Origin of the sequence: Haloferula sp. BvORR071, assembly GCF_000739615.1 — a bacterium.
Lineage (GTDB): Bacteria > Verrucomicrobiota > Verrucomicrobiia > Verrucomicrobiales > Akkermansiaceae > Haloferula.
Genome location: NZ_BATP01000057.1, coordinates 1 through 57,671, shown reverse-complemented (window position 1 = coordinate 57,671; position 57,671 = coordinate 1). Strand labels below are relative to the sequence as shown.

General features: G+C 61.7%; 47 protein-coding genes (1 of these 47 running past the window's edge). 26 read left to right on the top strand and 21 right to left on the bottom strand.

The features are described from left to right. From BV071_RS33830 to BV071_RS27640, 3 genes are all read right to left on the bottom strand, one after another. On the bottom strand, window positions 1-402 hold the beginning of the coding sequence (locus tag BV071_RS33830; RefSeq protein ID WP_265594985.1) for a hypothetical protein. Its footprint begins 975 nt before the window's first position; 402 of the gene's 1,377 nt are visible here — the first part of the coding sequence; it begins with the start codon at window positions 400-402; its stop codon lies beyond the left edge, outside the window. 956 nt (window positions 403-1,358) lie between these two features. After that, complete coding sequence (locus BV071_RS27645; RefSeq protein WP_265594984.1) at window positions 1,359-1,967, bottom strand: hypothetical protein; 609 nt, start codon at window positions 1,965-1,967, stop codon at window positions 1,359-1,361. Window positions 1,968-2,074: 107 nt separating this feature from the next. Then, window positions 2,075-3,094 carry a hypothetical protein gene (locus BV071_RS27640; RefSeq protein ID WP_035614379.1) on the bottom strand — a complete coding sequence of 340 codons (1,020 nt, stop codon included), beginning with the start codon at window positions 3,092-3,094 and terminating at the stop codon, window positions 2,075-2,077. Window positions 3,095-3,152: 58 nt separating this feature from the next. Here BV071_RS27640 and BV071_RS33825 point away from each other — a divergent pair, with 58 nt between their 5' ends. The 4 genes from BV071_RS33825 (at window position 3,153) to BV071_RS27625 (ending at window position 6,086) form a co-directional block, all read left to right on the top strand. Beyond that, window positions 3,153-3,554, top strand: coding sequence for a DUF4038 domain-containing protein (locus BV071_RS33825; RefSeq protein ID WP_052573960.1), 402 nt, complete (start codon window positions 3,153-3,155; stop codon window positions 3,552-3,554). 62 nt (window positions 3,555-3,616) lie between these two features. Then, on the top strand, window positions 3,617-4,363 hold the full coding sequence (locus BV071_RS33820) for a DUF4038 domain-containing protein (protein ID WP_052573959.1): 747 nt from the start codon (window positions 3,617-3,619) through the stop codon (window positions 4,361-4,363). Between the two features lie 263 nt (window positions 4,364-4,626). Then, the gene (locus BV071_RS27630) at window positions 4,627-5,409 is read left to right on the top strand and encodes a DUF268 domain-containing protein (protein ID WP_265594983.1); all 783 of its coding nucleotides are present in this window, start codon (window positions 4,627-4,629) and stop codon (window positions 5,407-5,409) included. A 359-nt stretch (window positions 5,410-5,768) separates the two neighbouring features. Then, a complete protein-coding gene (locus tag BV071_RS27625; RefSeq protein WP_265594982.1) occupies window positions 5,769-6,086 on the top strand; it encodes a hypothetical protein in 318 nt (105 codons plus the stop codon). A 117-nt stretch (window positions 6,087-6,203) separates the two neighbouring features. On the opposite strand, the gene BV071_RS27620 is transcribed toward BV071_RS27625, so the two are convergent. The 6 genes from BV071_RS27620 to BV071_RS27590 all read right to left on the bottom strand — a co-directional run bounded on the left by BV071_RS27620 (window position 6,204) and on the right by BV071_RS27590 (window position 14,973). Continuing rightward, window positions 6,204-6,461: a hypothetical protein gene (locus tag BV071_RS27620; protein WP_035614375.1), complete on the bottom strand. Its 258-nt coding sequence runs from the start codon at window positions 6,459-6,461 to the stop codon at window positions 6,204-6,206. A gap of 9 nt (window positions 6,462-6,470) precedes the next feature. After that, on the bottom strand, window positions 6,471-9,476 hold the full coding sequence (locus BV071_RS27615) for an RHS repeat-associated core domain-containing protein (RefSeq protein ID WP_035614373.1): 3,006 nt from the start codon (window positions 9,474-9,476) through the stop codon (window positions 6,471-6,473). A 20-nt stretch (window positions 9,477-9,496) separates the two neighbouring features. Next, window positions 9,497-11,884, bottom strand: a complete 2,388-nt coding sequence (locus BV071_RS27610) for a hypothetical protein (RefSeq protein ID WP_265594981.1) — start codon at window positions 11,882-11,884, stop codon at window positions 9,497-9,499. A 1,552-nt stretch (window positions 11,885-13,436) separates the two neighbouring features. Next, entirely contained in the window at window positions 13,437-14,126 is a 690-nt protein-coding gene (locus BV071_RS27600; protein ID WP_265594980.1) for a hypothetical protein, read from the bottom strand. 143 nt (window positions 14,127-14,269) lie between these two features. Further along, window positions 14,270-14,677, bottom strand: a complete 408-nt coding sequence (locus BV071_RS27595; protein WP_265594979.1) for a hypothetical protein — start codon at window positions 14,675-14,677, stop codon at window positions 14,270-14,272. 5 nt (window positions 14,678-14,682) lie between these two features. Next, the gene (locus tag BV071_RS27590) at window positions 14,683-14,973 is read right to left on the bottom strand and encodes a hypothetical protein (protein WP_265594978.1); all 291 of its coding nucleotides are present in this window, start codon (window positions 14,971-14,973) and stop codon (window positions 14,683-14,685) included. A gap of 475 nt (window positions 14,974-15,448) precedes the next feature. Between BV071_RS27590 and BV071_RS27585 the strand changes: the two genes are divergently transcribed. The 7 genes from BV071_RS27585 (at window position 15,449) to tmk (ending at window position 23,147) form a co-directional block, all read left to right on the top strand. Next, complete coding sequence (locus BV071_RS27585) at window positions 15,449-16,360, top strand: ParB/RepB/Spo0J family partition protein (RefSeq protein WP_035614358.1); 912 nt, start codon at window positions 15,449-15,451, stop codon at window positions 16,358-16,360. 120 nt (window positions 16,361-16,480) lie between these two features. Continuing rightward, window positions 16,481-17,443, top strand: a complete 963-nt coding sequence (locus BV071_RS27580) for a M28 family peptidase (RefSeq protein WP_265594977.1) — start codon at window positions 16,481-16,483, stop codon at window positions 17,441-17,443. A gap of 100 nt (window positions 17,444-17,543) precedes the next feature. Continuing rightward, window positions 17,544-17,933, top strand: a complete 390-nt coding sequence (locus BV071_RS27575) for a GntR family transcriptional regulator (protein WP_035614355.1) — start codon at window positions 17,544-17,546, stop codon at window positions 17,931-17,933. Beyond that, complete coding sequence (locus BV071_RS27570; RefSeq protein WP_035614351.1) at window positions 17,930-18,835, top strand: ABC transporter ATP-binding protein; 906 nt, start codon at window positions 17,930-17,932, stop codon at window positions 18,833-18,835. Before BV071_RS27575 ends, BV071_RS27570 begins: the two co-directional genes overlap by 4 nt. 4 nt (window positions 18,836-18,839) lie before the next feature. Next, window positions 18,840-20,615, top strand: a complete 1,776-nt coding sequence (locus BV071_RS27565) for a hypothetical protein (RefSeq protein WP_265594976.1) — start codon at window positions 18,840-18,842, stop codon at window positions 20,613-20,615. Between the two features lie 15 nt (window positions 20,616-20,630). Continuing rightward, entirely contained in the window at window positions 20,631-22,301 is a 1,671-nt protein-coding gene (locus tag BV071_RS27560) for a UbiA family prenyltransferase (protein WP_035614345.1), read from the top strand. Between the two features lie 237 nt (window positions 22,302-22,538). Next, on the top strand, window positions 22,539-23,147 hold the full coding sequence (gene tmk, locus BV071_RS27555; RefSeq protein WP_035614343.1) for a dTMP kinase: 609 nt from the start codon (window positions 22,539-22,541) through the stop codon (window positions 23,145-23,147). An 11-nt stretch (window positions 23,148-23,158) separates the two neighbouring features. Here tmk and BV071_RS27550 read toward each other — a convergent pair whose 3' ends face one another. Further along, on the bottom strand, window positions 23,159-23,818 hold the full coding sequence (locus BV071_RS27550) for a prepilin-type N-terminal cleavage/methylation domain-containing protein (protein ID WP_035614340.1): 660 nt from the start codon (window positions 23,816-23,818) through the stop codon (window positions 23,159-23,161). A gap of 517 nt (window positions 23,819-24,335) precedes the next feature. On the opposite strand from BV071_RS27550, the gene BV071_RS35895 reads away from it, so the two are divergent. Both BV071_RS35895 and BV071_RS27540 read left to right on the top strand, forming a co-directional pair. Next, window positions 24,336-24,791: a hypothetical protein gene (locus BV071_RS35895; protein WP_265594975.1), complete on the top strand. Its 456-nt coding sequence runs from the start codon at window positions 24,336-24,338 to the stop codon at window positions 24,789-24,791. Between the two features lie 562 nt (window positions 24,792-25,353). Continuing rightward, complete coding sequence (locus BV071_RS27540; protein ID WP_035614335.1) at window positions 25,354-25,677, top strand: hypothetical protein; 324 nt, start codon at window positions 25,354-25,356, stop codon at window positions 25,675-25,677. A gap of 102 nt (window positions 25,678-25,779) precedes the next feature. Here the strand turns inward: BV071_RS27540 and BV071_RS35890 are convergent, their stop codons facing one another. After that, a complete protein-coding gene (locus BV071_RS35890) occupies window positions 25,780-25,929 on the bottom strand; it encodes a hypothetical protein (protein ID WP_265594974.1) in 150 nt (49 codons plus the stop codon). Window positions 25,930-26,336: 407 nt separating this feature from the next. Between BV071_RS35890 and BV071_RS27535 the strand changes: the two genes are divergently transcribed. Together BV071_RS27535 and BV071_RS27530 are read left to right on the top strand one after the other, a co-directional pair. After that, a complete protein-coding gene (locus BV071_RS27535) occupies window positions 26,337-26,828 on the top strand; it encodes a DUF4375 domain-containing protein (protein ID WP_035614333.1) in 492 nt (163 codons plus the stop codon). 57 nt (window positions 26,829-26,885) lie between these two features. Beyond that, entirely contained in the window at window positions 26,886-27,278 is a 393-nt protein-coding gene (locus BV071_RS27530; RefSeq protein WP_035614331.1) for a hypothetical protein, read from the top strand. A 51-nt stretch (window positions 27,279-27,329) separates the two neighbouring features. Here BV071_RS27530 and BV071_RS27525 read toward each other — a convergent pair whose 3' ends face one another. Together BV071_RS27525 and BV071_RS27520 are read right to left on the bottom strand one after the other, a co-directional pair. Then, window positions 27,330-28,052, bottom strand: coding sequence for a hypothetical protein (locus BV071_RS27525; protein WP_035614329.1), 723 nt, complete (start codon window positions 28,050-28,052; stop codon window positions 27,330-27,332). Window positions 28,053-28,302: 250 nt separating this feature from the next. Further along, window positions 28,303-28,899, bottom strand: a complete 597-nt coding sequence (locus BV071_RS27520; RefSeq protein ID WP_265594973.1) for a hypothetical protein — start codon at window positions 28,897-28,899, stop codon at window positions 28,303-28,305. Window positions 28,900-29,020: 121 nt separating this feature from the next. On the opposite strand from BV071_RS27520, the gene BV071_RS27515 reads away from it, so the two are divergent. The 9 genes from BV071_RS27515 (at window position 29,021) to xerA (ending at window position 42,339) form a co-directional block, all read left to right on the top strand. Then, a complete protein-coding gene (locus BV071_RS27515; RefSeq protein WP_052573958.1) occupies window positions 29,021-32,062 on the top strand; it encodes a PSD1 and planctomycete cytochrome C domain-containing protein in 3,042 nt (1,013 codons plus the stop codon). Between the two features lie 166 nt (window positions 32,063-32,228). Further along, on the top strand, window positions 32,229-33,677 hold the full coding sequence (locus tag BV071_RS27510) for a DUF1501 domain-containing protein (protein ID WP_035614665.1): 1,449 nt from the start codon (window positions 32,229-32,231) through the stop codon (window positions 33,675-33,677). Between the two features lie 243 nt (window positions 33,678-33,920). Next, window positions 33,921-35,033, top strand: coding sequence for a pyridoxal phosphate-dependent aminotransferase family protein (locus tag BV071_RS27505; RefSeq protein WP_035614324.1), 1,113 nt, complete (start codon window positions 33,921-33,923; stop codon window positions 35,031-35,033). 70 nt (window positions 35,034-35,103) lie between these two features. Next, entirely contained in the window at window positions 35,104-36,684 is a 1,581-nt protein-coding gene (locus BV071_RS27500) for a serine hydrolase domain-containing protein (protein ID WP_035614322.1), read from the top strand. Window positions 36,685-36,689: 5 nt separating this feature from the next. Then, the gene (locus BV071_RS27495) at window positions 36,690-37,706 is read left to right on the top strand and encodes a dipeptide epimerase (RefSeq protein WP_035614321.1); all 1,017 of its coding nucleotides are present in this window, start codon (window positions 36,690-36,692) and stop codon (window positions 37,704-37,706) included. Between the two features lie 99 nt (window positions 37,707-37,805). After that, window positions 37,806-39,089: a glutamate-1-semialdehyde 2,1-aminomutase gene (hemL, locus tag BV071_RS27490; protein WP_035614319.1), complete on the top strand. Its 1,284-nt coding sequence runs from the start codon at window positions 37,806-37,808 to the stop codon at window positions 39,087-39,089. A gap of 6 nt (window positions 39,090-39,095) precedes the next feature. After that, window positions 39,096-39,374: a hypothetical protein gene (locus tag BV071_RS27485; RefSeq protein WP_035614316.1), complete on the top strand. Its 279-nt coding sequence runs from the start codon at window positions 39,096-39,098 to the stop codon at window positions 39,372-39,374. 66 nt (window positions 39,375-39,440) lie between these two features. Then, window positions 39,441-41,063 carry a serine hydrolase gene (locus BV071_RS33815; protein WP_052573957.1) on the top strand — a complete coding sequence of 541 codons (1,623 nt, stop codon included), beginning with the start codon at window positions 39,441-39,443 and terminating at the stop codon, window positions 41,061-41,063. Window positions 41,064-41,454: 391 nt separating this feature from the next. Next, window positions 41,455-42,339, top strand: coding sequence for a site-specific tyrosine recombinase/integron integrase (gene xerA / locus BV071_RS27475; protein WP_035614314.1), 885 nt, complete (start codon window positions 41,455-41,457; stop codon window positions 42,337-42,339). A gap of 317 nt (window positions 42,340-42,656) precedes the next feature. Here xerA and BV071_RS34950 read toward each other — a convergent pair whose 3' ends face one another. From BV071_RS34950 to BV071_RS27440, 7 genes are all read right to left on the bottom strand, one after another. Next, window positions 42,657-45,137, bottom strand: a complete 2,481-nt coding sequence (locus tag BV071_RS34950; RefSeq protein WP_081886271.1) for a chondroitinase-B domain-containing protein — start codon at window positions 45,135-45,137, stop codon at window positions 42,657-42,659. A 54-nt stretch (window positions 45,138-45,191) separates the two neighbouring features. Further along, the gene (locus BV071_RS27465) at window positions 45,192-45,818 is read right to left on the bottom strand and encodes a response regulator transcription factor (RefSeq protein WP_035614312.1); all 627 of its coding nucleotides are present in this window, start codon (window positions 45,816-45,818) and stop codon (window positions 45,192-45,194) included. A 70-nt stretch (window positions 45,819-45,888) separates the two neighbouring features. Beyond that, complete coding sequence (locus tag BV071_RS27460; RefSeq protein WP_265594972.1) at window positions 45,889-48,840, bottom strand: sensor histidine kinase; 2,952 nt, start codon at window positions 48,838-48,840, stop codon at window positions 45,889-45,891. 49 nt (window positions 48,841-48,889) lie between these two features. Then, the gene (locus tag BV071_RS27455) at window positions 48,890-50,410 is read right to left on the bottom strand and encodes a putative Ig domain-containing protein (protein ID WP_035614308.1); all 1,521 of its coding nucleotides are present in this window, start codon (window positions 50,408-50,410) and stop codon (window positions 48,890-48,892) included. Window positions 50,411-50,483: 73 nt separating this feature from the next. Continuing rightward, the gene (locus BV071_RS27450) at window positions 50,484-51,005 is read right to left on the bottom strand and encodes a hypothetical protein (protein WP_035614306.1); all 522 of its coding nucleotides are present in this window, start codon (window positions 51,003-51,005) and stop codon (window positions 50,484-50,486) included. A gap of 46 nt (window positions 51,006-51,051) precedes the next feature. Beyond that, a complete protein-coding gene (locus BV071_RS27445; protein ID WP_052573956.1) occupies window positions 51,052-52,083 on the bottom strand; it encodes a glycosyltransferase in 1,032 nt (343 codons plus the stop codon). A 52-nt stretch (window positions 52,084-52,135) separates the two neighbouring features. Continuing rightward, a complete protein-coding gene (locus tag BV071_RS27440; RefSeq protein WP_265594971.1) occupies window positions 52,136-52,468 on the bottom strand; it encodes a hypothetical protein in 333 nt (110 codons plus the stop codon). A 123-nt stretch (window positions 52,469-52,591) separates the two neighbouring features. On the opposite strand from BV071_RS27440, the gene BV071_RS27435 reads away from it, so the two are divergent. Further along, on the top strand, window positions 52,592-53,623 hold the full coding sequence (locus tag BV071_RS27435; RefSeq protein ID WP_035614302.1) for a glycosyltransferase: 1,032 nt from the start codon (window positions 52,592-52,594) through the stop codon (window positions 53,621-53,623). 162 nt (window positions 53,624-53,785) lie between these two features. Here the strand turns inward: BV071_RS27435 and BV071_RS33810 are convergent, their stop codons facing one another. Further along, window positions 53,786-55,594 carry a chitobiase/beta-hexosaminidase C-terminal domain-containing protein gene (locus BV071_RS33810; RefSeq protein WP_052573955.1) on the bottom strand — a complete coding sequence of 603 codons (1,809 nt, stop codon included), beginning with the start codon at window positions 55,592-55,594 and terminating at the stop codon, window positions 53,786-53,788. 779 nt (window positions 55,595-56,373) lie between these two features. On the opposite strand from BV071_RS33810, the gene BV071_RS27425 reads away from it, so the two are divergent. After that, complete coding sequence (locus BV071_RS27425; RefSeq protein ID WP_265594970.1) at window positions 56,374-57,306, top strand: endonuclease/exonuclease/phosphatase family protein; 933 nt, start codon at window positions 56,374-56,376, stop codon at window positions 57,304-57,306. Window positions 57,307-57,671: the final 365 nt, after the last annotated feature.

The following is a 57,671-nucleotide window of genomic DNA, read 5'->3' as shown; positions in this document are numbered from 1 at the left end:
CGTGGAAGACGTGGCCGCAGTCGTATTGGACAGGGTCGTTGTAGCAGTAAATGTCGCAGCAGGGCCGAAGACCAGCCCACCGCCGCTGCCGGTGGTCACCAGAGGCGTGCTTCCCGAATACAAGCCGCTTCCGGTTCCCGACAGAACAATCCTTCCGTCCGTCGGGTTAAGGATCATGCCCACGCTCGGGGCGTCCGAGCGATAGAGTGAGAGCGTGTTATCCACGCCCAAGACCATCTTGGCTTTGCTCGCACTGACATTGTTGTCCTTCCAAGTGAAGCTGCCCGGCTGCGTCATCGTGAAGGTCAAATCATGAGACAGGTCCGCATACCCCAGTTGAACAGCCTCGACCGGAGACCCTTCATGCGTGGTGGTTCCGAAACTGAAGTCGTTCCCGCTCACGACTAGCTCATTGACGACTAGGTCTGGCGGGGGGTCTGCCTGGACTGAACCCGGCTGGAGGCAGATGCCGGCGGAGGCAATAAAAAGTAGAGAGGAGATGGACGAGAAATGCGAGGACGTTTTCACGTAAGGAGAAGTTTAGGGCAGACTTGGATCGCAGCAAAGATAAGGAAGACTTGGGCTCTCATCTCGACATACAGCAGCAATTCGCCGAACTCATCAACTTGCCCACACTAGGGGAAGAGGAATCGGCATAATGTCCGAAAATGGGAATAAATATATATTCAGGCAGCTTCCGCCCTTTGATCCTTGGGGCGTTTGAAATTCACGGAAGTTCTACCGCCACGTCAATCTCAGCGGACATCAATCTTATCCGACATGGGCCCTCCTCCCCAGCTCCCGAAGCGCACCCAACCTCTCCGGCCCATGCCCTGCGCATCCTCGGCCAGATCAGACTGCGATGCCCAGGCCGATGATGCTGATCACCAGAAAGACATGGAAGAAATCGTGCATGAACGAACGAGTGGATCAGCTGAAAGGGAAAGTCCGAATATCTTGCTGGTGCCAGCAGCCGTCAAAGTGGCCCCTCTCGTTTATCCCTTGAGCTTTGAATCTCCGCTTCAGTCCCACCGAATTTCTGACCGGTCGGACCACAAGCCGCCGAACCAACTCCCGCAGCGCACCCAGCCCGAGTGGTTCGGCTCTTCGACATACCCAGAAAAAGGCCCCTTTGAGACACGCAGCGGTCGGCCCGCATCAAGCGGAAGCCATTCGCCCTAGCGCAGCCGTAGACCAGCTCATTGCCGCGCTTCTCCCGCCAGACCATGCTGGAGATAGCCAGGGCGATGAAGCCGAGGATCAGGATGCCAGGGAAGAGTTCAGGGATGGACGAAAGAAGCATCGAACAATGCCGCGGTCTAACATCTCGCTAGACTCGCCCTCCATTACAAAGGTCCCTAGTGTTTATTCCTCGGCCGCTGAGGCCGCTCCGTCGTTTCCGCCGGTTCATAAAAGCGCGGCCGGACTTCTGGATTCTTCACAAGCGGATACTTCGTTAGCAGCATCGCCAGGCGCTTCTCATCGTGCGCCGCAAGGTTCAAGAGGATCTTCTCGCCGACCGACTCCCATTCCCGGGGGACTACTCCGAAGCAGACGGAGATCTTCGGCATGCACGCCATGTCGACATCCCGGGACTGGAGATGGGGCAGGATCTGCCGGGCGAGCGTCGCCAAGTCACCGCTCATCGCGCGGCTCTTTTCACTCAAATCTTCTTTCCCATCAGGCAGCGAGCGATCAATGACAGCAACGACGCATTCGGGATTCCCTCGCGCGACCTCGCTCCGGGTCTCCGCCCACTCGAGCACCTGGGAAAAAGAAACAGTCCCCGCGGGGAAAGTGGCAGGCTCCACCTCACCCAAGCCATAGCGCGGCACGCCCGAGCCATCCTTCTCGATATCGATCACCCATCCTTTGGGAGTCCAGGCGATCAGCGAGAGACTTTGCGCTGGCGGCGTTGGCAATGGTTCTTCGGAACGAGCGGCAGGGGCGAAGGCCAGGGCGATCATCCCGACGAGTGACAGTGCAAGCCGGCGGCAACGGGAGGCGGAGCCGATCATCGCATGGTCCAATGCCGCCGCCGGGCGGAATTATCGGTGGATCCCATCCCAGCCCTTCAATCCTTGGGAGGCTCGACTGGTGTCGCGGGCCGAGCCTTTGGCTCTGGCCAGCGCTCCGTGCGCTTCTGGAACTGCGGCTTCACCGTGGTGTCCTCGATCAAAGGCCGCTCCTCCAGCAGCTCCCCAAAGTGCTTCTCCCAGGATTCCATGACCTCTAGGTGAGCCAAGATCTGCTTGCCCATTGCCTCCCATTCCCGCGACATCGCGCGTACCCCAAGACTCTCCCGTGCTTCGGACGAAATCCTCACCTGAACTTGAACGGCCTGGGGATCCCACAAGCCCACAAGCCTGCTCGACCTTGCCGCCGCGATGAGATCTTGGAAGGAGACCGTTCCCTTGGGGAAGCTGGCGCAGTCCCCACCGCGCGAGCCAAAGACGATCGATCCCGACCCATCGGGCTCCACGGTGAGCTCCCAGCCCGTCCCCTCACGCGTCATCCTGATCAGCACCGCAGTATCTTTTGCTGGCTGCGCCACCTTTCCAGGTGCGGGTGGCGCCGCCGCTTCGACGACCTTGGTCAAATTGAAATCGCCGGGGTCTTGGAGCAGCGGATGGGCGCGCAGCAGCTCAAGCGTTACGGCGACATCCCGGGCATGGAGATGGGGCAGGATCTGCTGGCTGATCGTTTGCAAGTCGCCGATCATCGCCCGGGCCTTCTGCATCGGTTCTTCGCTTTTCCCTTCTGCCGAGCGATCGATGACGGTGATGACGCTCTCGGCATGATTGGGCGCGACCTGTCTCCGGGTCTCCGCCCACTCGAGCACTTGCTGAAAGGAAACCGTGCCCGCGGGAAAGGTGGCGGGCTCCACCTCACCAATACCGTAGCGGAGCGAGCCCGAGCCATCCTTCTCGATATCGATCACCCATCCTTTTGGATGCCAGGCGATCAGCGAGAGACTGCGCGCCGCCGGCAGTGGCGGTGGCTCTTCAGAAAGAGCGGCAGGGGCGAGCACCAATGCGATCACTCCGACGAGCGGCAGTGCAGACAGGAGACGGAATGGAAGGAGACCGCACATGGCAGAGAAGAGAATCTTCCTTCTGAAAAAGCCGTCGAGCCCCTAGAGTATCGGTGAAATGTTCGGGCGCCTGATCCCCCTGCTCCTTCTCGGCGTGACCATTTGCGGGGCTGAGCCCCTCCCCGAGCTCCGCGTCGCTGCGGACAAGCGGCACTTGGAAACAGTCGAGGGCCAGCCCTTCTTCCTGCTCGGCGACACCGCCTGGGAACTCTTCCACCGCCTGACCCGCGAGGAGACCTTGGTCTATCTCGATGCGCGGCAGCAGCAGGGCTTCAACACGGTGCTCGCCGTAGCACTCGCGGAATTCGAATTCGACAAGCCGAATGCCTATGGCGAGATGCCGCTGGAGAACAATGATCCCACCAAGCCGCGCGAGGCCTACTTCCAGCACATCGATTGGGTGATCGGCGAGGCGGCGAAGCGGGGGAATGTATACCGGCCTGCTGCCGACTTGGGGTGACAAGTGGAACCAGAAGTGGGGCAAGGGTCCCGAGATCTTCACACCGGAGAATGCCGCAGTGTATGGCGAACTCCTCCGACTACTGGCCGGATGAGGCATGGCTCTCCTTCCACATGTTCCAGTCCGGCCACGGCCGCGCCGTCTTCCCGAACTACACGCTCAACGCAAAGAACCTGGCGCTACCAGCGCTCAAGCCGACGCTCGATGGAGAACCGAACTACGAGGACCACCCGGTCCGCGGCTTGATGAAGGACGGCAAGCCGACCAAGTGGTTCGGCGAATACGAGGTCCGCCGCGCGGCATGGTGGAGCGTACTCTCCGGCGCCTGCGGGCATGTCTACGGCACCCATAGTATCTGGCAATTCCACGATCCGGAAAAGCGCGCGCAGCTCACGGACGCGCGCACGCCTTGGAAGGATGCACTCCAATTGCCAGGCGCCAAGCAGATGGGAATCATGCGGCATTTCATGGAAGGCCTGCCGTGGTGGAAGCTGCGGCGGGACGACAGCTTCATCATGCCGCCCAAGGACGGCTGGGATCCCAAGTTCATGCCCATGACCGCGGTCGCGGAAGACGGCAGTTTCGCTCTCGTCTATCTGCCGGACATCCTCGCCGGGGCGATCAATTTCGATCCCTTCAAGGTGGCATTCGAGCCGGGACAAGGCCGGATCGTGTCCATCGATCCCAAGACCGGCGAGCAGGTGGTCGTGCCCGGCACCACACCCGGGGACCTCGCGAAGTATTTCAAGACCATCCCCGAAACAGATGAACCCATGGACCGGGTGCTGTGGATCTTGGGGAAGCCGTGAGGAAGAATGACAGCTCCCCAAAACCGCTTCATCTCCGACCCACGGACGGCCCACCGGGTGCACCGGCTTTAACCGGTGCACCCGGTGGGCCGTCCGTCACTGCTCCTCATGCACCTCGTCCTTCCAAGCCGGCTAAAGCCCGCGCACCCAGTGGGGCGGTCACTGCGTTGCACTCGAAGGATGCGGGCCGATTGAACACATGCACCAGAAAAGTTGTGCTGCTCCACCGAACCCCACAAACTCCCGCCACACCGCGCTGACTCATGCCCCGCTTCCCCACCCTCCTCCGCAGCTTCGGGATCAATCTGCGCAAGATGAAATCCGCATGGCGCGGCTATGCGCGCTTCCGCGCTGACCGGGCAAAGTTCCGCGCGGGCCTGCCTGCAACTTTTGCATGGGGCGATGAATTCCCAGTGCTCGACGAGTGGGATGACAGCAGCGGCGGTGTGGGTGCCTATTTCCAACAGGACCTGCGCGTGGCGCGCTGGGTGCATGAGGCGCAGCCACGGCGGCATGTCGATCTCGGTTCACGCCTTGATGGTTTCATCGGCAGCCTCGCGGTCTTCCGTGAAGTGGAAGTCCTCGACATCCGCCCCCAACCGGCCGAGGTGCCGAATGTCCGCTTCCGCCAACTCGACATCATGCAAGAGCTGCCCGCGGAATGGCGCGCTTGCACGGACTCACTGTCCTGCTTGCACAGCATCGAGCACTTCGGTCTCGGCCGTTACGGTGATCCGATCGATCCCGAAGGCCATCTCAAGGGACTCAAGCAATTGATGGCGATGGTCGAGCCCGGCGGACGCTTCTATCTCTCCACGCCAATCGGCCCGCAGCGGATCGAGTTCAATGCGCACCGTGTGTTTGCCCCGGCAACATTGCTCGGATGGTTTGCAGAAGGATGGACCATCGAGGAATTCGCGGTGATCAATGACGCCGGACAACTCATCGAGAATCCGGCACGTAGTACGGCTGAAATCGAAACTCATTTCGGATGCAAGCTGGGAGTCGGCATTATTGCGGCACGAAAGCAGCCACATCTAACGTAGAGTGCCTCAGCTCGCCTTGATTCTTCAAAGCGATCTCGCAGGTGCGGCCAAGCTGCACAAGTGAGGCACGAACGCGGAAGCGCCGGACGCGACGAGGACAGCGCTTGATCCCGCAAAGCGCTCGGAGTTGGCAGCGCGAGCGGGCGATCCCTGGCATGGGAGATGCCTCCCGAAGCGCGTTCCCGGGGTTCCGCAGCAAGTGGCTTTCGTGACCGCAGGGAGCCGGGCCGCGCGGAGGCATGGGCCGCGATAGCGGCCCATGCCTCCGCGCGGCCCCTTTCCTTGTTTATTACAACCATAATTGACGGAATGACGGAAACCCCCTTGGCGATCCCGCCCACGGCCCGTAGGCTGCCGCCGTGAACATTCCGGTGGAGGTGGCGCAGGCGCAGGGGCTGCACGGGATCAAGGGCGCAGCCCACGGCAAGAAAGGCGGTCGTCCCCGCCTCGACCTGACCGACGACGAACGGAGGGAGAGGCGGCGCGGGCAGCAGGAGGCCTACCGGCGCAGAAAGGGCATCCCGCCCAGGCAAGCCCGCACGTCCAAGCGCACGACGAACTGGGCGCAAGCGTGTGTCGACATCTGGGGCAAGCCGCCCGGCGCGCGCCTCACACCGGAGGAATACGCGGCAAGGGAGCCGTTGTGGATTGCTTGGGTCGAAGGACGAAAAAGGTGATTCATGACGGACGGGCACACCGCCCCCGGATGCGGACCGGCTCTCAAGAAGCTCTCCCGGCCCTAGTATCCAATACGGGTGGCACGACCGCTACAGCTAGTTGCCCCATACTGGCGGCTAGAGCTTGTGCCTCTGACCATCGATGACCACCTCCGACGAACTGGGAAGCGAAAAGGCAGCGAGCGCTTGGCGCAAGATCCCCAAAGCGCGGGATTCACCGATCTCTTCAAAAAACTCAACATCGAGGTTCGCCCCCATCTCACCCGTCCCAGTACCGGTGACCTCCCCGACATTTCCCAACGCGTCGGTCAGCGCGTCTTCTAATTCGTCCAGTCCATAGCCCATCGGTTCTTTGAAATAGATAAATGCATCCATAGTTTTTTATTACCGGGAAAACAGTTCTTCGAAAAACGCTTCGATCTTTTCAAGTGATCTGGCTTGGCGGCTTGCCCGATCGAAACTCAACGCTTCATCAATATTTGTGAGTTTTGCGCCCTGCTCTCGAAAACCTTGGATGAAGAATTCCTCCGCTCCCTGACTTGCAACAAGGGATCTTTGAGTAGCTACGACTTCGGGTGTCAGCCCAACCGTGAAGTGGTCATGACCCTTTCTAAGTCGCGCCGCAAGAACTTCAATCGGGCTTCCCGCTCCACTCGCCCTACCTACATACACCACTTCTCCCGCCGCATTCCTAAAGGCATATGTTATATAGCTTCGACCTCCGATCGCCGAGGGCGTCGCCAAGCTTATACCTCGCCCCGGGACAACACCGAATTCACCAAATAAACTCGCCTCTTTTGCGGCGAAATTAAAATTATACACCAACCCGTTGCTTCCGGTATTACCCGTCACAGCCAGTCTAGAATCAGCACCCGCAATCGCAGCGGGCTCGGCTATCACTTTCAAGGGATTCGAAAGGTTCCCCTCCAGCAGTAGCTCTGCCTTCGAAACGCCTAATAACTCTGTCTTTGCGGCAGCTGACTCTACTCCCAACAGCGATCCTCCCTTTAATTCAGGAAGGACGAGCGAGGCGATATTCAGACCGGCATAGGTGGCCCGGTAAAACTTCGACTTCCCAGGATCGTTCCCGCCGGTAATCCCGCGCGCGAACTGCTTCTCGAACTCCCTCTGCCCCGGGATGTCGAAAAGCGCCGTCCCCGGCATCGACATGAGCCCCAACCTGACGACGCCCTCGGCCCTCTTCTTGTTCCTCTCCGCTGCCTGCGAGTCGAACATCGCAATGCCGGAGTTGTCGTAGACCGTCAGGGCGGTGCCGACCACCAGCTCCTTCGTCCAGTCGCGCTGGGCATCGAGATAGTCGCCATACATTTCACCCGCACCCATCAGGAAGTTCCATCCGGCGTCGATGGGGTCGCCATGGGAATCCAAGCCGAGCCGATCCACGTGGTTGACCGGATCGTTGTGGCAATAAGCGTAAAGATTCAAACTCTCGCTCTCCCCCAAGGGCTCGCGGCTCAGCCACTGCCCGCTCACGGGATCGTAGTACCGCTTCCCGAAGTAATAGAGCCCGGTTTCCGCGTCGTAGTACTTGGTCGCGTAGCGCCAAGGATTCACGGGAGCCATCTTCCCACTCATCGAGATCGACTCACCGAAGGGCCCGTAAACGTAGCTGGCCAACAGGTTCCCGGCAGCGTCGCTGAGGCCCGTCACGTGGCCGCTGCCATCGTAGAGCGGATAGTAGTTGGTGGATGTCGTGCCACGGGTCTCGCGCATCAGGAGCAGCCCGCCGGCACCGCCCAGGCCACCGGGCCTGCCGCTGAGATCGGGGCCCCACACATACTTGCGCTCGAAGCTGCCTTCCGAGCCCTCGTGGAGTTCGTAGACGAGATCCCAGCCATCCCAGACGAAGGTCACTTGCTCGCGGTGGACGAAGATCTGACCGGCGCTGTTCGTCCCCTTGTGGACGACCGTCTTGCGGAAGCGCCGTCCCTCGGAGTCATACTCGAAGGAAAGATCCCAGCCATCGCCAGCGGTGGCGTAGTCCTTGGTCTTCGCCCGCACCAGTTGATTGCGGGAGTCCCAGCCATAGTTCCACAAGGAGGAATCCTGGCGGTTGCCATCATCATCGAAGCCGAAGGTCTCGGTCGCCGGCGGGACCCAGGTGACACCTGCCAGCTCCGACTCGGCATCGGGATTGGCACCGGTATCGCCCTCACCCTCCAGTATCGCCCGCACCTTCCACGGCACCCACATGCCTACCGACGCGGGGTTACCAAGCGAATGAACCCAGCCTCCGTTGAAGGGGGCCTTCTCCACACCGTTGATCCACAAGCGCGCGTCCGGGTCCGCAGCAATCAGAAGTTCCTTCTGCCCGGAATGGGACATCGTGAGGAAGCGGTTTAAGGCATCACCCCCGTTGCCATAATCGGCACGCCGCCCGATTCCATCGAAACCGTAACTGAAATTCCCGTAGGTATCGTGGGTGGCCGAGGTCAGTTGGCCCGTTCCGTTGTAGTCATAGTCCCACACGTCTCCGCCGGTGGTGCAGGTCTCGCGGCGGCCCCGGTCGTCGTAGGTATAGGTGAACGAAGGTGCACCGGCGACACTACTATCAGCCCCCTCGATACGACCGGCGACACCCCGGGTCCAAGTCTGCTCCACCCCCCCGCGCGCAAACCCGATAAGCGTGCGATCCGCGCTGGCCCCCACGTCGCGACGCTCGATGGACGCCGAAAAACCGGCGTCGTCCGCTTCCATCGCGGAAATCTCATCGCCCGCACCGGTATAGACTGGTTCGAACTCATGCACCTTGGTGGCCCCCCGATACACGGAGACCTTGTTCAAACGCCCCTTGCTATCAAAGCCCCTCACCAGCTTGTAGCCGGTCATGCTTCCGGAAAGCCACTGGACTTCGGTCAGATGTTTGCCGCTGTGCGTGAGGGAGCGCGTTCCCGACGAGTCCGAGATTGAATTGACCCGCCCGGCGGCATCGTAGCCGAAGAACGTCTTGCTACCCGGCAAGCCACCCCAGTTCCCCGAATTCACCATCGGCCAGGTGATCGATTCAAGGTCACGCGCGCCATTCCCCTTGTAGGCGAGTTCGACGGTTCCCCCCCGGCCCAAGTTAATCTCGGAGGGCAATCCGCCGGGCAGCCATTTCATGCCGCGGTCAGCACCGGCCGCGTAGTCGTGCAGCGTCTTCGCCCCGGCGGCATTGATGAGAATCTCGGTGGATGCCCCCACCACGGGATCGACGATGTGCTTGAATCCCGAACCCGCAACCGCGACCGAGTCCTGACGCGACATCACCCCGGTTCCGCCAACGGAACTCGCGGTCCCGTTCAAAGCCGCACTCACTTTCGTGCCATTCACCGTCAGGCTCTCCTCACTGGTGTCGACGGTGTGGGATACCGTCAGATCCTCTAACACCGGGTCGTGGATGCTGTTGATCAGCCCGTTGTCCTTGAAGCCGATGGAGGCCAGCGCCCCCCCCGAGTCAGGCTCACCCCGGTACGGCTCCCATCCTCACGATAGCTGACTTCGAGGTTGGAATCCGGGATCCCGGCTCCGCTGGTCACAGCGGTTACGAGATTCCCGAGATGATCGTAGCTCAATGTCTTGCTGAGCACTTCCTCATCAGCCCCCCGGGTGAGGTCGATTTCCATCTTCCAAGCTCCGAAGTCGGGAGTCTGCGTCACCTTCTGCTCGCCTCCATCCAGGGTGCTTACCGACTTCCCGGTCGCGGGATCGTAGGTGGAGACGGAAAGCGCCGGCGTGATCCCGGTGCTCGTCACAGTTGTCTTCAGCTTGCCTGACTCCACGATCGTGGTGGAGGTGGTGTAGCGGTCCCCTTCGTCGAGTTGGCCATTCCCATCGATATCGATTCCCTGGCGGCTCGTCATTCCACCTGGTTCGACCTCGCTGATCGACTTCCGTCCGGCAGCATCCGTCACCTTGGTGCGATGCGTCCCGGGCACCGGATCGCTGTAGCTGATGGTGGTGGCCTCTTTTCCGCTTCCCGAAGTCGACGGGCTTTCAATCCGGCGAGGGCGGCCCCAGGCATCAGACCAAACGGTTTGATAGGCATCGGCCAAGTTGGCGACCTCACTGTGGGACTTCAGCAAGCCGCCCTCCACACCCAGCTCGCTCTCTTTGTTGCCCCCGAATGGCAGCGAGTGGCCGGAGACCAGTTGCGTCGTCCCGTCGGCAGCCCGGACTTTCGCCGTGTTCACAGCCCCGCTCAGGGAACTGCTGCTGGTGAGGATATCATAGGTTTGGTCGCGGCTGACACCCAGGCTCGATGTAACCCCACCGCTAGTGCCACTTTTCGACAGCAAGCGCCCGACCGTATCCGTGCTGAAGGCGCTCTCCGCAAATCGACCGCCGATCGTAATGCTGTTCTCAACCCCGAAACCCGTTCCGCTGTTGTAAGCTAGGGAGCCTGTCGAGGTTGTCAAGGATCCCGCCGGCTTCCAACCATACTCCACCACCCGCTCCAAGGGATCATAGGTGGTATAGGTAGTCTTGTTACCGAAGGCATCCGTCGCGCTTTCCATGCGTTCCCGCACCCCGTCAAAGGTCCACGACGAGGTGTACCCGGAAGGGTACTCCACCACTTCCTTCGGCGCACCCCATGTCGTGAATTGCCCCGCAGTTACGGAGGTCCCGGCGAGCTTCAGGCTAGCCGTGCCCGCCAATTGGAAAGTCTCGGATCCAATTCCGTAACCACGCGCGTTCACCGAACTAACCGTGCGAACGCCACGGGCGGATCCGGTGCCAAGCGAGTAGCCGCTATCGACCTGGCAGGTGTAGGCGCCCTCCTCTGTTCCGAGAGTCCAAGTATAAGCGGTTTTGCCGCCGTCCCTGCGCAGCACCTCCCGCGGCAGTCCCGGGAGTCCTCCGGTCACTTGACTGCCATATTTGATCTCAGTCCAATTGACCGCGTTTGCTTCCTTGGATGTCGAATTGCCATCCGGCGCGCTGTAGACCTTGAGCGTCCTCCCCTCGTCGTCCGTGGGCATGGTCACCCAAGTCTTGGTATAGGGGCTTCCGTCCAGCTTGTGAATCGTCACACATTCCTGCTCGGAAGCAGAGGTGTTCTCCGACCAACGGCCACGAACCGCCGTAAGCTGAAGTCCCGCGCCCGACCACGTGAAGCTGCTTGGTGGATAGCTCTCGGAGGGTCCCGCGTTCTTCGAGGTCACCGTCAGCGACGTAGGGAAACGCCCCTCCCGGGTCCCCGGGCTTAGGCTGCTCGTGTCGATCGTCCCCGCCTCATACGTCATATCCAGGCTGCCGCCGGACAAACTCATCGTCTTTGGAAAGCGGTGGTTCCACCAACTCCAATCGGAGGTGAAGGTGCGCACGCCGGTCGGCTTGCCGTTGATCCACTCTTCCACCTTCGAGATTCCCGCATCGGAAGCCTTGTGGCTTACGATCTTTTTCCGGTACAGTTCTCCTCCCGAGGACGAGAGCGTTTGGAATGTTAGGGTGTCGTCGAGATCGTCGAGCTTGTCGCGCTGAATAAGATAGCTCACGTCATCGCCAACGATCTCCAACTTCTCGGCAGCCGCCGGATAAGACATGGCTCCGGCGGCAGGATTGCTGATGGAATAGGTGCGGATCAAGTTCTCCTCCTTCACGTCCTCCGCCACGCCTGGAGTTCTAGCGCCCGCCTCGCCGGTTGGGCGGCGATAAATCTTGATGGTGTAGGCATAGTGGCCCTGATAGCTGACGTTGGCGATCAGATCCCGCCCCACCACCTGCTTAATGCGCGGCATGTCCCAGCACATGAACAGACTTTGGTTGTCGGAGGTAGTCGTGTAGTAGGGATCCATCCTACCTTGGTGCGGCAATTCCACCCCACGATTAGCGCGCACCGTTTCGTAGACCACATGGAAGTCCTCCGCCGGACCGGCAAATCGGAGGTGGGACGCAAAATCAAAGCGGAATCCACGTTGAGGCCCGGTGTAACCTTCATAGGCAGAGTTATTTCCATAAGTAGGAAAGAAAGGATAAATCAAATCTCCTTCGCCCTTGTCCGATAGCGGCGCGAAGGAGGAAGAGCGTTCCTGCGTCCTCGTCACCGAGACGGCAAGCATGCCCGAGGACCGTGACTCAAGCCCCGTGCCCATATCGATGCCAAACAGCAAGGAAGGCGCGGGGTTCAGCGACACAGCACCATCGCCACCGGTGGCAGCCGTCACCTTCGCGGCATTTTCAAGTACTGCTACGATTTCCGCCCTGTCGATTCCGCGTGTGAAATCCGGAATGAACACTGCGTAGCTATCATTCTTAATCACAACATAACCATTGCCAAAACCAGTATTGAACGCCACACGCTCATGCGACTTCTCCCAGTCCGCCAGAGTGAAATCACCAGCCACATATTGTGCTCTGTCAGTGTATCCCGAAGGGACGAATTCCTTTACTCCCACGGATCCGTGATCCTGTTCCACCCAAGTACCCGTAACAGTAAATTGCGCTGCGCTCGGTGCAGTGAGCGCCACTTCCCCATTGCTGCCCCGGCCAACGACCTTGTAGCAGGAATCCGTCGCTATTGAGGCTGCCGGGGTAAGGGTGGTAGCCGGACTCCATGCAGAGCGCCGCAGCACGGCAACATGGCCGCCCAAACCTTCGCCGACATTGCCTGTACTAAGCCTCGCTCCGATAGTAACTTGTCCGCTCAAGGACGCCTCCATGAACCCGTCAGAGTGACCCCAAAATCCGGAATTGAGCGATACCGCATCCCCCACATAGGATGATGCATCGCCAAACTCCCCCGGTTCTTCGAACTCTTCAGCAGGACCTAACGCCATGGGCAGGAGTTCCTCTGCCCTCGGTCCATAGGCGCTATAGTAATAATATTGTTGCTTTGGCGAGTATACCCATTGCAAGACCCTCAAACTCCGGGTTTGCAACGCGATCTGCGCAACGAGAGCATTGAAGTTCTCCGGAGTCCCACGAGCGAGAGGTGGAAAATCATCGGACAAATACTTGCGCAGGGCTCCGACCTTGGATCCATTTTCGAAATCGTCGCCGCGGAGATTGAGGTATTCGTACTTCAGCCGCTCGAACTCCACCGCCGCCCGGTTCAATACCCCCAGCCGCTGCTCCAATGTAAGCCGGTTGAGATTTTCCATGGACGGGCGGGCCGGCAAGCTAAAGCCCCAGCTAATCGTTCCAGGGCTCGGTATTGAGTCGTCAGCTCCGGGGAGCTGATTGTCTAGGATGGTCGCGGCAACTTGACGCTGCTCAACCGCCAGCTGCCGGTCCTGAAGAGAGATCAAGAGGTCCGAGAGATTCTGCGCCCCAGCCACGCTGGCAGCGAAAAGGATAGCCCACAGGGCCAGAGCCCGACGAAGGAGAGTCATGTTATTTTGATCCAATTCAGTTTCCGCTCACCACCACCACCAGTTTCACTTTCGGATTATCCTTCTTGAAAGGATTGCCTCCGGCCGTGACCTCGGCGGAATCCAGCCAACCATCGCCGTCCTTGTCCACGCCGCTTCCCGGCCCGGAGGTGCCGCCATTCATGATCCATTCGTAGAAGTCGGGCAGCGTATCCCCGTCTGCGGACTCCGTGAGGTGGAAGGCGAACGACGCCTTCAATTGGCCGATCGTCGCGAATCCCTTGTTGTTATCGTCCGCCGCGTTGGTGTTCGTCCAAGGGAAAATCCCGTCCCCGGTCTCGGTCCCGTTGGCGAGGCGTTCGGCGGCGAGCCAGCTGGGTATCACCGCATTGATTCTCGTGTAAAAGGGAGCCGTGATCGCCTTGAGTTGACCGATCAACAGCGGACTGCGCTGGAGCAAACGCCCGGCATCGTCTACCGGTTCCGCCCAGCTCGGAATCGGTTTGCCGGCACCCACTAGATCCCCCTCGATTTGATCGGCGAGGGTCGGCGCATACATGTGGATCGTCTGCAAAGCGCGATGTGCCATCCACTTCGCCTGTCCAAGGTTTGCCACTCCCTTGTTGTCCGGGATCATGCCATCTTGCAAGATCGGCGAGCTACCATCCGCCCACCAAGCAGGTGGCGCCGCAGGTGCGATTCCAACAAGCGGGACAAGAAATCCCATTCGAATGACCAAGCTCGAGCCAGCGTATTTCACTTTTCCGATGTTCATACTTTCGACTCCTGGAATTAATTCTCTTCAGACCGAACACTCGTAGATCCCAATGGGGATATCCCCTTGGGGTTGGGAGATGACGACTTTGCCCTTCAGCACGGTATGGCCTCCACCTCCAAGGCCTGGCCATCGCTATCGGTGCTTCCCGAGAGATCCTTGAGCAGGTGGCCGGCATTCGCCTTCCAAGCTTTGCTCGTCAGTGTCGTTTCGCCGTTCTTGAGAGTCGTGATGGCATTGGATGATGTTCCCGCGCAATTGTCCAATTCCAGAAGCAAGAGCGCGTGGTCGAAGATCGGATTGCCCGACGAGTCGAACCTCAGGACCGAGCCGCCACTGGAATGGCGGAGCCCACCGCCGCGGCCGGAAAACGTGAGCGTGCTAGCATTGGGATTGAGGATCAATCCCGCGGCCGATCCATCTTCCTTGTAGGACAACATGAGGTTCGAACTGTTCATCTCCAGCTTCTTTTCGATACTCGCGCCATTGTTTTCGTTCCACACGAAGCTCACCCCTGCTCGGTGGCGCTGGTGGAGACAATCTCGTTATCCTTGTCATACGCGAGATCCACCGCGCTCGAACTGCCCGCGGTGGTCCCGAAATTGACTCCCTTGCCTACGCTCAGGTCAGCGTCGACATAGAGGTTCCCGAGTTCGCCCTGCGCGGCATCGGCAGCGACGCGGTGATCCCCATTCAGAACAAACACCGTAACCGCTTGGGCCGGTCCCAAGGCGGCAAGGATCACCGCCGCGAAGGAGGTAGCGAGTAGTTGCTGCCTGCGGCCAACAGTGCGCGGCACGGTGTTCACAAGATGATTGGTCTTCATAGCGCGAGTCCCCCTCGGGCAGAAATGATAGAGATTGCCGAACCGTGGCTGCATTCCATTCATCTCTTGGGATCTTCCGGGATAACTTATGGAGACCACAGCAAGCAGATCGGCATGCGGAAAGAAGTCAGGAGGCCTTGGCGGATTTTGGGAGCACTTGGCCTATTTCCACCCTACCCCATCCTCCCCCCAATTCTGGGATTACTCGGCCTATTCGCTTCCACCCTACCCTTCTTCAATTTTGGGAGCCCTTAGCCTATTCTCTCCACACCGTCCTTTTCCAAGCCAGCCAAAAATAGCATTTTACACCCGCGTTCCTAAAACAGACCAGTGATCTTTCGCAAAACCCGGCCCCCCGCCAATCCGGAAGCGCATTTTTTAAAAATACAGCAGCGCGGTGTTGAATCCGCTTTGCATCACCGGCGGGCTTTGCCAACCTCCGCGCCCCATGTCCAAACCGGCACTTGGAAAGGGGCTCGGCGCCCTGATCCGCAAACACCCAAGCAGCCCCTCCCCGGACGCTGCGGCTTCCGTGGATGGCCACGGCCGCGCCCGCGAGGTCCCGATCGACCAAGTCGTCCCGAGCCCCCTTCAGCCACGCACCCACTTCATCGAGAGCCCGCTGGACGAGCTGATGGAGTCGATCCGCCAGCACGGCATCATCCAGCCGCTGATCGTGCGGCCGGTGGATGGCAAGTATGAACTGATCGCCGGTGAACGCCGCTGGCGCGCTTCCAAGAAACTCGGCTTGGCCACCGTGCCGGTGATCGAGCGCGAAGCCTCCGACCGCGATGTGTTGGAGATGGCGCTGATCGAGAACCTCCAGCGCGAGGATCTCAATGCCATTGAAGAAGCGAGCGGCTATGTGCGTCTCGCCAAGGAGTTCTCCATGAAGCAGGAAGAGATCGCAGCGCGCGTGGGCAAGTCCCGCGCCAGCGTGGCGAATGCGATGCGCCTGCTGGACCTGCATCCGGATGTGCAGGTGCTGGTCGCCCGCGGTCACCTCACGGTGGGCCACGGCAAGGCGATCCTCTCGATCAAGGACAAGGACGCCCAGCTCCTGGCCTCCGACCAGATTCTCAAGAAGAAGCTCAACGTCCGCGCGGCGGAAAAGCTGGCCCAGACTTTCGATCCCTCCACGGTGGTCGCTGAATCCGGCAAGTCCACGGCGGCTGGTGCGGCCTCCAGCCCCGCGGCTCCGGATGCCCACCTGCGCGCGCTCCAGAACAAGCTGCGCGACCGCTTCGCCACCCATGTGATGATCATGCCGGGCACGAAGAAGGGCAAGATCGAGCTCGAATACTACGGCGACGACGACCTGCAGCGGATTCTCGAGCTGCTCGGCGTGGGCGAAATGTGACTTCAAAAAAGACCCAAGACTTGAAGCCTCAAGACGGAAGTCTTGGGGCTTCTGTGTTTTGGGACACGCCCGCGTTTTCCAGTCTTGTGTCTTGCGCCTTGGAGTCTTGAGTCTCCGCCAGTGAAACGCGCGCCGATTCTTCTGCTGCTGGCAGTCCTTGCCGTTGCTGCCTGGTATTTCATGAAGCCGAAGCCGGCGGCCACGCCAGCGCTTGGCACCCGGGTCGCCCTCACTCCCCTACCGGACCTCGCCGCGCAGTTCTCCGGGGAAAAGGCCTACGAGCATATCAAGGCCATCTGCGCCTTCGGTCCCCGGCCGCCGGCAAGCGAGGGCTACGCCAAGACGCTTGCCTACCTTGAAGCGGAATTCGCCAAGGCTGGCTGGACCACCGAGCGCCAGAACTTTGAGCGGGTTCCCCGCTTCCTGGGCGAGTCCACCAACCGTCCGGCGGTGAAATTCACCAATCTCTTGGCCCGTCACGACAAGGCCGACTGGAAGCAGTCGGTGCCGGTGGTGATCTCCGGTCACGTGGATAGCAAATTGATGGAGGGTGTCCCCTTCGTCGCTGCCAATGATGGCGGCTCCTCCACCGGCATCATCGTCGAGCTTGCCCGGGTCTTGGCCACCGATCCAAAGGCCGCCGCCAATGTCGAATTGGTGCTCTTCGATGGGGAAGAGGCGCTGCTCGGAAACATCACCGAGTCCGACGGGCTCTACGGCAGCAAGTACTACGCCCGTGAGATCTCCTTGCGGCAGACTTGGCCCTCACTCGGCATCGTCTTGGACCTCGTCGGCGACAAGGAATACCCGGCCCGCTACAATCCGGATTTCCCGCGCAATCTCTCCACCGCCCTCGAAGCAGCGGCGAAGGACTCCAGCCTGGCGCTCCGCCCTTACGACGGGCTCATCACGGACGATCACGTGCCCCTTCAAGGCACAGGCCTGCAGATGCTGCACTTGATCGGGGATTTCGGCAGCATGCCCTATTGGCACAAGCCCGGCGACACGCTGGAGGTGATCGATGCCGAAGCGCTGGAGCAGACCGGTCGCACGGTGCTCCGTTTTCTGGCGCGGGTGAAGTAATCCGGACAAGGTAATCCGCACCGTCCTCTGCGGACCATTTTCAACGCGGGCAGAAATTTCTTGCAGGTGATACATCATAGCTGTATCACCTGTCTCACTGATGCTGCCATTCGTTTTCCATCTGCGCGAGGGTGAGCCGGTTTCGGACCAGATCGTCCGGGCCGCGCACCATGCGCTGGCGAGCGGGGACCTGAAGGAGGGCGAGCTCTTCCCCTCCACGCGGGCGCTGGCGCAGCACCTGAAGATCTCCCCCACCACGGCGAACAAGGTGATCTCCCAGCTCCGCGAGCTCGGCTTCCTGGCGAGCCGCCCGGGGATCGGGATGGTGATCCAGGCTCCGCAGTTGCCAGAGCTGGCGCAGCGGCTGGCGCTGCTGGAGCCCTCCGCGCGCCGCTTCATGGAGGAAGCCCGCGCCCTGCACCTGAAGGTCGACGATTTCGAAACCCTGCTGCGCCAAATGGAAAGCCCCACCCCGCCCAACACCCCATGATCACGATCCGAGGACTCCAGAAACATTTCGGCCGCCAGGATGCGCTGCGTGGCGTCGATCTCGAAGTGCCGGAGGGCAAGGTCACCGCCTTCCTGGGACCGAATGGCGCGGGCAAGACCACCACCATCAAGTGCGCGATGAACCTGATCGACCGCGATGGCGGTGAGCTGAGCGTGCTGGGCAAGGACCCGCGCGAGCTCGGGCCGGAGCAGTGGCAGCGGATCGGCTACGTCTCGGAGAACCGCCTGCTCCCGGAGTGGATGACGGTGCCGAAGCTGATGAGCTTCCTGCGGCCGATGTATGGCGCGCACTGGGACCGCGACTTCGAGCGCAAGATGATCGCGGACTTCGAGCTGCCGCTGAAGACCAGCCTGAGGTCGATGTCGCGCGGCCAGCGGATGAAGGCCGCCTTGCTCAGTGCGCTGGCCTACCGCCCGCAACTGGTCGTGCTGGACGAACCCTTCTCCGGGCTCGATCCGCTGGTGCGCGATGAGTTCCTCTCCGGTCTCTTGGAACTCACCGAGTCGGAAGGATGGACGGTGTGGATATCCTCACACGATATCGAGGAGGTCGAGCGCTTCGCCGACCGCGTGGCGATCATCAATGCCGGCCGCGTCGACTTGCAGGAGGATGTCGACTCCCTGCGCGAGCGCTTCCGCAGCGTGGAGCTGTGGTTCGACGCCGCGCCCGCGCTGCCACCCGCGATTCCGGAAACCTGGCTGAATGCCCAGGTCAGCGGCAGGACGATCACCTTCAGCGACACCAACTACGAGGACTCCCGTAGTTCCGCCGTCCTTTCCCATGTCTTCCCCGAGCACAAGCGCCTAGAGGCCCGGCAGATGACCTTGCGGGAGATCTTCGTCGCGCTGGCCCGCAGCTACCGCAACAAAAGCACCGCCTGAAGCCATGCCCCTCTCACCCCTGACCCGAGGAATGGCGATCCTGTTTGTCGCCGGTTTTGCCACCCTCATCTTGTGGCCGAATGACCTGGCCTACCACTCCGGCTACTTCCTGATCGGCCCGGGGCTGATCTTGATCGGTGCCTTCACGGCCGCCGCGGTGGGCAATGCCGCGCCCTTCAATGACCGGGCCTTCCACCGCTGCCTGCCGCCGGGGGACCAGAGCGCTTTCCTGCGGGTGATCCGCCTCCTCTTGTTGGTCTCTGCGGGCATCGCGCTCACGGTGCTGGTTTACTGTCTCTTGTTTAATTTCGGCTGGCCTTCGATTTCCTTTGGCTTGGCGGCCTTCATCTTGCCGCTGTGGGCATTCGCCGCCGCGGTGGGGATTATCACCAGCATTGGCAGCGCGGGCGGCGCTTGGCGGTCGGCCGCTTGGATGGCGATGCTCCTGGCGCCATTGGCCTCGAGCTATGCGATGAACCACTGGCAGTCCAAGTCGATATACACCCAATCGATCGCCTATGGGGAATACTACTACCTGCCTCCCCATCGCACGGTGATCCTCCTTGCTGCCTTCGCCTTTCCCTTGATCTGGTGGCTGGTGGCCGTCAAACGGCGAAAGGTGTTGGGACTAATTCTTGGCAGCCTCACCAGCGCGGTACTGCCGCTGATGTACTACACCGGCTACTTCCTGCCGGTGGGATCCTTTGGCGAAGATTGGGTGAGCAGCCGATTGCCAACGACCAGCCTTGGCTTGGTCCGCAAACCCTTGCCGGAACAAGCCCAGGAATGGACGCCCCTTGCCGATGCCTTGGAGCCGACGGGGCTGCGTGAAGGCGAATTTGCCAAGCTGCAAGGGCTGATGATCGAGGACGAAAAGGACGGAGCCGCTTACAGGAATGGCGTGATCCTCTCGGACTCGCACGATCGCAGGGAGTCACGCCCGGAGTCGATCTTCGTGGGCAAGGTCGGCGGACAGTTCCGCTGGGGCAGCGAAGCGGTCTGGGAACATCTGCGCGGAAGGATCCCGGCTCACCAGAGTTTCCACTACTGGACCTCAGCCTACGAAGGACCGAGGGTAGCGGGGATCTACACCCGGCCATTTCGGATCCTTCATCCTACTTCGCCCCATGATCCGCAGATGCGGCCGACCGATGATCCGTGGATGCGCCCGAGCGGCGGAATGCCGACGGAATTGGACCGCGCGACGGAAGATTCGCGCGATGACTTCACCGAGTTTGAGCACCTGAAGAAGGGTCAATGGCTTGCAGTGCTCTCCGGAAAGATCCGCTGGGAATTGGCAGGCGAGTGCCGCGCGGCCGAGGGCGGAACCTTCCGCCTGCGCCACGGAGTGATAAAGGTCCAAGCCCTGAAAGAAGGCGGGACCTCGCTACTCTCGATCCAGTGCTACAAGGGCTTCTCGCGAGACGTGACTTGGGAAGGACCATGGTTCGGCACGCCGGACCACTATCCGCCGTCCTGCCAACCCATGGTGCTACTGTTAGACGAATCCGGCAAGGATGCCTACGCCCTCGATTCCCTGGCGCCATCTCAGGGCGAGGAAACAACCTTGGGCCACCATGAGGACTTCACCTTCGTGACTCCTGTCCCAGGTTCGGGGAACTTCCTATTGGCCGAGCCGAGCGAGCTCCCGTCCACCCTATCCTTACCCAATCGCTCCGAACCACCCGGCGGCCGGGAGATCCTGCGCAAGGGCCGGCTCTACGTCTTCATCCCGGTGGCAGATGAGAATGGCCGCGGTCTGACGCTGACGGCACCCTAACAAGCACCCGAGACCATGCCCTACTCACCCTTCGCCCGCTTCCTGGCCCTTGTGATCGTGGCCATCTTCGCTCTGGCTCTGCTGTGGCCGGATGATCGTGCCCAACTCTGGGGCTTCTATTCATTGGGTGCCTTGCCGCTCATCGTCAGCGTGTTCACTTGGAATGTGGTGCGCAGTGCCGCGCCCTACGATGACCGCGCCTTCCACCGCTGCCTGCCTCCGGGGCCCGGTCATGCGTTCCTGCGGGTGATATGGATTCATCTGCTGGTGCTGGCGGGTGTGGCGCTCGCGGTGCTGACCTATTGCTGGCTCTTCAACTTCAGCTGGCGCGCGATTTCCTATGGCATCGCCCTCCTGACCTTGCCGCTGTGGGCCTTCATCTCAGCCACCGGCTTGGCCGGCACCATCGCCGCCACCAACCAACACTGGCGCTCGACGGCCTGGGTCGCGATCTTGACCTCGCCCATCTTCTCCTGGGGGCTGATGTATTGGGCGCGCATGGGGCTGGATCCGGAGCCGGAGCGTGAGGTCTATCTCACGCCGGTGCGAACCATCGCCCTGAGCGCCGGAATCTTGTATCCCCTGATCTGGTGGCTCGCTGCGGTGCCGCGACGTCGCCAGCTCGGGCTGTTCTTCGGTGCCGCGACCGGAGCCCTGCTGCCGTGGCTCTATGCCTATGGCGATTTCTTCAAGGCACCTGACCGCCAGGGGCGATACGAGGAGCTCGCGGCCAGCCGCTCCAGGCGGCCATCACCGGTCAAGCTGACGCGCAAGCCCCTGGCTGAAAGCTCCGGCAATTGGATTCCCGTCTCCGATCTGGTCAGCGTGGATGGCCTGGAGGAGGGGCAATACGCTTTCTTCAATATCCACGCGCAGTGGGGGGGCGAAAATGAGCGCGAGTATCTGACCAGCTACGAGGTGCGGGATGAGAAGGATCCGGAGCACGGGGGCATCCGCTATCTGGAGGCGCAAGCTTACCGGAGCGGCGGCAAGTTGCTGTGGGGGGAAGACGCGATCTGGCAAAGCATGCGGAGCCAACTTCCGCCGCACCAGCACTTCGAATACTGGCAGGCCAATCTCAATCGCCCCACATCGCCGCCGGTGATCTTGCGGCCGGGAGCCTCGATCCCCCGCGGCCAAAACTCAGGCGAAGAGCGGCGGCCGATGGAATACCGCAAGCTGACCCCCGAACTGTTCAAGACTTCCACATGGCAGGGATGGGTATCACCGCCGATGCGATGGAGCTTGCTGGGCAGTTGCGAAAGCAAGCACAGCGCGAGCTTCAAGCTCGTCCAAGGTGGCGCGATCAAGCTGTCACCCCTGGCGGAACGGGAGAACGGGCACCATGTGATCCAGTTGCACTACTACAGGGAGAAGCTCTGGCAAGACGGCGGGCCTTGGTTCGGACAAGATCAGGATGATTACTATGGCGGCTGGGTGGACCTCCGGCTCGTGATCATCGATGAATCGGGGAAGCAGGCCTATGCCGTGGATCGCATGGGATATGATAGCAGCATCAATGACAAAGTGTTCCTCGCCCGGCGTGGCTCCTTCAGTTTCGACGCGGGTGCGGCCGACAGCCCGGAGCAAATCAAGCGCATTGAGATGCTCAAAAGGGCCAAGATCTACGTCTTCGCCGCCAGCTTCGAGGACGCTCCCATGATCGTGGAGTTGCCACCGCCGTGAGGGGGACGCGAAGTGGCGCGGCCTCTCCTGAGCCGCGACTGTGAACGTGCTCCCCGGTCCCCAGTAGTCTTGGCAGGAAAGTCCCCCCAATTCTCCAGAAAGGAGGACGCCAGGACTTCCAGGGCTATGAGATAGGATGGATCTTCACGGTCGCGGCTCAGGAGAGGCCGCGCCACTTGGAATGCGCCCTTGCCCTTCTCGCCCTCGTTTGGGAGCGTCCGGCACTCTCCCGACTGAATGAAGCAAGCAGGTCTCTTTATCGTTCTCGAAGGCATCGACGGCACCGGCAAGTCCACCCAGACGCAATTGCTGGCCGAATGGTTCCGTACGCAGGGACGCGAAGTGGTGGCGAGCCGGGAGCCGACGGACGGACCCTGGGGCCGCCAGATCCGGGCCACGGCGGCAACGGGGCGGCTGTCGCCGGATGAGGAGCTGGAGCTATTCCTGAAGGACCGCCGCCAGCACGTGGAGGAGCTGATCTCCCCTGCCCTGGCCGCAGGCAAGGTGGTCATTCTCGACCGCTACTACTTTTCCACCATGGCCTACCAAGGCTCGCGGGGCTTCGATCCGCTGGCGATCCGGGCGAAGAACGAGGCCTTCGCGCCGAAGCCGGACCTGCTGATGATCCTGGATCTGGATGTGGATACCGCGTTGTCGCGGATCGGTGCCCGCGGGGATACCGCGAATGAGTTCGAGAAGCGGGACTCTCTGGCGCGTTGCCGCGAGATCTTCCTGGCCCTCAAAGAAGAACCCTTCGTCCATGTGGTGTCCACGGACGAAGGGCCTGAAGCTGTGCAGCAGAAGCTGCGCGGGATTGCCGCCGCTCATGCCGGAGCGACGGCGTAGGCGGGGCAGGATCAGTTGATGCCCTTGGCGTCGCGCTCTTCCTCGGTGAGGAGCCACTTCGAGTTGCCGCGCTTGAATTCGGTCTCGATATCCAGCTGCTTGGCGGAGCCGTCGAGCATCAGGGCGGCGGCCTTACCCTTGTAGCGCTTGGGATCAGGCAGGTTGGAGTCGTCCAAGAGACCCATGCCATTGACACGCGGGCTTTCGGTGAGCACCAGGTTGGAGCCGGGGTTCTTGAAGCTGACCTTGCGCTTCGGGCCTTCACCACCGGTGGAATCCTCGGAGCGGCCGCAGACGTGGGCATTCCAGCCGTAGGAAATGGTCTGCTCGATCTTCTTCGGGTCGAACTCCTTGTGCGCGGGGCTCTTGAAGACCATCAGCAAGGACTCATTGTTGATGTCATTGCCGGGGACGAGCATGCCCCACCAGTAGAGGTTCTGGGTGTTGTCCTTGTAGACCGGCAGGACACCGGCGTTGTCCTGGCTGTAGCCTTCGATCTTCACGCCGAGGTCCCGGAGATTGGCGACACTGGCGGTCAACTGGGACTTGTTCCTCACGCTGATGAACATGGCGGATCCCAAGGCGACGAGAACGATCATGATTACGATCACCACCATCAGCTCCACCAGGGTGAAGCCGGAGGCGGGTTTTACGATTGCTGGTTTTTTCATATTGGAGCTGAGGATAAAATGCCGCCCGAGCCTGCCTCGCGGCGCGCACGGTCGGCGATCCTTTTCCAAAGGCATCACTTCCGGGCAAGGTTTCAACCCGAAACCCTCAGTTCCGGGCGAATGTGGAGGAATTTCGGGTCAGCGGGGGCTTGGTTGGTGGAAAACGAGGTCTGTCGGGCGAAGGCGGGGGCGGAAGAGTTGGAAGTGGGGCGGTCTCTCCCGAGCCGCGACTGGGGGAATTCCCCCCCTACCCCGCAGCTTTGGAAGTTCAAGCGGCGTCTTTTCTGTAGAATGGGGGAACTCTCCTGCTGATAGGATTCGGCGGTCAGGGAGCACATCCACAGTCGCGGCTCAGGAGAGGCCGCGCCACTTCCCCGCGAAAGCCCATCAAGATGATGGGGTTTTCGCATTTTAAGGTCGCTCAAGAGTTGTCGCCGCCCCTGTGAAAATGCCAGAACTGGCCCCATCCATCACACGCCGTGTCTCTCACGATCACCCAACGAGTCACCAACGCAAAGTGAATCTTGAGATCATCCCTCACCGTGGCGTTGAGCCCTTTCGATTTGGCGTTACTGAGGCACTCGTGGAAGACCATTTAGGAGCCCCCAAGTTTCGATCCAAGCGGCCATTTCCTCTTGGTGCCGTTGAATTGGAATATCCCGGCCTAGCGTTTGCTTTCGATGCGAATGGATGTTTGACACAGATCGGCTTCGACAAGCATTTCAATGGAAGGCTGACCCTGAACGGGATTGATCTTCTCGAAGACCCCGCCGCTCTGAATAAACTGCTAAAACTGGATAGCGACTCTCATCTCTGGGTGGGATTCGTCATGCTTATGGGACTTGGTATGCGTTTAGGCGGCTTTCACGAAGTCGCCGATGAGGGGCGGACTGTCTCCATATTTGAACGTGGGCGCTATGACACAAAGCGCCCACGGTTTACTGCGTTCGACCCCGATTCGCATGGCCCGTGAAAAAACTGTGCGCCAGCCGATGGCACGGCGCGTGCCACCAGCCGAAAAACCGATCGATGGGGTCAGCCCTCGCATTCTAACATCACCCGCGACCCGCCGCGGTTCAAGCGATGCTCCCCATCACGGGCCCCTCGCAGCTCCACACGAAAACCACCGGTGGGACGATGATTCTGACCTCCGTGGTCGGGGTCGGTTCTCGCATTTTCACATGGCCTCCAATGCACAACCCCGGCCCACACAATGTTAGCAAGTACGAGAACCGACCCCGACCACGCACGCGACCCCGATCCCACAGCTTTGAAAGTTCAAGCGGTGTCCTTTCTGGAGAATGGGGGGACTCTCCTGCTGAGAACACCAGAGGATCAATGGATTACGCCCACGGTCGCGGCTCAGGAGAGGCCGCGCCACTTCCTCCGATCCCGAAGGGATCGCAGCTCGCTCCGGCTCACCGGAGAGTCCCTGCGAAAGGCCTCAAGCTGATGGGGTTCTCACTTTTAAAGCCGTTCGAGGGTTGTTGCCGCCGGTGTGAAAATGCCAGAACTGACCCCATCCTTCAGATGCCGTGTCTCTCACGATCACCAAACGAGTCAGCAACGCAAAGTTGGCGAAGATGCTCCCCCGTAGTCTCGCAGAGTTCGCGGCGAGCCTTCATCTCCCGGAGCCGACTACGCTCGTTGTTTTCGACGACGAGGTTGTGAGTTCGGGCTCAACTCGCAAGGCGCTTCGAAAGCTTTCCGCAGAGAGCGGCGGTTCTGCATTATTCGCGGCCCGCGATTTCACGATTGAGGCCCGGCAGCTGATTGAGTCGCATGGGATTCAGATCATGTCGCAGACAAACTTCGGTTGGAGCGACGAACGCTACGAGATGATCCGCCGATCGAGATAGCCGCGTCAGTCGAGAACCAAGAGCCATGCTTTTAATTGTCGAATACGCCAAGTTCAGAGGGGCGACCAAATACATCCAGTGCTCTATCGATGGGGCCCCTCGTCACCCTGAAACTCTTTTGATCAGATCGTCACGTGTTCCTTTCCTTGCACGATCCGTCGTTGTCTCAAAAAATTTCAGATTAAGCTCCAGCAGGCGCGCCGGGAAGTTTTCGGCGTTTGGAAAACGCTTCACCTTTGCCTGGAGGTCCATTTTGTTTGGAAGCCTCCATGTTTACCAGGGTGAAGACTTGCTGTTCTCTGTGCATGGTTGGAACCTCAGTCATGCATCTGGATCCGATCGGATCTGCAAGGTTTACTACAGGGAGCCTCAAGGCGGTCCAAAATTGCTTTATGAGTTCGTCGTTCGGTCTTTAGATCGGCAGGATTGGATTTCGCAAAAATTGGCCTACAGCGGTGACAGTGCCCGGACGATCGGAGGGGTTGATGTTAGATGCTTTGAGTTATTTTTCGCATGGTTGGCAGCAAACAGGATGCATACTTAGGGCGTTAAGAATGGCGATCACCCGGGATCCGTCCCTCGCATTTCAAAGTCGTTCAAGGGTTGTCGCAGCCCATGTGAAAATGCGAGAACTGTTACCCCATTCACCTTCCTCGCGCATGGCGAAATTCGCGCACTGCTACATTGAGCGCTTGCTCTTTCACACCGAGCCGATGGAGGCCGTTCACACGCTTTGTGACATGTGGGCTTGCCGCGAAGGCGTTTCCGAGGACCGCGAGTTCTTCGGCTTCTCTGAGCCCGAATTTCACGTTCATCTTTACCTGCTCTATCAGGGCGAGGTCGGCAACGGAGGTCACTTCCAGTTCTTCCTCAACCCGTCCGGGAGACACACTGCCGCCGTTTCCCGAGCCCTTGCGTTTCACCACGCCGCCGACGTCTTCAATCGTGCGTGTTCAGTATTCCCATCCGGTGCCGTGCCAGCTGATGACACCGCGAGAGAGGCATTCATTGAGCGGCTTCCAGAAAGCGTAATTCAGCATTGGGCCAGACTCGACCGCGAGCTCTGCTCCATCGACAGAGCCTACTGGCCGCAGCTACTTTCTTACCTCCGCAAGCATGACGCCCAAATACTCCAACCGGAACGCGCCTAAGCAAGCGCTGCCACGAAGGGCCGGGTCGCTGCGCTTCGGTCTTTCAGCAATACTGGCATGAGCTACGACCTATACTTCTGGCGTGAAAAACGTCCCTTCCATGGCGATGCGGGGCAGCGCGTGGATGAGCTTTCCCGGGAGCAACCCGACCCCGAGGTGGAGTCCTTTGCCAAGGAGGATGTCATCGCTCGATTCGAGAAGGAGTTTCCAGAAATAGAACGCAATTTCGGGCAACTGATATGGCGCGGGCTGGATTCCGGATTCGAAGTCAACTTCTGCCACGCCGACGAACGGAGAATCCATCTGATCGTTGTTACCTGCGGATACAAGCTGCTGGATCACACCGAGATCCTGAACCGGATCATTGATGTGGCGCACGATTTCGGATGTGGATTCTACGACCCTCAGGTTCCGCAGAGGTATCCAGAGCCGGACCGAGTGGAACAATAGAGCCACGCGCCGAAGGGGGCAGTTCAAGTGATCCTCCCCATGACGGGCCGCTCACCACACGAAAACCACCGGAGGGACGATGATTTTGACCGGGGAGGCAGCATTCTGCTCGCTCTGCTCCAAGGAGGTCACGGCACCGTTCTCGAATTCGACCACCGTCTTGTTCTTCTCCTCCCGGGTGACGCTGGCGAGGGTGCGGAAGACTTGGCCGGAGACCGGGTCGCGGACGTATTGGTAGTGGGAGATCTGCTCGTATTCAATGTACTCCCAGTGGCCGGACTCGCCTTTGGCGGTCATCCTGGCCTGCTTCTTGGTCGGGGCACCGCGGGATTTTTCGACTTCATCGGGGCTCATGCCGATGGCGAGCTGCTTCTCGTCGATGAGCTGTTGGACCTCGAGCTGGCGCTTGTGGAGCTTCTTGAGATTCTCGACGAAGTTCGGGTCCTTCGAGGCGAAGTTCTGGGGGCCGACCCAGCCGGAGATGCCGTTCTTCTCGCCCTTGCCGCGGACCTTGTAGGCGCGGTCGGTCATGGCCTCGAGAATCACGGTTTGGTCGGCCTGGAGCATGCCGAGCTTGGTCTTGCCGTTCTTGTCGGAGAAGACGGTGGCTTCCTTGATGACCCGCAGCTCGATCGGATCCTTCACGGACTCCGCGAGGTGCACCACGTCCGGGTCGCGATCAATCAGCGACTTGCGCTCGGTGCGCCTGACCTGGGCGGAGACCGGCAGGAGCAAGGAAAGGAGCAGCGAGGAGAGCAGCAACACGGCTTTCATGACAGCTTATGGATAGCGTTTTACGGCGCGGAGCGAAAGCCCTGCATTTGTAGGACGCGGCGGCCCGCGCCTTATTCAGGGGAAAAATCGGCTCGCCCGCGGAACGGAAGACGTGATCCGGGTGAATGGCGGGATTGGACCTGCCATCAAGTGATCCGCGGCGATGGGATGATGGGTTTCGAAATTCCCAATCCGAAATCTCAAATCTCAAATTTGAAATCTCAGATCCCGATTGATTTGGGGTCCCGGCCTAGGGGTCCTCGCGGATCACGGGAGCAGGAGGCGGCGCCGGGGCGGGCGGCGGTGGCGGGGAGACGGTTTTGCCGCTGACGATCAGGGTCTTTTTGACCGGCTTGCGGAGGTCCAGGCTGATGTCGATGACGCGGTCCTCGCCCTCAGCCGCGGAGTCATCGTGGAGCAGGCGGTAGATGCCGGGCTGCAGCTTGGGGATGATGTAGCGGACGGAGAAGACCTTGACGGTTTCGACCGCGCCTTTCTCGCCGTAGATCTCCTTGGGCAGGATTTTGATCTGGTTGCCCTGCACGCGGAGTTCGCCGCCGACCGCTTGCTTCGGGCCGGTAGCCGCGGCGCCGTTCATTTCCACGCCGTGGACCACGAGGACCAGGCTGGTATCGGCGGCGTAGCTGTAGTCCACGCTCATCTTGCGGTCCAATTCGACGCGCTCCTTCGCGGCCGTGATGGTGCCGATGGCGTTGGCAGTGGTGGGGGCCGGTGCCGGCGCGGGAGCCGGAGCTGGCGTAGGCTCTGACGCCGGGGTTTCGGCGGAGGCCAAGGGCGCGGCTAGAAGCAACGCGAGGGCAAGGTTGGCAGGGAGAGGGTTTTTCACGATGGAGGCAGAATGCCGGATTCGGGGGAAAGCTGCAATGCGGCGTTTCGTTAGGCCGGGAGGGGAGCTGGGGAATTGACCTGTCCGGCCGGGAAAGGAAGAATGCCGGGAATCTGCCGTATTGCGTTTCGCCTTGGACTTGAAACTCCAGCCATCCCGGGGACTCGCCGTGCTGCTCGCGCTCGCCATGGTGGCGGCGGGGCATGCCGCGGAGCCCGCACCCGAGTTCAACCGGGACATCCGGCCGATCCTCTCGGACCGCTGCTTCGTCTGCCACGGCTTCGATGCCAAGGCGCGGGAGGCCGACCTGCGGCTGGACACGCCGGAGGGAGCCTATGCGGACAAGGCGATCGTGCCGGGCAAGCCGCAGGAGTCGGAGGCATGGCAGAGGATCACCTCGAAGGATCCGGATGAGGTGATGCCACCGGCGGATTCGCACCTGAAGCTATCGGAGTCCGAGAAGGCGCTGCTGAAGCGCTGGATCGAGGCGGGGGCAAAGTATCAGCCGCACTGGTCGCTGGTGAAGGTGGACCGCCCTGCCCTGCCGGCGGACAAGCATCCGGTGGATGAGGTGGTGGAACGGCGACTGGCGAAGGAGAGGCTAGGCATCGCACCGGAAGCGGCGAAGGAGACGCTGATCCGCCGGCTGTCGCTGGACCTGCGGGGGCTGCCGCCGACGCCGGAGGAGAGCGCGGAATTCTTGGCGGATACGGCACCGGATGCCTGGGAGAAACTGGTGGACCGCTTCCTGGCGGACCCGGCCTATGGCGAGCGGATGGCGTGGCCCTGGCTGGATGCGGCGCGCTATGCGGACTCCAACGGCTATCAGGGCGATGCTGACCGGACGATGTGGCCGTGGCGCGACTGGGTGGTGTCCGCCTTCAACCGGAATCTGCCCTACGACCAATTCACGGTCTGGCAGCTCGCCGGTGACCTGCTGCCAAACGCGACGGAGGAGCAGATCCTGGCGACCGGCTTCCTGCGCAATCACCCGATCAATGGCGAGGGTGGCAGCATCCCGGAGGAGAACCGGGTAAACTACGCCATGGATATGGCGGAGACCACTGGCACGGTGTGGATGGCGCTAACGATGAACTGCTGCCGCTGCCACGATCACAAATACGATCCGCTGAAGCAGCGCGACTACTACAGCCTGCTGGCCTTCTTCAACCAGACGCCGGTGGATGGCAGTGGCGGAGATCCGCAGACGCCACCAGTGATCGCGGTGGCGGATGAAACACAGCGTCAGGAGCAGGAACATCTGACAGGCGAGCTGCGGGAAGCGGAAAGCAAGCTGGCGGCACGGGCGAAGCTCTTAGAACAAGAGCAGTCAGCATGGGAGGCGCGGATGCTGGCGCAGGATATGGCGGATGCCTGGCAGATGCTGGAGGTGAAATCGATCACCGGTGCGGAGGCGAAGGTGCTGGAGGATCGTTCGGTGCTGACCTTCGGCGCGAATCCGGTGAATGCGACCTATGTGGTGCAGGCACCGGTAGCACCGGGCAGGCTGACGGCGCTGCGGCTGGAGGCGATGCGGGACCCAAGCATGACGCATGGCGGGATCGCCCGATCGGATAGCGGGAACTTCGTGCTCACGGGATTCGAGGTGATGCTGGTCCTGCCGGATGGGAAGAAGGAGCGGCTGCAGTTTGGCCGGGCGGAAGCGACCTACGAGCAAGGCAATGCGTTCCTGGTGGGCGGAGCCTTGGACGATGATCCGCGGAGTGGCTGGGCGGTGTGGGAAGGCAAGCCGATCGAGCGCAATCATGCGGCGATCTTCCATCTGGCACAGCCGATCGAGGTGCCGCCAAGGGCTGCGCTGGAGCTCACGCTGCGGCATGACTCGCCGCACCCGAATCACAATCTGGGAAGATTCCGGCTGGCGACCACTGCCGAGCCGACGCCGGCGCTCTCCAATCCGGATCAACTGCCACTGATGGCGGCGTTGCGGGTGGCTGCGGCGGAGCGCAATGCCGAGCAGGCCAAGCTGGTGCGCGAGGCCTTCCTAAAGGGCGACAGCGAGTATGGCAAGCTGGCCTCTAACAAGACAGGACTGGAGGGGAAGCTGAAGAAGCTGCGCGAGGGCATGCCGAAGGTGATGGTGATGGCAGACCGCAAGCAGCAGCGCACGACGCATGTGCTCGCGGTGGGCTCTTACGACAAGCCGCTGGCGGAGGTGGATGCCGCGACTCCGGGAATCCTCCCTCCCCTGCCCCAACATGAGGGCCCGGCGAATCGACTGGATCTGGCGAGGTGGCTGGTGTCGCGGGATCATCCGCTGACGGCGCGGGTGACGGTGAACCGGATCTGGCAGGAGTTCTTCGGGATCGGCCTGATCAAGACGCCGGAGGACTTCGGCGTGCAAAGCGAGGTGCCAGTGCATCCGGAGCTGCTGGACTTGCTGGCCGCAGACTTCATGGAGAGCGGCTGGGACATGAAGAAGCTGGTGCGGATGATCGTGACCAGTCGGACCTACCGGCAGTCGTCGCGGGTGACGGCCGAGATGCTGGAGCGGGATCCGGCGAATCGTTTGCTGGCACGCGGGCCGCGATTCCGGATGCCGGCGTGGATGATCCGGGATCAGGCGCTCGCGGCGAGTGGAGTGCTGGTAAGGAAGACTGGCGGAGCGCCGGTGAAGCCGTATTCGCCGGAGAACCTGTGGCCGGATGCAACCTTCGGGAAGGTGAAGTACGAGCGGGACAAGGGCGAAGGATTGCACCGTAGGAGCCTCTACACTTTCTGGCGGCGGATCAGCATGCCGCCGATGTTCTTCGACAACGCAAAGCGGGAGCAGTGCACGGTGAATCCGGGGCGGACGAATACACCGCTGCATGCGCTATCGATGCTGAACGATACGACCTATGTGGAGGCGGCGAGGTTACTGGCGGCGCGAGCGGTGAAGGAGATGGGTGCGGAGAAGGCCGTGGGGAGGGCGTTTGCGATCATCCTGGGGCGTGAGGCGAAGGAAGAGGAAGCGAAGATTTTGTTAGGGATGCAGCGGGAGGCGCGGGAAAGCTTCGCGGCGGATGCCAAAGGGGCGAAGGCCTTCCTGGCCGATGGCGATGCGGTGGCGGAGCTGACGATGGAGCCGGTGGAGCTGGCTGCGCTGGCATCGGTTTGCCTTTCGATTTTGAATACGGATGAGGCGATGACGAAGGAATGAAACGAGTCTCAAACCGATGCCAAACCCGCCAGGCACCTATGGAGTGCGGTGGCACGACACCGCTTTGGCTGTGGGGGCGCTTCCTCTCCGCCTGTCCGTGGTCTCCTACCCCAGCGACATCCACCCGAAGCCACAGTCGCGGCCTTGAACTGAACTTCGAATGACGATGCACCCGATCACCGAACGACAGCTTCTCGTGAACCGCCGCTACTTCTTCGGGAAGAGCGCCACCGGGATCGGCATGGCGGCGCTGGCGAGCTTGTTAGGGGAAGATGCCTTCGCCAACGGGGATGAGATTCCGGCGGCGATCACGCAGATCGCGCCCAAGGCGAAGCGGGTGATCTACTTGTTCCAGAACGGCGCGCCGAGCCACGTGGAGCTTTTCGACTACAAGCCGGAGCTGGCGAAGCGGCACGGGGAGGCGGTGCCGGATTCCCTTCTTGCGGGAAAGCGCTTCAGCACGATGACGGGAAATGCCAGTGGCAAGAAGCTGCTGGCGCCGCTGGAGCCTTTCCAGAACCACGGGAAGAGCGGGGCGACGGTGAGTTCGCTGATGCCCTTCACGGCGGGGATTGCGGATGAACTGTGCTTCGTGAAGAGCATGTTCACAGAGCAGGTGAACCATGCACCCGCGATCAATTTCTTCCTCAGCGGTAACCAGCTTCCGGGGCGACCGACGATCGGGGCCTGGCTGTCTTATGGCCTGGGCAGCCTGAACCGGAACCTGCCGACCTTCGTGGCGATGACCTCGGTGAATCCGGCGACGACCTGCGGGCAGATCTTCTACGACTCCTACTGGAGTTCGGGCTTCCTGCCATCCCGGCACCAAGGGGTGAAGTTGCACGCGGGCAGCGATCCGGTGCTGTATCTGAATAATCCCCAAGGCGTGAGCCCCGAACTGCGGCGAAACATGCTCGATGGGATCGCGCAACTGAACCAGCGCAAGCTGGAGGAAAGCGGCGATCCGGAAGTGGCAACGCGGATCGCGCAGTATGAGATGGCCTACCGGATGCAGACCAGCGTACCGGAGCTGGCGGATATTTCGGGGGAACCAAAGGAGGTGCTCGATATGTATGGGCCCGACGTGAACAAGCCGGGGACCTTTGCGCGGAATTGCTTGCTGGCGCGGCGACTGGTGGAGCGCGGGACTCGGTTTGTGCAGCTGATGCACGCGGGCTGGGACCAGCACAAGAGCCTGACGACGGAGCTTTATTCGCAGTGCAAGGATACGGACCAGCCGAGTGCGGCGCTGGTGAAGGATCTGAAGATGCGCGGTCTGCTGGAGGACACCCTGGTGATCTGGGGCGGTGAATTCGGACGCACTCCTTTCATCCAAGGCGATCTCAACGACCGGCCGAACTGGGGCCGCGACCACCACCCCTATGCCTTCACCCTGTGGATGGCGGGTGGAGGGGTGAAGGCCGGGTATACGCATGGAGAGAGTGACGAGCTGGGCTTCAACGTGGCGAAGGAGGGGGTGCACGTGCACGATTTCCAGGCGACGCTTCTGCACTTGTTAGGGATCGACCACGAGAAGCTGACGTATAAGTTCCAAGGGAGGCACTACCGGTTGACGGATGTGCACGGGAAGGTGGTGAAGGCGGTGCTGGCTTGAGGAAGAGAACCATCAACTACCAAGCACTAATTTTTAAACCAGAGTGTGATGAAGAAGGGTGCAGGCGCAGTTCTAGAATGTCCGGGTTGGGCGAGAGCCTCGGATTTCCCCTCACTTTCTGGAGCGCTTCATTGCAAGCGTGCCCGCCAAGCGGAGCTACCTCTCCCCAACACACTCCTGTTTAAAAATTAGTGCTTAGTCATTAGTAATTTGCCTTTCTCTCCAATGCCTTCCCCTCCCCTGATGGAATCCCCTCCCGGCCCGGAGGTGTGGATCGATGGGCGTCTCTACCGTTACTTTGCAGGCACCAGCTACTATGGGTTGCACGGACATCCGGAGGTAATCGCGGCGGGCTGCGAGGGGTTTCGGAAGTATGGCTTTCACACGGCGACGAGCCGGGCGGGATTTGGGAATAGTGCGCCTTTGTTAGAGGTGGAGCGGCGGGCGGCGGAATATTCGGGGCAGGAGGAGGGATTTTATTTCAGCTCCGGCTACGCGGCGAATCACATCCTGGTGCAGGCGGTGGAGGCGGCTGCCGCGATCTTCCTGGATGAGGCGGCGCACTTCTGTGTGGTGGAGGCGGCGAAGATCCGGGGCTTGCCAATCCATCGCTTCCATGCGCGCGACCCGGAGGATTTGCGGGCGAAGCTGCATGCGCACTTGCCGCATGGCGGGGTGCCGCTGGTGATGAGCGATGGACTGGTGGCGGCGACGGGTCACCTGGCTCCACTGGATGAGTATGTGAAGCTGCTGGCTGAATTCGCCCCGGCGGTGCTTATGGTAGATGACGCACATGGGCTGGGGGTGCTGGGCGAAGGAGGCCGGGGTAGCCTGGAGCATCTCGGTTTGGGCGATGCGGTGAATGGCGGGACGCCGTGCTTGGGCGTGAACATCCTCTGCGGTAGGACTCTGGGAAAAGCGATGGGGGGCTTCGGCGGGATCATTACCGGCCACCGCTTCTTCATGGAGAAGCTGCGGCATTCCTCGAACTACTACGACGGGGCGAGCGCGCCGCCCACGCCGGTGGCCGCCGCGACGGCCAAGGCGCTGGAGCTGGTGGCCGGGGATCCCTCTTATCGCGAGCGGCTGCGGCGGAATGCGCTGCACTTGAGACAGGGGCTGCGCGAACTGGGATTGGAGGTCCATGATGTACCCTCGGCGCATGTGGGCGTGGCGATCGGCAGGGCGGGAAACATGCAGCGACTGCACCGGGAGCTGCGGGCGCAGGGCTTCATCGTGCCGGTGACCTCTTATGTCGGCAGCGGGCCGGAGGGGATCATGCGCTTCGCGGTGTGCTCCGGGCATGAATTGGAGATGATCGATGATTTGCTGCGTGCGCTGCGCGGGCTGCTGTGATGCGATGCTGCGATATCGTGATTACCTCTCGCCTGTGAGATTTCTTCCCCTCGTCCTACTTGCCATTTCCATGTCCTCGCCTCTCCTTGCCACGGACTACAGCGCCGCGATCAACGGGTATGAGGCGACCGTGAAAGCCGAGATGAAGGAGTGGGATCTCGGCGGAATCGCGGTGGCCTGGGTGGACGGGCAGTCGATCGTGTATGAGAAGGGTTTCGGCGAGGCGAAGGCGGACAGCGTGTTTCGCGCGGGATCCGTATCGAAGCTCTTCAATGCGGTGGCGGTGATGCAACTGGCGGAGCAGGGCAAGCTGGACATCGATGCACCATTGCCTGCCGCTCGCTTGCCGGTGAATCCCTTCGATGGGCAAGCCATCACGCTGCGGCATCTCTTGTGCCACCGCTCGGGGATGCAACGGGAGGCAACGGTGGGCGGTTATTTCGATGACAAGGAGCCGACGCTGAAAGCGACGGTGGATAGCCTGAAGGGTTCGGCTCTGGCCTCGCCGCCGAACAGCGAGAACCGCTATTCGAACATCGCGCCGAGCCTGGCCGGGCAGATTGCCTCGGAAGCGGCGGGCAAGCCCTTTCCCGATTTGCAGCGGGCCGCAATCCTGAAGCCGTTGGGGATGAACCGCTCGGCATGGCTGCACAAGGACGTGCATGAAGTGCTGGCCTCGCACATCCGGGCGGCGGATGGCAAGGGTGGCTTCAAGGAGAGGAGCACGCCGGTCTTCGACTTGGGGACGATTCCCGCGGGCAATCTCTTCACCACGGCCGGAGACCTCGGGCGCTTCATGATGATGCTGGCGGCTGGCGGTGACTCGCCGGGCGGGCGGATCCTGAAGAAAGAGACGCTGGAGGAGATGTGGAAGCCGCAGTTCGATCAAAATGGCAGTTTCGGCATCGGCTTCGCGGTTGGCGAGTGGAAGGGCCTGAAGACCGTGGGTCATGGAGGTGCGGTGTATGGGCACAGCACGGCGCTCACTTACCTACCGCAGCACAAAATCGGGGTGGTGGTGCTGATCAACGAGGACATCGTGAACGGTCGTTCGCAGTATCTGGCGAATGAGGCGCTGATCCGGATGCTGGAAGCGAAGGGTGTGAAATTACCGCCGGCCAAGAAAACGGTGGAGGCGGGTGAGGAGCTTGCGAGCCTCGCGGGGGCTTGGGAGTCACAGAGCTTTTGGATGGAGCTAAAGGCGGATGGCAAGCTGCTGAGAGGCAATGTGTCCAGCCAGCCCTGCACGCTCCAGCCCGGCGCGAAGGACCGCTATGTGCTGGAGAGCAAGATCCACGACCATCTGTCGGTGGCGGTCGAACGCGACGAAAAGGGTGAGGTGAAGACCTTGGTCGCCGGCGCGCAGCGTTTCACGCGGGTGCTGGAGAAGCGCGAGGTGCCAAAGGAATGGAAGGCTCTGACGGGCGGCTACGGGCCCGGGCTGATCCCGTTCGTAGTGCATGCGAAGCATGGCCGGCTCTACGCCACCACGGAGAACATGGTGGACTACCGGCTGACGCCAGTAAACCGCCACGTCTTCGCCTTGCCGGAGGGCATGTATTTCAAAGAGCACGCGGTCTTCCTGGCGGATGAGAGCGGCAAGGTCAGCGCAGTGGAATTCGCGAACATGCGGCTCGAACGGATCAAGTAAACTTCATGAAGCTACGCATTCACGACATCAAGCTGCCGCTGCGGCACCCTTTCACGATTGCCCTGGGGACCACCACGCTGCAGCACAATCTGCTGATCGAACTCGAGCACGAGGGGATCATCGGCTATGGCGAAGCGTCGTCCTCGCATGCCTTCCATCTCTTCACGCCGAGTTCGATGCGTGCCTCACTGGAAGCGGCGCGACCGGTAATTGAGAGCGGTGACTTCACGACTCCGGAGGAGCTGTGGAACCGCGTTCTGCCGGTGCTAGGCGAGAACCGCTTCGCACTCTGCGGGCTGGACCAGGCGGCGCACGACCTATGGGGCAAGCGCGAGGGCGCACCGGTTTGGAAGCTGTGGGGCCTGAGCTTGGACCAGAACGTGGCAAGCGACTACACCATCGGCATCGACACTATCGACAAGATGGTGATGAAGATGAAGGAATTCGACGGCTGGCCGATCTACAAGATCAAGCTGGGCACCGGTGATGACCTGGCGATCGTGCGTGAACTGCGGAAGCACACGGATGCGGTCTTCCGGATCGATGCCAACACGGCATGGACTGCGGAGCAGACCTTGGCCTATGCGCCGGAAATGAAGGAGCTGGGCGTGGAATTCTTCGAGCAGCCGCTGAAGCGCGACGACTGGGACGGGATGAAGACCCTGAAGGGACGCTGTGCGCTACCAGTGATCGCCGACGAGAGCTGCCAGACCGAAGCGGATGTCGCGCGCTGCGACGGGCTCTACGACGGCATCAACATCAAGCTCTGCAAGGCCGGCGGGATGACGCCGGCGCTGCGGATGATCGCGGACGCCCGCCAGCGCGGGCTGAAGGTGATGATCGGCTGCATGACCGAATCGAGCGTAGGCATCAGCGCGATCGGGCAACTGCTGCCGCTGCTGGACTATGTGGACATGGACGGCGCGGTACTGATCGCAACGGACATCGCCACCGGCGTGCGTTTGGAGAAGGGCGTGGCGGTGTATCCGGAGGTGAATGGCAATGGCGTGACGCTTCTTTGAGGGTCGCCACGCCTGCAGAAACCACTAATCCTACCGGGCTTACAGCGAAACAAAAGTTCTCTCTGTTGACCCGCTGGGCGAGATGGGCAGAATCGGCGTGTGACCGGTCCGCTTTCCCAGAAACTTTTCGCCACCGCCAAAGGCCTAATCCCCGGCGGTGTGAATTCACCCGTGCGCGCCTTCCGCAATGTCGGCGGCGAGCCCTTCTTTGTGCGCCGCGCCAAGGGCTGCCGGATCGAGGACGTGGACGGGAAAAAATACATCGACTACATCGGCTCCTGGGGGCCGAACATCCTCGGCCACGCGCCGACCGTGGTGACGAACACGATCCACGAGGTGGCGAAGGACGGCGTCTCCTTCGGCATCCCGAATCCCTTCGAGGTGGAGATGGCGCGGGTGATCACCGAGTGGGTGCCATCCGTCGAGAAGGTGCGGATGTGCTCATCCGGCACGGAGGCCACGATGTCCGCGATCCGCCTCGCGCGCGGCTTCACCAAGCGCGACTACATCGTCAAGTTCGACGGCTGCTACCATGGCCATAGTGATTCGCTGCTGGTGGCGGCGGGCTCGGGTGCGCTGACGCATGGTGAGCCGGACTCGGCGGGCGTGCCGGCGGCCTTTGCGGAGAAGACCATCGTGCTGCCCTACAATGATTCGGAAGCGCTGGAGAAGATCTTCGCGGCACAGGGTGAGCAGATCGCAGCGATCATCGTGGAATCCTATCCGGCGAATGCGGGATTGGTGTTTCCAAAGCCGGGCTATCTCGACCTGCTGTCCTCGATCACGAAGAAGTATGGCGCGCTACTGATCTTCGACGAAGTGATGACCGGCTTCCGCCTCGGCAAGGCGGGCGTGCAGGGCATCGAGAACCTGACGCCGGACCTGAGCTGCTTCGGCAAGGTGATCGGCGGCGGCCTGCCGGTGGGAGCCTTCGGCGGCCGGGCGGATGTGATGGACATGCTCGCGCCGATCGGCCCGGTCTATCAGGCCGGCACGCTTTCCGGGAATCCGCTGGCAATGGCCGCAGGCCTCGCGCAGCTCAAGGAGCTCGGCAAGATCTCCGGCTTCCCGCGACTGGAAGAACTCGGAGCTCACTTCGAGAAAGGCCTGCGCTCCGTCATGGACGCGAAGGGCGTCCCCTACCGCCTGAACCGCACCGGCTCGATGTTCTGCCTCTTCTTCACCGACCGCGAGATCGTGAACGTGAACGATGTGATGAAGCAGGATCTGGAGATGTTTAAGAAGTTCTTCTGGGGCTGCCTCGACAAGGGTGTTTACACCGCACCGAGCCCGTATGAGACCGGCTTCCTGAGCTTGGCCCACACCGAGGCGGATCTGGATGAGACACTCGAGGTCTTCGAGCAAGTGCTGGCTACCATCTGAATCATCATGAGTTTCCCCACCAAAGGCCTAAGCGCCATCAACCACAAGGACACCCACTACCGCTTCATCTACCGCAACCGCGGGGGCAAGAACGAGCTGTGGGTGGAGATGAGCGCCTCAGCAGGCGGACAGCATCTCGTGGCCGACGTGCCGCGGGTGGTGAACCGCGAGATGGTGCCGCTGGCGATCGACTACGCGCGCACGAACGGCTGGGATCCGGCGAAGAAGGCGGAGCCCTTCCGCTGCCGCTACTTGAAAGGCAGCTTTGTCCAAATCGAGGAATAAGCGGACTCCAAAATCCGCGTGAGTTCCTCATCGCCTCCAGGAAGGCGGCGATTCAGCCTGCCGGGCATGACGGGAATCATCTTCCGCAGCCTAGCCGCCACGATCGCCTCCGCCACGCTCGCTCTTGCCGACAAGCCACTGGCGGAAGCGGCGGCACCCTTCGCGAAGGACCTGCCGGCGGGCAGTATGGTCACCGGTGAATCGATCGACGGTAAGCGCAGCTACGCGGTCTTCGGCAAGGCCGAGCCCGATGGCGTGGCGCCGAAGAAGCGGATCTATGAAATCGGCTCGATCAGCAAGGTCTTCACCGGCTTGCTGCTGGCGGATGCAGTGCAAGCGAAGCAGGTCCGCTTGGATTCAACCCTGAAGGAACTGCTCGGCGAGAAGCAGAGCTTCGCGGATCCCAAGGTCGGCGAGATCACGCTGCTGCAACTGACGACTCATACTAGTGGCCTGCCGCGCCTGCCCGACAACATGGGTCCGAATCCGGATGCGGAGAAGGATCCCTATGCCAAGTATGACCGGGAGAAAATGCGGGCCTTCCTGGCGAAGGTGACGCTGCCTCCCCCACCCCATCGCGCATCGTATTCGAATTTCGGCGCGGGCCTCTTGGGCGACCTGCTGGCAGAGCGCAGCGGGAAGAACTGGGAGGCACTGGTGAAGGAAAAGATCACCGGCCCGCTCGGCATGAAGGATACACTCGTGAGCCTGGATAAATCCCAGCTCAAGCGCTTGGCCCCACCCTACCGCGGCACGGAAGCGGGGACCTCGTGGACCTTCCAGGCGCTGGCAGGAGCAGGTGCGCTGCGCTCCACCGCGGAGGATCTGCTCACCTTCGGAGAGGCCCTGTTAGAGCCGGGCAAGACAGCTCTTCCCGGAGCGATTCAGATGTTGATGGTTCCGCGCTCCTCTTATGAAGACGTCGCGGGCGAGATCGGTCTGGGCATCATCGTCGGCAAGCTCGACGGCGAGCAGGAATACCAACACGCGGGCGGCACCGGCGGCTATCGCTCGATGCTGCAGGTGATTCCATCCAAGAAGATCGTCCGCGTGGTAATGATCAACAACGACACGATCCCAGCGGAGAAGGTCACCGCTGCCACGCGGGTGCCTGCGGTGGTCAAGGAGACTCCGGAAGTGAAGCTCACGGACGCGGAGTTGGAGGCCTTCCCCGCTGTCTATGAGATCGGGCCGATGGCGCGTTTCACGGTGCTGCGTCGCGAGGGCGCGCTGTGGGTGAGGCTGAGCGGGCAGCCTTTCTACCCAGTCACACCTATGGGCGGGGACCGTTTCCGCTACGCGGTGGTGCCGGCGGAGCTGCAGTTCCAGCGGGAAAATGGCAAGGACAAGGCGCTGACCCTGGTGCTGCACCAAAACGGCCGCGAGATCATCGGCAAGCGCAGCGAGGAGCAACTGCCGACGATCCTTTTCCCGAAGGAGGAAGAACTGAAACCCTATGAAGGCCAGTATGAGCTGGCTCCGGGACGCATCTTCACGGTGAGCGTGCGCGATGGCAGCCTCATCGTGAAGCTGGATGAGCAGCCGCCCTTCACGGTGTTTGAGACCAAGCCGGGATACTTCGAGTATGACGTGGTGAAGGCCGCCTTGGAGTTCAAGAAGGATGACGAAGGCAAAGTGGACAGCTTGATCCTGCACCAGAACGGCGATCACCTCGCAAAGAAGAAGTAAGGGGGAGACCCTGTGGAGGGCGGACACTTTTGTCCGCCCATCGCCTTGATAGGGAGCGACGACGAATGGCACGTGATTAAGCTCGATTTCGTGGACCTCTCTTCGTCCCGACGGGACGGCTCATAATAGCCCGGCACGATAGTGCCGGGTACGGCGAGCCGGATCATCGCGTCCCAAAGGGACGCCTCATGCTTCTGGCGCACGGGCTAATCAACTGATGCAGGAGTTGGGCGCCGCTTGCTTTGCTTCCCTGCGAAAACAGCCTTAATCACGTGCCACTCGCCGCTGCTCCTCATAGGCGGACAAAGGTGTCCGCCCTCCACTGGGCCTTGCGCTAAGGGACAGCGTGAGAACCCTCGCCAACCGGCATACCCACGGCTAAGCTCCCCCCGTGGAAGCCGAGGCCGACAGCTTCATCCTCTATCTGGCGACGGAGCGCGGGCTCTCGGCGGCCTACCAGCTATCGGTGCGGCAGACCCTGGATGCACTCGCCGGCTTCCTCAAAAAGAAGAATCTCCCCCTGCCCGATGTCGGAACGGATGAGCTCTCCGACTTCCTCGCGGAGCGGAAGAGCAGCGGCCTGGCTGCTTCCTCACTGAGGATCGTAACGGTGCATTTGAAGGTCTTCTTCCGCTGGCTGGCCGCCCGCGGAAAGCTGCCGATGGACCCGGCGGAGCCGCTGCTGTCGCCGCGACCCGATCAAACTCTGCCGGAAACCCTGCATGGCAAGGAGGTGACCCGCTTGTTAGAGTCGATCGATCCGGTGCAATTCCTCGGACGGCGCGATCGGGCCATGCTGGAACTATTCTATTCCTCCGGCCTGCGCCTGTCGGAGCTGTGCTCGGCTCGGCTGGAAAACTTCGACATGGAGGAGCATTTCATCCGCGTCACCGGCAAGGGCAACAAGACGCGGATCGTGCCAATCGGCCGCCAGGCGGAAGAAGCGATCGAAGACTACCTGCGGAACGAGCGCAAGGAACTCGTCAAGAAACGCAGCAGCTCGCACCTCTTCCTCAGCGTGCGCGGCGGCAAGCTCTCGCCGGACCGTGTGCGGCAGGTGGTGAAGGAACGCGCGGCCATGGCTGGCATCGACCAGAACGTCTATCCGCACCTCCTGCGCCACTCCTTCGCGACCCACCTGTTAGAGGGCGGTGCGGACCTGCGGGTGATCCAGGAGCTGCTGGGACACGCGGATATCTCGACCACCCAGATCTACACCCATGTGGATGGCGCACGTCTGAAGTCGATCCACAAGAAATTCCATCCGCGCGGCTAGCGCGGCTTCTTGACAGCCCATCCTGCAGGAGCGGCTTTCCGGCCGTTGCAGCATGAAGAGCTGAAAGCAGCGGCAAGAGAGATCGTGAAGCCCTGAGATGGCGCGGCGAAAGGGCGCGCCCTCCACCAAAAGAGAAGCAGCCCGGGGGAAACCCGAATCCCACCGGACTGCCTTTACCCTCGATAAGATATCGTAACCGTTTGCCTACCGGGTCATGGCAGACCCTGAGTGGACAGTAGTGAAACTAACGGATTTTCTTGTAGTCGCCTAGCTACCCGTTCGGGTTGTGTTGGGCTTGGACTCGCCTCACCCCCCATTCATGGGAGAACCCACAGCACCGGCTGGGTAATGGCGATGTTGCGGCGGACTTCGGCGTCCTGCGGATCCGGCTTGAGGGACTTCCAGAGCGCGAGGTAGTCGGCGTTCTTGAGAGCCAGACCGGCGAAGAGCAGGCAGGGCTGGCGTGCGGGCCAGCCGTCCCATGCCTGGACGTCGGGCTTGAGTGGCCAGCGGGATTTGTCCTTCAGGAAGGGATAGAGATAGGCCGCGGCCTCCTTGATCCCCTTCCCGTCGCCGCGGGTGAAGCTCCACAGGTCGTCTGTGGGAGTGGAGAGCACTTGGCAAAGCGTCGCCATGTTATCGAGCTGGAAGATCGAGTAGGCGTAGGGCTTGGTGCGCGCCAGCTCTTGGGGGAAGCTGCCATCGCCCGCCATTTGTTTCGCGAGGAAGCTTTCCTTGAAGCGCTTGCGACAGTCGGCGAGCGCTCTCTCGTCCCCCGTGAACTCGGCAAAGACGGCCACCTGAAGCCAGAAGGCCACCGCGTGGTTGTTCTTGGTGGCAGCTTCCTCCTGGCCGTTCTTACTCTCGAGCATCCACTTCAGGTAGTCGCGGAACCACCCCTTCAAGCCGGCCTCCAGCTCTTGATTGAAAGCAGCGGAGCCGTGCATCGCGGCCACAGCTTTCGGGATCTCGATCAAGTGCAGGGTATCGATGATACCAATCCCGCGGCCCGGGCTGACGCCGGGGATCGCCTGCGCGTAGTTCAGGTGCGGATTCATCCGCGTCGCGGGATCGAGGAGGAAGATCCTCAGGAGTTCCGCCGCCTTCTTTGGGAACCTCTCGTCGTGCGTGGCGAGCCAGGCGGCGCCGAGCGCGGCCACCGCATCGCGCAGCTCGCGCACGGCATCGCGGTGGCCGGTGAAGTTCTCCGGATTGGTTTCGCCATCGCGCTTGATGTAGGGCAGGCCATTCGGCTTGGAAGGATCCGGCCACCAGTAGTCGCCATTCGAGTAGAAGTCGTTCGGACCTCCTTCGCTGAGCTTCGCCGGCAGCTTGGTGATCGTCAGCGGCTCGAGTTTCAGCGCGGCTTCCGCGGCGGCGAGGATGCGGGCACGGTCGTGGGCAATGAGTTCCGTTAGACCAAAGGATGCGCTTGCTTGGCGCATCCACTCAGGGCCGGTCTCATCGCGGCTCAGCGGATGGGATTTCACGGGCTCTGCGGAAAACTGGTCGCAGCCGGCATCGGTGCGGGCGGCGCGTGCCTGACCATCGGCATCCATCGTCACGGTGGCCAGGCGATCCACCGCCGCGCGCAGCGAGCTGGCTGGCAGCGGCCTCCACATCCCATCGCCACTGCGACTGAGCATCAGCTCGGCCTCGGTGACATGTTCGTCCGGCAGATTGCTGAAATTGCCGGACCAGCGGAAGCCACTGCCTTCCGTGCCCTTGCTCAGCTCGGCTCCTGGCGGGAGTGAAAAGACATTGCCGATGATGCTGGCATTGTCCGGCCGCAGGCTGCGCCCGGATGACCCCATGCCAGCTTCCAGATCGATCGCGGTGCCGGGCGAGGCAACCACCGTATTGAAGGCGATGGTGGCATTGCGCGCCGTGAAGTAGCCGACCAAGGGCGAATCGGGAATCCCGGCAGTGATCCAGAAGGAACCGTTGCAGACGGAGTCGATGTAGTTGTTCACCACCACATGGTCCTCGCCGATGATGCGGATGCCGCCGGAGCCGCGCTTGAGATTGCCGAAGAAGAAGTTCCCCTCCACGCGGCAGCGATTGCCGTGGCGCAGGGTCAGCATGCCGGCGCAATCGCGGAAGGTGTTCCCGCGGTAGATATTGTCGCAGGACTTGTTGGAGATGATCTCGATCTCGCCATCGCAGCGCTCGAAGAGATTGTTCTCCATCACCGTGGCGGAGGAACTCATCGACTGGTGGCTGTAGCCGATGCGGATGGTCTCGCCGCCATTGCGCCCCAGCGGTGGGCGCGGGCCGAAGTAGTTGTGGTCGAGCTGGTGATGGTTCGGCTTTTCCTCGACCTCGATCTGGACCGTCGGATTGTCGGTGGTCTTGCCAGAGAAGGCACAGTGATCGATCCGATGACGGAGGCCCCAGAGGCGGAGGAAATTTCGGTGCTGGCCGCCGCTCACCGCGCAGTTCGTGATCCGGCAATCACTGCCACGGACTTCGATGGCATTCGCATCGGTGCTGGCGTCCTTGAACCAGAGGCCATCGACCAGCAGGTGCTCGCCATCGACCTTCAAGGCCGAGCCGCCTTCCAGGATCACCTTCCCCGGAGTGGCCGCGCGCAGCGTGATCGGCTGGGCCTCTGTGCCCTTGGCCGTGAAGGCAAGACGCTGGTCCTTCCAGGTGCCGTCACTGATGATGACGACATCGCCCGGGGCCAGGGAGTCGCTCAGCCTGGCCAGCTCCACGGCGGAGGAAATCGTATGCTCCGTCGCGAAGGCGCTGGGCGCAAGGATGGCGGAAAGGACCAGGGACAGCCGGGAAAACATCTGGCTGGAGTCTCCGGGAAGGAGCCATATCAGGCCAGCTACTCGTGTGAGTGGCTATTTGAGATACTTGATCAGCGCCTCGCTGCGGGACCGCACGTGCAGCTTGCGGTAGATGTGCTTCAGGTGGAAGCGCACGGTATCGAAGCTGATCCCAAGCTGATCGGCGATTTCCTTGGTAATGTAGCCCTTGGCCAGCAGCGCGAGCACTTCCTCCTCGCGCGGTGTTAGATCCTCGAGATCCGCGTCCTTGGCCTTGGCGGGCTTACGGAAGGAATCGACCACCTTGCGGGCGATCTCGCCGCTCATCGGCGCGCCGCCGAACCAGACATCCTTCACCGCCTCCACGATCTCCTGGCGCGGAGTGCGTTTGAGCAGGTAGCCGCTGGCACCGGCCTCCAGCGCCTTGAAGACGAGATCGCTGTCCCCGAAGACGGTGAAGACCAGCACCTGGATGTCCGGGACCTTCGCTTTGAGCTGCAGGGTGGTCTCCACCCCGGTGATCCCGGGAAGCTGGATGTCCATGATGACAACATCCGGCTTGAGCTCGGGCAGCTTTTCCAAGGCTTCCTCGCCGCTGGAGAAGCTCTGGAGAAAACGCAGGCTGGAAGCACGCTCAACCGTGCGGGTGAGCATCTCGCAGATCTCGACGTTGTCTTCGACAATGGCGACGCTGATTGGCATGGCAGTAAGGGTTGGAGATTTGAAATCTCAGATTTGAAATTTGAAATGAAATGAAATGCGCGCGGACCTCTCAGGGCTTCGGCAAAGGTAGTTCAATCGCGATGGCGGTGCCACTGGCAGAGCTGCGGATCCCCAGGCTGCCACCAAGTTCCGCCACGCGCTCGCGGATGTTTTTCAGGCCGTGGCGGGCGGGGGCGACGACGTCGTCCGCAGGAAAGCCGTGGCCATCGTCGGCGATCTCGAGGTGGAAGCGCTCACCCGCCGTGCGGATGGCGAGGGTCACATGACTGGCCCCGGAGTGCTTCAGCACATTGTTCATGATCTCCTTCGCCATCAGGAAAAGGTGGTGGCGCACATCGGGCGAGAGATGCGAATCCGGAATATCCTCCGGCAGATCCACGTGACAGCGCACCGGGGTCTCGCGGAAGTATTCGATGGCGTATTGGCCGATGTAGGATGACAGCGCGGCAAGGGTGTCATTCTTCGGGCTGACGGTCCACACCGCGGCATCGAGATCGCGGGCAATCCCACGGACCCGCCCGGCGATCCTGGTGGAGTAGGTCTTCATCTCCTGCGGGTCGTTCATGTCCTCCGCCAGCTCCTCCGCCATCATGCCGATCTGGGTGAGCCCGGCACCGAGGCCATCGTGCAAGTCGCGGGCGATGCGTGATCGCTCCATGTCGACCCGCCGCGTGGCCTCCAGCTCCAGCAGCCGGGCTTTGAGCCGCCGGTGCGACCAGTAACGAACCGCCACGATGAGCCAACCAGCACCGAGCAACACCGCGAGCCCCCTCGCCCACCAGGTTTCCCACCACGCGGGCAGCACTACGAACTTCAGGCTCGCGGTCTCCCCATTCCAGTCGAGTTCGCGGTTGCAGGCCTGGACTTCGAATTGATAGCTGCCCGCAGAGAGCTGGGCATAGCTGGCACTGCGCAGGTTGCCGGCGTCATTCCACTCCGATTCCAGCCCGGCGAGCCGGTAGCGGAAGCGCACCTTGTCCGGGGAAACGAAGGTCGGCGCATTGAAGTCGAAATCGAGCTTCTGCGCATGGTAGGGAATCCGGTTCTCGGCAAAGGGCCAAGGCTTGCCGTTCACCGTCAACTTTTCGATGACCGGCGGGCCGACCCAATCGGTCCGCTGCTGCTTGGGATCGGCGATGACGATGCCCTTGCGCGAAACGAAGAAGAGACGCCCATCCTGCGCCTTCCAGGAAGAGGGCTGGTAATTGGCAGCCGCGGAGAAGCCCGCGAGGCCATCGTCCTTGCCATACTTCACTGGCGTGACTTGGGCGATTTTCCCCGCCGCGCAGGCCAGCAACTCGGCCTTGTCCGCCCGGAACAGGGCGCTGGAAGTGCCGAACCACATGGAGCCAAAGTCATCCTCCACCATTTGCGAAATCACATTGTAGGGCAGGCCCTGCTCTTCTGTTAGGGCGGAGAATTTCCCGCCCTGCCAGAGCATCAGCCCGGCACCCCCGGTGCCGATCCAGACGTGGCCCTGCGCATCACCATTCAGGACACGGATCCCGCTGCCATTGAGGCCGGGGGGCTCCGCGAGCTTGGTGAAGTGGCCGCCCACACCGCGAAAGAGATCGCCCAGCTCGGTGCCCACCCAGATCGCGCCGGAAGCATCCTCGCAGATGGCCTGGGCCTGGATCCCGGTATAGCCATCGGCCGGTCCATACAGGGTAACCTTCGGCCCCTTCACGCTCATCAGCACCGCATCCTCGCCACCGGCCCACACCGTCCCATCGCGGGCCACGTGGATCGCATGGTACTTCCCGGCGACCACCGGCCCGACACGGTCGGGCGGAAGGGAAAGGTCCGGCGTGACCCGCAGCAGTTGGGTATTCGCACCCACCCAGAGATGCCCATCGCTGCCCGGATAAAGCGGCACCGCGCGGGAGGGCCATCCGGTGAGATCAGGGGGCGGCAGCAAGCGATCACCGCTCAACTCACGCAGGCCCGCACCACCACTGGCAAACCAGACCTTGCCCGGTGGACACTCGGCCACACAGCCCTCGATCTCAGGCGTCCAGCCGGACTGTTCGCCCAGGATCTGGAAGCGGGCGCGCTGGATCAGATTCAAGCCACCGCCGGAGGTGCCGACCCAGATGTTACCCTCGCGGTCTTCATGCAGCGCCGCGATCCGGGCGTGGGAGATCTTCACCTGCTGAAAACCGCTGCCTGCCCAGCGGAAAATGCCGTGTGCCTTCGAGCCAAGCCACACCGCGCCCCGGCGGTCTTCCAGCATCGCGATCGGCGGTGCCGAGGACCATGGAGCCGTACTGGAGGACAAGCGCAGTGCGCCGCCATCCCACTTCCACAAGCTGTCTGCAGAAGCAACCCACAGGCCGCCTTCGGCTGAGGAGGTGATGCTCACCCCTGTCGCGTCGATCTCGGGCACACGGACCAAGCCGCTGCCATCAAAGCGCTCCACTCCGAGCCCGCGGGCCACATAGATCGTGCCATCCTTCGCCCGGGCAAAGGTCCCGAATGTCGCCGCGTTCGCCCCCACTGGCGGCGCGATGTGGAGAATCTTGCCATGATCCCAGCGCCAGACATTGCGGTCATTGCGGAGGATCCAGAAGACATCCGGCGCTTCTGAAAAAATCGCATTGATCCGCCGCCCCTCGCCCAACTCGGCACTGAGCGGATGAACCGAAAAACCGTCCTTGGTCAAACGCACCAAGCCGGAGACATCGCAAGCGACCAGCAGCGTATCGTCATTTTCTTCAATGACGTCGGCCACCCGCGAGGCACGCGGATTGTCCAAGAGTTCCGAGCGGCGCTGGAGAAACTCGATGCCATTGAAGCGCACCAAGCCACCCTGTGTGGCAAGCCACAGGAAGCCATCGCGGCTCTGGAAGATGCCATTGACGCCATTGTGGGGCAGGCCTTCATCGGTCTCCCAGGCGCGGATCGAGAAGTTTTCCTCCGGCACCTGCTGCGCGCCAAGCCGCCCGCCCGCCATGGCGAGGAGGGCCAGGGCGGCAGCACAGAGGATCCGGAGCGACAGCATGATCACGAACCTAGCAGGTTCGGCGCGCGGGTTAAGATCATTTCATCCCTCAGTGAGCCGGCCCCACCTTGACCAGCACGACGCCGTGAGACGCCACCGGTGCCTCGAAACCCGCCGGCAATGCCCCCAGATCCTTCTGCCGCCAGAGGTCGCGCACCGCTTGGCTGCCGCTGAGGCCGAGCTCCTGCCACTTGACCGATACCGTCTCCTCCTTGTCGCCGAGGTTAAACAGGCCCACGGCCCGCGAACCGTCTTCAAGTTGCTTGGCGAAGACTATCAGCTTGTCCTTCTCCGAGACCTTCAACGCCTGCTTGCACAGGCTGTCCTGGTTCACGGCGATCACCTCGTCGTTCGTCAGCAGGCTCAGGGTGAAGTCATCCATCTTCTCCAGATCGCAGCCGAGCAGGAGCGGCGCGGACAACAGCGACCAGATGCTGATGTGGGTATACTGTTCGTCCGGCGTGAGATTGGTCGGATGCGGCTTGCCCCAGCCGACCTGACCGACGACCAGCATGTCGGGGTCATTGAAGTGCCCCGGCTTCTGGTAGCGCGCCCACTTGTCGCCGTTGAAGCCCTTCTTCCACATGCTGTCCCAGGTATCCTTGATGTCGCCGGTGGTCCGCCAGCAATTCGCCAGCGGCGAGAGTTCGCCAATACTCTGGAAGGGCGTGCTGTTAGAGAGGCTCAGGACGACGTCGCGCCCGGAGGCACGCAAGGCCTTGTCCATCTCGGCAGTCTCAGGCACCTCAATGGGATTCCAGTCGTATTTCAGGTAATCGATCCCCCACTCCGCCCACTGCTTGGCGTCCTTCTCGGCGAAGTGATATTTGCCGATGGCCCAGGGCAGGATCTTCTTGTTCACCGTCTTCGGACCATTGCCGGGCGAGGTCCAATCACCATTCTCATTCTCCGAGGAACCACCAATACGGCGCGCGTAGGTAGTCACCCAGGGACTGGAGTAGATGCCCACCTTCAGGCCCATGCCGTGGATCTCATCGCAGAGGCCCTTCATGTCCGGGAAGCGTTCGGAATCCGGCTGAATGGCTTGGTACGGCCCGCCGCGGCGCCCCTGCCACGCATCGTCGATATTCACATAAGTCCAGCCGTGTTGGTCCAGTCCGTGGCGGACGATCGCCTTCGCCGCGGCAAGGGTCTTCTCCTGGTCGATCCGGCCACCCCAGCAGTTCCAACTGTTCCAGCCCATCGGCGGCGTCAGCGCGATGGTCTCGCCGACGACGATCCGCAAAGGCCTCTCGACGGTGCCACGCGAGTTCTTCGCGCTCAGCACCACCTCATGCGTGCCCGGCTTGTCGAGCTTGCCCGAGATCCGCCCGGTGGCGGAGTCGAGCTTGAGGCCATCCGGCAAACCCTTGGCAGAGAAATTCATCGGCCGCTCACCGGTGGCCGGGATCGAATAGAGAAAGGGCGATCCCGGACGCACACCGGAGATCTTCGGGCCATTGATCCGCGGCTCGGCGGGCGGCTTCGGTGTGAGGATCGCGGGCTCCGCCAGCAGGAGCTGTGACGACGCCAAAGCGAGCAGGATGGAAAGAAGCGGGGTGGGTTTCATGCAATTCCCAAAAGTAGCCCCTGCGCGACCGGCGGCCAGCTACCTGCCTGAGTAGGGAAAGCTCACCCCAGCGTCATCGCGCCACCACCCTGACATAAAAAGCACCGGGCTTCCCGAGGATCGCCCGCCGGGCCTTCGCGATCCGCCGCGCCCGCCACATCGCCAGTCCCAGCCATAGCGGCAGGTAGCACAGGACCACCAGCCAGTGCGCGACTCGCCACCACTCCAAATCAGCCTCAATCCGCCCGACACTTCCCCCGACGACCATCTGATAATCCTCCGAGCGGTGCTCAAAGCCCGGTTGGGGAAACCATGGCCCTGTATCCATGAGTCCGCCGGTGAAATTCCGGTCAAACCCACCGGGCAGCCCGGGCTCCACCTGCCGGAAATCAACGCCAGGCCTCTCATCGGGATCAACCCGCCACCTGCTCAACACAATCTCCGAGCGCTGGCTCGAGATCAGGCCCATCGAATGGTGCGACCCGGCATACCAGCGGTAGAACGAATAGGTCGTCCGCGAGTCCTGCCAGACCCAAACCTGAAACCCCAGGACCAAGAACCCGAACCAGAAAAGCAGCGAGCGGTGCAGCGGCATCTCCCCGCCACATTATGCTGCTTTTCCAGCACATCAACCGCTTTCTTCAGCCTCCGAAAACATGTGCCGCCCATGGCACCTTCCGCCAAGCCTCATCCCGCACAGTCAAATCCACAATAAACCTCGCCACCTCCGTGCCGCTGTAATCCCGCTGGTTCCTCTCCCAGCCATTTCTCGCGATCATCAAGCGCTCCGCCTCGTGCTCCGAGAAGTACCGTACTTTCTCCGCCAGATCCCCCACCCCATCAAAGTAAACGATCTCATCCTCCCCATACAGCCCTTCCAAGCCCGCCCCCCGCGGCGTGAGAGTGAGAATACCATTCCCCATCAGCTCCGCGATTCGCGAGGAGGAATAAAGCGGCACATCCACCCGCCGCGAAAGATTCAGCGCCATCTTCGAGCGCCGGATCACCTGCTCCTTCTCCCAGCCGAAGATCCCCGGCTGATCCAGGCAGCCGTAGTAGCCCACCCGCAGATCCGGCAGAAGCTCCCGCAGCTCTGACAAGAAAGCCCGCCGCCCCGGCTCGCCCTTGTCGCGGCCGAAGAAGAGCAAGTCGTGAAGAATCTCCCCATCCAGTGTCTCAAAAGCCCGGTGGCACTCGATCCCCGCATCCACCGCACTGGGAATAAAAGCCGCCGGACAATTCGGTCGCGCCAGCGCCTCCAACAAGGGACCACCAGTCGAACAAAACAGCGCATCAATCACCTCCAGCCGCTCGCGCAGGTGCTTGGTCTCCTCCTCATCCCAGAGCGGGTCCACATACCACAGCCCGATCCGGATCTCCGGCAGGATCGCGCGGATCTCCCGCAGGGTCGCCGCGGTGATGTACTGCGCGTGCCCCAGGATCAGCAGGTCCGGGTGCACATTCCGGCAGGTCTCGATCAGCGCTTTGTTCGCCTTCCCCTTGCCGAAGGTCTTGCTCTTCGTCGGCGAGAGCATCCGCGCCCGGTCATTGATCGAAAACGGATACACGAAGTGCCCCAAGCGGACCAGCCCGTGATGGATCTTCTGGTCCTGGTTCCACAGGTGCGCGCCATCCTTGTCGAGCTGGAGGTTGGCGGCGTGGACGATGCGCATGGGCGAGATTTGAGCGGAAAGCGCGGCGTGGAAAGTGAGAATTGCCCCCCGCTCAGGTGGCCGAGGAACTGACGAAGCTCACCCGCCCGCTCCGGTCGTAGGCCACGAACAAGAGGTAGGGACCCCAGCCCTTGATCAGATAGGTTTGCAGCCCGTGCTCCGCCGAATAGCCATCCGGAAAGTGGGCCTGCGCTTCCCAGGATACACCTTCCCCGGGTTTTGACTCATAGCTGGCTTTCTGCCCGAGCAGCTTCTCCACCTCCTGAAGCGACATCCCCGGCTGGATGCCTTGCCAAGACTGGATCAGCCGGGAACTCGTATCCTTCCTCGGCACGACCAAGGGCAGCAGTCCCCATCCGAGCGCCAGTCCAAGGACAAAACCCACGAAAGCTTTGAGCATGGATAAGCGTGCCATCCCGGCCCCTTTCCGCGCAATCCGAAACGCCCCCGTCCGGCCTCGCCACACTTCGCGCTTTTCACTGGCTCTCTCTCCTCCGAACCTCCCCCCGTGATTCGCGTTTGTCACGTCCTCGCCAGCGTCGGCGAAAAGGGCGGTTTGGAGAAAAATGTCATCGAGCTGGCCAATCAACAGGTCGCGCTCGGCCATGCCGTCAGCGCCGTGGCGGACGAGACCATGCGCGCCTACTTCGCGCCGGGGGTGAACTTCGTCGCCCACCCGATGGGCGGCGGCCGGCTGAATCCCCTGAACCTGCGCGCCCTGAAGAAAAAGATCCTCTCCACCCAGCCCCAGATCGTCCACGCCCACGCCAACAAGGCCGGCACGATGGTCCGCTCGCTGCGCAAGAAACTCCCGGGCATCAAACGCGTCGCCACGGTCCAGAACATCAAGCGCAGCAGCAAACCCTTCCGCGACTACGATGCAGTGATCACCGCCTCCGCCCAGGTGAAGGACTCGCTCGGCGGAATCCCCGCCACGGTCATCTGGAACTCGATCGCCCCACCACCACCCGGCACCAAGGAAGCCGCACTGGCAACCAATCCCCCCTTCCTCGGCGGCGGCGAGCCGGTCTTCAGCACCGTCGGCCGCTTGGTTCCCGCCAAGGGCATGGACCTTTTGTTAGAAGCGATGGCCCAAGTCCCGGGCTTCAAGCTCTGGCTCATCGGCGAGGGCCTGCAGCGCCCGCTGCTCGAAGAACTCCTCGCCAAGCACCAGCTCCGCGAACGCGTCTGGATGGCCGGGCATCGCGATGATGCCGTAGGCCTGATGGGCTGCTCCGACCTCTTCATCGTGGCCTCGCGGAACGAAGGCGGCCCCTACACCCTGGCGGAGGCCCTGCACATGCGCGTGCCGAGCATCGCCACCCGCGTCGGCTTCTCCCCGGAGTTCCTGCCAGCGGAAGCGATCATGGAGGCAAATTCCGTCCCGGAACTCGTCCGCGGCCTGAAACTCGCGCTCGCCGACTTGGCCGGCCTCAAGCAGCGGCAGGAGCCATCCTTCCAGCTGGTCGCCAGCGAAGTGACCCTTGAGGCGATGACCAACAAGGTTCTAGGCATCTACGAGAAGCTGCTCGGCGCTTAGGCCGGCCGCAAGAACCGAGACCGCCCGGAGATATAACTTGCCCGCTCCTCGGAACCGGCCGCTGAGGACCTCCGTAATCTTTGTTCAATTACGGAGGCCCTCGCTACACATACTAGATCGGAACCATGAAGGCAGAGCCCTTCATGATATCTTCCCGAAAGCTCACGGGTTGATCACGAAGCTGAAGGGAGTCGACATCGCTACCGTATCATCGTAGGCATAGGCCATGCAGTATCCGTAGTAGGTACCTGCTGGCAGGTTCGTCAGGCTCTTCGTCCATGTGCCACCGGTCATGGTGCCATACAGAGTGCCATTCAGCACAATCTCCACCTTCTCGATCTCGGCGGCGCCATTCGGACCGCTGTGAGAGGGCAGGGCCCCGACCTGAACCGTGCCGGGCGCCGTGGAGACAGTGATGCCGTAAAAAGCGATCACGCTCGGGCTGCCTTCCCCCACGAGGTCGGCATCCCGCGCCACCGGGAGCTTGGTGGCACCGGCCGCCGTGGTGCCGTTGCCAAGCTGCCCCTCGTTGTTGCGACCCCAGACATAGACCGTGCCATCGGAGGCAAGTGCATAGCTGGTTCCCGCGAGGCCATCGCCACCGGCTGCCACCTGGACAATGTCGGAGAGTTCACCCGTTCCGGCAGGGTCCTTCACCTTCTCCGCATAGGCGCGGTTGGAGGTGGTGTTATCGCCCAGCTGCCCGTAGCCATTGTAGCCCCAGGACCAGACATGGCCGCTGCTATCCAAGGCCAACGTGTGAGAGGCACCCGCGGCGACCTGCTCGATCTGATCGAGGGCCGCGCCCCCGGTCTTGAGCACTTGCTCCGGGAAAAGCACGGAGCCCGCAGCCGTCGAGCCATTCCCCAGACGGCCATAGGCCCGGTTGCCGCAGGACCAAACCGTGCCTTGCATCGTGGGAACCCCAGCCTTCCAACGGACGAACACTGCGTGTGCCCCGCCTGCCGAGAAATCCAGCACATCCTCCAGATCCGTGGACACATCCTTCTTTACCGGCATCGCCACCGAGCTGTTAGTGGTGTTGCCCTGGCCCAATTGGCCGGTGAAATTGTAGCCCCAGGACCACACTTTACCGGTGCCCCCGGTAGTTTCGGAGGCGTGCGCACTCCGTGCCAGACCATAGGCCTCGGCCGCGGCGATCTTTCGAATGCCGGTCAGCGCCGTCGGAGAGCCTCCGAGATCCCCGCGCAGCACAGCGCCGGGAAGCAGGCGCGTGCCGCTCGTGGTGTTGCCTCCCAAGCGACCGGAGGCGTGGCTGCCCCAGGACACCACGCTGCCGTCACTGAGGAGCGACATCGACCACTCATTGCCAGCCGCAATCGCCCTGGAATTGCTCAGATACGTCACCGGCGAGGACGAGGTGAGAACCTGCGAGGCAACCGAGCGATCCGTCGTCGAGTTGTTGCCGAGCTGTCCGGAATTGTTGCGGCCGAAGCTGTAGACGTATCCATCCTGACCCTGGATCAAGGAGTGCGTGAAGCCCGCAGCCACTGCGTTGCCGGCAATGCTCCCTGAGCCGAGCACATACTCCGGATCCTCGACCTGGTCGTTGGTCGACAGGCCATTGCCCAGCTTGCCGTGGTTCTGATTTCCCCACGCCCAGCCTTGGCCGGACACGCTCAAGGCGAGCCCGTGCTCATTGCCTGCGGCAAGCGCACCGGTGATCCGGTAGTCTTCGGTGGCGACCGTGCTCGACACGCCGCCCAACCAAGCCTTTGCCTTCACCACCACATTCCGGTTAACCCGGAGGGTGCCACCACTTGTCACGATGGGGTCAAATTCGGTCGGCACCGCACCGTTCAAGGTGTAGTGAATCGTAGCGCCCGATGTAGCGCAGGAAACGGTGACATCCAGCGCCACCGGATAGTCCTGGGTGGACGGCAGGAATTGAGGCTGCGCCACCTGTGCGGCAGCAAAAGACGCCAATGAGCCGCAACCGATTGCAGCCATGCGACAGACCCACGAAGAAGAATGGTGTGTTATCATGCGAGGGTCGGACGCTGTTCGGACACCCCATCACTTGGCGAGAAGAAATCCCGTCTCTAACGCACTTTAATGACAACTCATCGAGTTAATGTCCGATATTCCCCCGGAGATAACCGAACAGCACTCCCCCAAACAAAAAATGGAGACTTTCCCGTCAGATTTACTGCCGTGGAGAAGGTCCAAGAGGCTTCTCGGGCTCCTGCCTTTCTCCTGTTCGAATTTCTACCTTCGACCGGCAGGATCCCTCATTCCCATCCCGCCCGAATGGCACTTGAATAAGGCCATTTCCACCGAGGCCACCGTTTTAAGATTTGGACCGGGATAGATTGGATGGATGGGATCCAGAAGGTCTCTACCTCCGGTTCTCCCGGCATTTCAACCTATCCATCCCATTCATCCCGGTCCCAAAAAGAACCCGGAAGGCAGCCTGAATCAGCGATCCTAAACACCAATCCTCTTCATCTGCGTGCATCCCGTTCATCTGTGGTTGCATGGCTGTTTTGGAACCCACCACCAAATCTGACGGAGCTCAGAAATGACTCTCCTGCTCTTCCCTTCCGGCACGCCAAAGCCCCTCCTCACTCCGGCCGACCTTCACTGCTCATTCTTCCCTTGTGACGATTCCGCCCACCCGGATTCTCTCCTCGACTCTGCGCGGAATTCTGTCTATTCAAATGAACAGAACCCCGAGCCCTGCGGAACTGCGCCGCAGCGCCGGGGTTTATTTTCGCCGCCCCTGCCCCATGAAAACATCCCGTTTTGTCGCCCTCTTCTCGCTGCTGGCCATGGCCGCGGCACCCGCGCTTGAGATCCGCTTTATGGCGTGGAATCTGGAATGGTATCCCGGCGGCACCCCGGGTGCCGATGCGGCCAAGGCAGCCGAGCACAGGAAGCTCGCCTCCGAGGTGGTCACCCGCGAGAAGCCCGACATCTTCATCGGAGAGGAAGTCAAGAACTGGCAGGCCTTTGCCGATCTCGCCGCGACCGTTCCGGACTTGCGCCCGGTGGTCGTCTCTGCCTTCCGCAATGAGCGCGGCGGTGGCGTCGGCCCCCAGCAGGTCGGCATCGCCAGCAAGCTGCCGGTGGAATCGACCTGGGCGGAGAGATGGAAGGATACGCCGGTGACCGCGGACACGCCGCCACGCGGCTTCAGCTTCGCCGCAGTCAGCCTGCCCGCACCGGAGAACGGCGTGCTGCTGGTCTATGGCGTGCACCTCAAAAGCAATAGCGGCGGCGGGACTGGCGAAAAGGATGCCGCCAACTACAAGATGCGCGAGGAATCCGCTCACCAGCTTCTCGCGCACGTCGCGGAAATGGAGAACTCCATGTTCAAGGGTAAGGTCCGCGGCGTGGTGGTCGCCGGGGATGTGAATACCAACCAAGACGGCCAATTCGGCGACAAGACCCTGGAGATCCTCACCGCCGGCGGCTTCCACAACACCTGGGCCGACGTGCCGAAGGCCGATCGCTTGAGCTGGCGCGGCAGCGACCGCTACGAAGCAACCACCTTCGACTATGTGCTCACCAAAGGTCTCGGCACCGGTAAGGCCGCACTGGCCGAAGCCCCCAAAGGCGCCAGCGATCACTGGCCCGTGATGATCACCTTCAGCTTCCCGGAAGCAAAGGAGGCCGCCCCAGAGCCGAAGGCTCCTGAAGCGGCGCCGCAGAAGCCCTGAGCCCTTTCGCGTCGAACTACTTGGGTGCCTCTTCCCCGGGAGCGCAGAGGCACCCGCCCCGCAGAAGCGACCAGTGCGCTAGGGCACAATTTCGCGCGATGAACGGATAGCGCCGTGGCTTTGCTGCAAGGCTTCACGACAAACCTCAGTGAGGGACCATTCCCAGAACCTCCGCGCGATCTGAAGAAGGAAGAGTCGTCCCCCTATCATCGCTCGCTCACCAGCCCTTTCGCGTCGAACTACTGGGTGCCTCTTCCCCGGGAGCGCGGAGGCACCCGCCCCGCAGAAGCGACCAGCACGGTAGGGCACAATTTCGCGCGATGAACGGATAGCGCCGTGCCAATGCTGCAAGGCTTCACGGCTCA

Excerpts from the sequence above, each read along its gene's own strand:
- BV071_RS27495 (WP_035614321.1), top strand. The coding sequence starts at position 36,690 with ATGAAGCTACGCATTCACGACATCAAGCTGCCGCTGCGGCACCCTTTC.
- BV071_RS33820 (WP_052573959.1), top strand. The coding sequence starts at position 3,617 with ATGGCGAACTCCTCCGACTACTGGCCGGATGAGGCATGGCTCTCCTTC.
- BV071_RS27610 (WP_265594981.1), bottom strand. The coding sequence starts at position 11,884 with ATGGATCCCTACTACACGACTACCTCCGACAACCAAAGTCTGTTCATG.
- BV071_RS27530 (WP_035614331.1), top strand. The coding sequence starts at position 26,886 with ATGAGCTACGACCTATACTTCTGGCGTGAAAAACGTCCCTTCCATGGC.
- BV071_RS33815 (WP_052573957.1), top strand. The coding sequence starts at position 39,441 with ATGACGGGAATCATCTTCCGCAGCCTAGCCGCCACGATCGCCTCCGCC.
- BV071_RS27525 (WP_035614329.1), bottom strand. The coding sequence starts at position 28,052 with ATGAAAGCCGTGTTGCTGCTCTCCTCGCTGCTCCTTTCCTTGCTCCTG.
- BV071_RS27640 (WP_035614379.1), bottom strand. The coding sequence starts at position 3,094 with ATGTGCGGTCTCCTTCCATTCCGTCTCCTGTCTGCACTGCCGCTCGTC.
- BV071_RS27585 (WP_035614358.1), top strand. The coding sequence starts at position 15,449 with ATGTCCAAACCGGCACTTGGAAAGGGGCTCGGCGCCCTGATCCGCAAA.
- BV071_RS27425 (WP_265594970.1), top strand. The coding sequence starts at position 56,374 with ATGAAAACATCCCGTTTTGTCGCCCTCTTCTCGCTGCTGGCCATGGCC.
- BV071_RS27645 (WP_265594984.1), bottom strand. The coding sequence starts at position 1,967 with ATGATCGCCCTGGCCTTCGCCCCTGCCGCTCGTTCCGAAGAACCATTG.
- BV071_RS34950 (WP_081886271.1), bottom strand. The coding sequence starts at position 45,137 with ATGTTTTCCCGGCTGTCCCTGGTCCTTTCCGCCATCCTTGCGCCCAGC.
- BV071_RS27575 (WP_035614355.1), top strand. The coding sequence starts at position 17,544 with ATGCTGCCATTCGTTTTCCATCTGCGCGAGGGTGAGCCGGTTTCGGAC.
- BV071_RS27455 (WP_035614308.1), bottom strand. The coding sequence starts at position 50,410 with ATGAAACCCACCCCGCTTCTTTCCATCCTGCTCGCTTTGGCGTCGTCA.
- BV071_RS27505 (WP_035614324.1), top strand. The coding sequence starts at position 33,921 with ATGGAATCCCCTCCCGGCCCGGAGGTGTGGATCGATGGGCGTCTCTAC.
- BV071_RS27500 (WP_035614322.1), top strand. The coding sequence starts at position 35,104 with ATGTCCTCGCCTCTCCTTGCCACGGACTACAGCGCCGCGATCAACGGG.
- BV071_RS27570 (WP_035614351.1), top strand. The coding sequence starts at position 17,930 with ATGATCACGATCCGAGGACTCCAGAAACATTTCGGCCGCCAGGATGCG.
- BV071_RS27560 (WP_035614345.1), top strand. The coding sequence starts at position 20,631 with ATGCCCTACTCACCCTTCGCCCGCTTCCTGGCCCTTGTGATCGTGGCC.
- BV071_RS27600 (WP_265594980.1), bottom strand. The coding sequence starts at position 14,126 with ATGGGATTTCTTGTCCCGCTTGTTGGAATCGCACCTGCGGCGCCACCT.
- BV071_RS27445 (WP_052573956.1), bottom strand. The coding sequence starts at position 52,083 with ATGCGCATCGTCCACGCCGCCAACCTCCAGCTCGACAAGGATGGCGCG.
- tmk (WP_035614343.1), top strand. The coding sequence starts at position 22,539 with ATGAAGCAAGCAGGTCTCTTTATCGTTCTCGAAGGCATCGACGGCACC.
- BV071_RS33810 (WP_052573955.1), bottom strand. The coding sequence starts at position 55,594 with ATGGCTGCAATCGGTTGCGGCTCATTGGCGTCTTTTGCTGCCGCACAG.
- BV071_RS27535 (WP_035614333.1), top strand. The coding sequence starts at position 26,337 with ATGGCGAAATTCGCGCACTGCTACATTGAGCGCTTGCTCTTTCACACC.
- BV071_RS27450 (WP_035614306.1), bottom strand. The coding sequence starts at position 51,005 with ATGCCGCTGCACCGCTCGCTGCTTTTCTGGTTCGGGTTCTTGGTCCTG.
- BV071_RS27630 (WP_265594983.1), top strand. The coding sequence starts at position 4,627 with ATGCCCCGCTTCCCCACCCTCCTCCGCAGCTTCGGGATCAATCTGCGC.
- BV071_RS33825 (WP_052573960.1), top strand. The coding sequence starts at position 3,153 with ATGTTCGGGCGCCTGATCCCCCTGCTCCTTCTCGGCGTGACCATTTGC.
- BV071_RS27460 (WP_265594972.1), bottom strand. The coding sequence starts at position 48,840 with ATGCTGTCGCTCCGGATCCTCTGTGCTGCCGCCCTGGCCCTCCTCGCC.
- BV071_RS27565 (WP_265594976.1), top strand. The coding sequence starts at position 18,840 with ATGCCCCTCTCACCCCTGACCCGAGGAATGGCGATCCTGTTTGTCGCC.
- BV071_RS27465 (WP_035614312.1), bottom strand. The coding sequence starts at position 45,818 with ATGCCAATCAGCGTCGCCATTGTCGAAGACAACGTCGAGATCTGCGAG.
- BV071_RS27510 (WP_035614665.1), top strand. The coding sequence starts at position 32,229 with ATGCACCCGATCACCGAACGACAGCTTCTCGTGAACCGCCGCTACTTC.
- BV071_RS27485 (WP_035614316.1), top strand. The coding sequence starts at position 39,096 with ATGAGTTTCCCCACCAAAGGCCTAAGCGCCATCAACCACAAGGACACC.
- BV071_RS27620 (WP_035614375.1), bottom strand. The coding sequence starts at position 6,461 with ATGGATGCATTTATCTATTTCAAAGAACCGATGGGCTATGGACTGGAC.
- BV071_RS35890 (WP_265594974.1), bottom strand. The coding sequence starts at position 25,929 with ATGGACCTCCAGGCAAAGGTGAAGCGTTTTCCAAACGCCGAAAACTTC.
- BV071_RS27550 (WP_035614340.1), bottom strand. The coding sequence starts at position 23,818 with ATGAAAAAACCAGCAATCGTAAAACCCGCCTCCGGCTTCACCCTGGTG.